The sequence below is a fragment of the Frankia gtarii genome (assembly GCF_025403375.1).
Taxonomy (GTDB): domain Bacteria; phylum Actinomycetota; class Actinomycetes; order Frankiales; family Frankiaceae; genus Frankia; species Frankia gtarii.
Genome location: NZ_JAMPTM010000025.1, coordinates 1 through 42,006 on the forward strand (window position 1 = coordinate 1; position 42,006 = coordinate 42,006).

Below are 42,006 nucleotides of genomic sequence, written 5' to 3' on the forward strand. Positions count from 1 at the left end.
CGCCGGGGCGGTCCGACCACCTGAGCAGGCGCCGACCAGACAGGTCGCGGCCAGGAGCAGGAGACCGGCCGGCCCGGCGACGCGGCGGCGAGGCGGCCGGCGAAGGCCTGGCGCCGGCGGGCGGCTTGTGTCGGTGCTGCGCATCCAGACCCCCTCGGCCATCCGGTGATTACTTTACGTAGCCAGAGGGGTGGGTGCACCTGCACGGGCCGGGATGCCGCGCACCGGCCGCCGACCGTCGTCGGTGAGACCGGGCAGGCCGGCCGATTCCCGGCGGATCGCCGCGTCGCCCTCCGGTGCGCGCACCGCCGGACGCGGCAATGCGCCGCGGGGCCGACCCGTAGAAATCGCTTCCGATCATTCTACGGTTATTCTCCGGTTATCTGTGGAGAGCATGCGAGAACGCGGTATGAAACGTGAATAAAACCCAGGGTGAGCGGCAGGATTTGCGGTCCGCGACAGGCCGGATACGCTTTCCAGCGACCTTGGTTTGTTGCTTTTCCGAGAACCGTAGGGGAGAACTGTGCGGAGATCAATGAGGACCCGGGCGGCAGTGGTCGCGTTGTCGAGCATGGCGACCATTTTCGTCGCGCTGGGGCCAGCGGCTTCGAGCGCCTGGGCGTCCGACGGCGGGGACACGGTCAAGCAGGCCCAGAAATGGGGCGGCGACGACTGGGGCAAGGACGACTGGCGCAAGGACGACTGGCGCAAGGACGACTGGGGCAAGGACGACTGGCGTAAGGACGACTGGCGTAAGGATGACAAGCGCAAGGACGACTGGGGCAAGGACGACTGGCGTAAGGATGACAAGCACAAGGACGACTGGGGCAAGGACGACTGGCGTAAGGATGACAAGCACAAGGACGACTGGCGTAAGGATGACTGGGGCAAGGACGACTGGCGGAAGGACGGCAAGCACAAGGACGACTGGTTCGACGACGACTGGTTCGGTGACAAGCGCAAGGACAGGTGGAAGGACGATGGCTGGAACTGGTGACTGAGCCATTGCACCGGTTGCTCCGGTCGGCGGCTCAGCCCATCGTGCTGACGGTGGGCTGACCGCACCCTGGCGATCTGCCGGCGATGGTGCCGGTCGTCGGTGTTGACGGCCGGCACCATCGCGACGGTGTCCGGGGCACGCCCTCGGCCTGGGCTCGCGGCTGCGGCAAGGTGTCCGTGAATTCGGGCGCAGTGGCGCGGGATTCGGTGCACCTCACCGGCGGCGGCATCCTTCCCATCTCTCTGCGATCAGTCGTGCGCGGAATCGTGCCGAGGCTTGGTTGCGGTTTTCGGCTATGGAACCGTACGTAAGCCTCGGCGCGATCTGATCGCATTCTGGCCGGGAACCGGGCTGGTAGACGGGTGGCCGTGCGGTGCCGGCTGGCCTGGTCAACCCCGGGCTTTCACGCCGATGATCGTCTGTCGGGGTGCCGCCGCGACCGCACCACCCGTCTTGCACCTGGCCGCGCACCATCCCTGGACCGTCTTGGACCCTGCCCGCCGCCCAGGAAGTCACCCGTTGCGCGCTGCCCGTTCCCGGACAGCCTCCGGGACACGGACCTCCACCCCGGCCAACCAGGACAGACGACCACCCGGGACATGGGCCGGGCGCCCATCCCGCGCAACGGCGGGCTCGTCCGCCACGGCCACACCCGGACCGAGCGGCAAAACCCAACATCGACAAGGGCGGTAGGGCAACCCACGATCACAGCCGGCCACGATACGAAAGATCCGGGCCATGCGACCGATCGTGCGGCGGTGGATGCGTGGGAGAACGCCTACATGGTTCTCCCACAGGGCGCAGCGTCCGATTTATCCTGCACCACCGCGATGAGCTCGGCGTCCGTGAAGTCGGTGAGCTCCGGCCACGCGACATGCCGGCGGGCATGCCATCTGGGCATGTCGACGCGCGCGGGCCGACCCGGTCGCGACGCCGGCTCCGGCCGGGGATGCCGGCATGGTCCGGCGTCGGTCTGATGGGGGTGCGGGTGGACCGCCCCGCACGCGGGCGCCCGTGTGCGGGTGATTTGTGCCCGTGTGCGGGTGATTTTTCGAGGCCCGTCGCATCGGCCCCAAGCCAACGAGGGCCACCGGGCCGCGGCGGCGTCGAGGGCTGCCGGGCTGGACGGCATAGAGAGCGGGTGACCGGGATCGAACCGGCATGGCCAGCTTGGAAGGCTGGGGCTCTGCCATTGAGCTACACCCGCGGGTGATCGAGGCGAGCTTACCCCGTAGGATGAGCAGGCAACGCCTCGGGGCGTAGCGTAGTGGCTAGCGCGCCTGCTTTGGGTGCAGGAGATCGGGAGTTCGAGTCTCCCCGCCCCGACCGATAGCCTCGGCGTGTCACCCCGTCCAACGTCGTACCAGGAGACCGCCGCGCCGTGAAGGCCACCAAGGAGACCCTCAGCCCGACCCGGGTCAAGCTCACCGTCGAGGTGCCCTTCGACGAGCTCAAGCCCTCGCTCGATGCCACCTACCGCAAGCTCGCTCGCCAGGTCCGCGTCTCCGGCTTCCGGCCGGGCAAGGTCCCGCCGCGGATCCTCGACCAGCGCCTTGGTCGCGGCGTGATCCTGGACGAGGCGGTCCAGGAGGCGCTGCCGCAGCTCTACTCCGAGGCTGTGCAGGCCGAGGAGGTCGACGTGCTGTCGCGCCCCGAGGTGGACATCACCGAGTTCGCCGACGGCGGCCAGCTCGTGTTCACCGCCGAGGTGGACGTCCGTCCCGAGGTGGTGCTGCCAGAGTTCTCCGATCTGCAGGTCACGGTGGACGCCGTCGAGGTCACCGACGAGCAGGTCGAGGAGCAGCTCGGCGCGCTGCGGGATCGGTTCGCGCAGCTCCAGCCGGTCGAGCGGGCGGTGCAGACGGGCGACTTCGTCTCGCTCGACCTGTCCGCGCAGGCCGACGGCAAGCCGATCGAGGGCGCCGAGGCCACCGGGCTGTCCTATGAGGTCGGCAGCGGCAACCTCATCGAGGGCCTGGACGATGCGATCGTCGGGGCCGCCGACGGCGAGTCCCGCACGTTCACCACGGCGCTGCTGGCCGGCGAGCAGGCCGGTGAGCAGGCCGAGGTGACCGCGACGGTGCGCGGGGTCAAGGAGAAGGAGCTCCCCGCCCTCGACGACGACTTCGCGACCACGTCCAGCGAGTTCGACACGCTGGACGAGCTGCGCGCCGACGTGCGCAGCCGGCTGGAGCAGTCGCGGCGCACCGAGCAGGTCGGGCAGGCCCGGGAGAAGCTGCTGGAGAGCCTGCTGGAGCGGGTCGAGGTGCCCGTCCCGGCCTCCCTGCTCGAGGGCGAGATCGAGGCCCGGGAGCACCGGCTGTCCCACGAGCTGGAGAACATCGGCACCGACCGGGCGACCTACCTGGAGACGCTTGGCCAGTCCGCCGAGGAGTTCGACGCCGAGGTCCGCGAGACGGCGGGCAAGGCGATCCGTTCCCAGTTCATCCTGGACGCGGTCATCGACGCCGAGTCGATCGGCATCGACCAGGGTGAGCTCATGGAGCAGGTGATCATGCGGGCCCAGCGTTCGGGTCTGCAGCCCGACGTCTACGCCCAGCAGCTCGCCCAGGGCGAGGGGCTGCAGGCGCTGATGGCCGACGTTCTGCGGACCAAGGCGCTGTTCCTGCTGCTGGAGAACGCCAAGGTCGTCGACGGGGAGGGCACCCCGGTGGAGCTGGTGCTCCCGGCCCGTCCGGCTCCGGATGACGACGAGGCCGACGACGACCACGCCGGTCACGACCACGCCGGTCACGACCACGGCGACCATGATCACGAGGGTGGCGCCGAGGACGACGACGCCGAGGACGAGGTTGCGGCGGAGCCGGCCCAGGCAGCGACCGCGGCGAGCGAAGGCGTGGACCGCGACATCTGACCTCGCGGCAGGCGGTGGCGCGGCTCGCGCCGTGCGGTCTGTCAGCCCGCCAGACGGCCCCCGGACTCGCTCCGGGGGCCGTCTGGCGTTGTGGCGCGCCGTCGTCGGGGGGCCGGCGCAGCGGCGTCGCGAGGGCGTCCGGACTGGCCGGTCCTCACGCCCAGCGCGAACATCGAGCCTGAAGGGCGAGAACTTGCGCGCGTCACAGATAGTGTCGAGCCGGTCAATCAGCCGCCCCATGTGAGGAAGCCGAGGAGCTGACCGTGAGTAACCTCGCAGTTCCGCGCCTGCCAGTTCCGGGTCCGGAGTTCCGTTCGCCCGGCCAGGGTGGACCCGCCTTCGACGACCAGGTGTTCAACCGCCTGCTGGCCAACCGGATCGTCTTCCTCGGATCGGTGGTCGAGGATTCGATCGCCAACGCGCTGTGCGCGCAGCTGCTGCTGCTCAACGCGGAGGACCCGACCCGGGACATCTTCCTCTACATCAACTCGCCGGGTGGGTCCGTGAGCGCCGGCATGGCGATCTACGACACCATGCAGTTCGTCGAGAACGATGTCGCGACCGTGTCGCTCGGCCTCGCCGCGTCGATGGGTCAGTTCCTGCTCTGCGCCGGTGCGCCGGGTAAGCGCTACTCGTTGCCGCACGCCCGGATCATGATGCACCAGCCGTCGGGCGGGATCGGAGGCACCGCCTCCGACATCGCCATTCAGGCGGAGCAGATGCTTTACACCAAGCGGATGATGCAGGAGCGCATCGCGTTCCACACCGGGCAGCCGATCGAGCAGATCGAGCGTGACTCCGACCGGGACCGGTGGTTCACCGCCGACGAGGCCAAGGACTACGGGTTCGTCGATCACGTGGTCCAGCAGGCCCGCCAGGTTCCCAGCGAGGGGCCGGTGAGCTGAGCGGGCAGCCCGCTCACCGGACCGAACCGTCGTCATCCGTTCCCGGAGGCAGCCATCATGTTCCACGAGACGCTCTACCAGCAGATGAGGTCTGAGCAGGGCGGCCAGGCCGCCGCCCAGCCGCAGGGCCGCTACGTCCTACCGAACATCATCGAGAAGACCTCCCGCGGCGAGTACGGCATGGACCCGTACTCGAAGCTGCTCAAGGAGCGGATCGTCTTCCTCGGCGTTCAGATCGACGATGTGTCGGCGAACGACGTGATGGCGCAGCTGCTGTTCCTGGAGTCGGAGGATCCGGACCGGGACATCTCGATCTACATCAACTCGCCGGGTGGGTCGTTCACGTCGTTGACGGCGATCTACGACACGATGCAGTTCGTGCGGCCGGACATCTCGACGATCTGCATGGGTCAGGCGGCGTCGGCGGCGGCGGTGCTGCTGGCGGCGGGGACCCCGGGCAAGCGCTTCGCGCTGGAGAACAGCCGGATCCTGATCCACCAGCCGTCGGCGTCGGGGGAGGGCCAGTCCAGCGACATCGAGATCCAGGCCCGCGAGATCCTGCGGATGCGGTCGCTGCTGGAGCGGATGCTTGCCACTCACACCGGCAAGAAGGAGGAGGACATCCGCAAGGACATCGAGCGGGACAAGATCTTCAGCGCCGACGAGGCCAAGGAGTACGGCCTGATCGACGAGGTCATCAAGACCCGCAAGTCCTCGCGGCTCGCCACCACACGCTAGCGACGAGTCGCGGGCGCGTGACCGGATCGCGAGCGCTCATCGGATGCCCGGAGCACGGCGGGGCACCGGTCGGGCGGCACGCGCACCCCGCGGCCGACGCCTCGCGTGGCACGACGCCACGCGAGGCCGGCCCGTGGCGCGGGGTGATCGGCGGCCGGTTCGCGCGGCGCGCCGACAGGTCGAATGCGGTCAGCTCCTCGATGTCCGTGACGCGTTGGCCTTATGGGACCGCGCGGACGCGCGAGGACGGCCATGGTGACCGTAGGCTGACTGGTATGAGCCGAGCGATAGGGCACTCACTGGGCCGCTTGGCGGGGTACCGTCCCCACGGGGATGGTTGCAGGCAGACACGCGACGACCGGGCGGTGTCAACCGCCCCTGACACGCAGGCGACACCATCGTCTGGACGAAGGGACTGAGTCCTCGGTGGCACGCATCGGTGATGGCGGTGACCTGCTCAAGTGCTCGTTCTGCGGTAAGTCGCAGAAGCAGGTGAAAAAGCTCATCGCCGGCCCTGGCGTCTACATCTGTGACGAGTGCATCGATCTGTGTAACGAGATCATCGAGGAGGAGCTCTCCGAGTCCTCCGAGCTGAAGTGGGACGAGCTCCCCAAGCCGCGGGAGATCTACGAGTTCCTCGACAGCTACGTGGTGGGGCAGGAGGCGGCGAAGAAGACCCTCTCCGTCGCGGTCTACAACCACTACAAGCGGGTGCAGGCCGGCGGTTCGGGCGGGGGCGGCGGCGCCGAGGCCAACAAGGGCGAGGTGGAGCTCGCGAAGAGCAACATCCTGCTGCTCGGCCCGACCGGGTGTGGCAAGACGCTGCTGGCCCAGACGCTGGCCCGGATGCTCAACGTCCCGTTTGCCATCGCCGACGCGACCGCGCTGACCGAGGCGGGCTACGTCGGCGAGGACGTCGAGAACATTCTGCTCAAGCTGATCCAGGCTGCCGACTATGACGTCAAAAAGGCCGAGACCGGGATTATCTATATCGACGAGGTCGACAAGATCGCCCGTAAGTCGGAGAATCCCAGCATCACTCGAGACGTGTCCGGCGAGGGTGTCCAGCAGGCCCTGCTGAAGATCCTGGAAGGCACTACCGCCAGCGTGCCGCCGCAGGGCGGTCGCAAGCACCCGCACCAGGAGTTCATTCAGATCGACACGACGAACGTCCTGTTCATCGTGGGTGGGGCCTTCGCCGGGCTGGACCGGATCATCGAGTCGCGGATCGGCAAGAAGTCGCTGGGTTTCCGCGCCGTGCTGCACGGCAAGGACGACCCGGACGCCTCCGACGTCTTCGGCGACATCATGCCCGAGGACCTGCTCAAATACGGCATGATTCCGGAGTTCATCGGCCGGCTGCCGGTCATCACCAGCGTGTCCAACCTGGACCGCGAGGCGCTGATCCGGATCCTGACCGAGCCGAAGAACGCCCTGGTCCGGCAGTACAAGCGGCTGTTCGAACTGGACAGCGTCGATCTCGACTTCACCTCCGACGCGCTGGAGGCGATCGCCGACCAGGCGATCCTGCGCGGCACCGGCGCCCGCGGCCTGCGGGCGATCATGGAAGAGGTGCTGCTGTCGGTGATGTACGACATCCCGAGCCGTAAGGACGTCGCCCGGGTCGTCGTCACCCGCGAGGTCGTCCTGGAGCACGTCAACCCCACGCTGGTGCCCCGGGACGTCGCCTCGAAGCGGGCGCCCCGCCAGGAGAAGTCGGCCTGAGGCCGCAGCCGGGCCGGGCCGGGCCGGGGGCGAGAGCTCCCGCCCCGGCCCGCCCCGGCTCCGGATCGGCGGGCGACTACGCGCCCAGCGCCCGCCGCGCCTCGGTGAGGTGGTAGAAGGACCCGGTCACCAGGATCGCGCCGGTCGTCCCCGCCCGCCGCCGGGCGAGTCGCACCGCGGCCGCGACCTCGGGAGCGCTCTCGGCGGGGATCGCCCACCGCCGCGCCGCCTCGGTGACCTGCTCGGCCGGGATCGCCCGCGGGGACGCCGGCTCGCAGCAGATCAGCGAGTCGATCCGCTCGCCGCGCAGCTCTGCCAGAGTGGCGGCGAAGTCATGGCCGCGCAGCGCCCCGTAGACGACCGTCCAGCTCCGGCCGGGGAACTCCTCGGCGAGTGAACGGGTCAGCGCCGCCGCCGCCGCCGGATTGTGGGCACCGTCGAGCACGCGCAGCGGCGCCGTCCCGACGATCTCCAACCGGCCGGGCGCCCGCACCGAACCGAGCCCGGCCCGGACCGCCCCCTCGGGCAGCGGGCGGCCGAGGAACGCCTCCACCGACGCCAGCGCGCAGGCGGCGTTGGCCTCCTGGTAGGCGCCGTGCAGCGACAGCCCGACGTCGTCGTAACGGGCGGCGGGGGTGCGCAGGTCGCCGCGGCGACCGGCCGGGTCGGGGCGGCCGCCGACCATGGCGAAGTCCCGGCCCAGCCGCAGGACCCGGGCCGCCGGCGTCCGGGTGAAGACGTCGTCGAAGCGGGCGTCGACCTCGCCGAGCACGAGGTCGGCGCCGGGCTTGACGATGCCGGCCTTCTCTCGGGCCACCCCGGCCAGGCTCCCCGCGTAGTCCAGATGGTCGGCGCCGATGCCCGTGACGACGGCGACCCGGCCGTCGGCGATGTTCGTGGCGTCCCAGCGGCCGAGCAGCCCGACCTCGATGACCGCGGCGTCGACGGCCCGATCGGCGAACCAGTGGAACGCCGCGGCCGTCAGCAGCTCGAAGAAGGTCGGCCGGTCCGCCATCGGCGCGGCCGCGTCCACCGCCGCGCCGACGCAGCGGGCGAACTCGCCGTCGTCGATCGGCCGGCCGTCGACGACCAGCCGCTCGTTCGTCCGCTCCAGGTGCGGGCTGGTGTACTGGCCGACCCGCAGCCCCGCGGCGCCGAGCAGGGCCGAGGTGATCCGCGCCGTCGACGTCTTCCCGTTCGTGCCGGTCAGATGGATCACCGCGGCGCCGTGTTGCGGGTCGCCGAGCCGGTGGGCCAGCTCCCGCATCCGCTCCAGACTCGGCACCGGCGGGTCGGCCGTGATCGCCTGCTTCTCCAGGTCCACCGAGCTGGCCAGTGCGGCGCATGCCGCCTCGTAGGTCCACGTCACCTGCTGTTGCCGCCTCCTTCACCCGCGCTCGACAGTAGCGACCCATGCAAACCGGACTCCTCGGCCGGGCGGCCGGGCGGCTGGGCGGTGGTCAGGCGGGCAGGTCGGCGGGGCTTGCGCGGGCACCGGCGAACGCCGGTCGTCTGGACTCGTAGGATCGTGCCGTGACAGGCGCCTCGGCGAAGGCCGGCATGACCTCCGCGTCCGGCGATGCTGCCTGGGCGGGCCCTCCGCAGTTCGCGGCCGCGTACGCGCAGCGGGCCGCCGTCGCGGTCCTCCCAGGGCTGGCGCGGCTGCGCCGCCTGTTGGACCTGCTCGGCCAGCCGCAGCGGGCCTTCCCCAGCATCGTGGTGGCGGGTTCTGTCGGGAAGAGCTCCACCGTCGCCGCCATCACCGCGCTGCTTGACGCGTTCGGGATCCGTGCGGGCTCCCTGCGTTCGCCCGGCTGGCTCGGCAGCGCCCAGCGGGTGGGGCTGGCCGGCGCGGAGATCTCGTCCGAGGTGTTCGGCGCCGCCTACGACGACCTCGCGCCGTACCTGCCGCTGATCGAGTCCGACGGCCCGCTGAGCGCCTTCGAGCTGCTCACCGCGGTGGCCTTCGCCGCGTTCGCGGATGCCCCGGTCGATCTGGCGGTCGTCGAGTCGGGCTGGGACGGCTCCCCGGAGCTCGGTGACCTGGCCGACCTGCTCGACGCGCCGGTGGCCGCGATCACCCCGGTGATGGTCACCGGGGCGGACGGCGCCGCAGAGGTGAGCTCGTTCGACCCGGCCGACGCCGCCGTGCTCGCGGGGGACCCCGACGCCGCCGCGGCGGAGCTCGACCGGATCGTCGCGCGGACCGGCTCTGCCATCCGGGCGGACACGCTCGTCGTGCTCGCCCAGCAGGCCCTGCCGGCCGCGCAGGCGCTGCTGCGGCGGGCCGCCGGCACCGGCGCGACGGTGGCCCGCGAGGGCATGGAGTTCGGTGTGGTCGGGCGCCGCGTCGCCGTCGGCGGGCAGATGATCACGCTGAAGGGTCTCGGTGGTACCTACGACGAACTCTTCCTTCCACTGCACGGCGCCCATCAGGCACACGACGCCGCCGTCGCGCTCGCCGCCGTCGAGGCGTTCCTCGGTGGCGGTCGCAGCGCCCTCGACATCGACCTCGTCCGGGTGGGCCTCGCCCAGGTGGATACGCGGGGCCGGCTGGAGGTCGTGCGCCGCTCGCCGACGATCGTGCTCGACGTCGCCCAGGACGCGGTGGCCGCAGCGGCGCTCGTGGCCGCGCTGGAGGAGGCGTTCACCTTCGAGGTGCTCGTCGGCGTGGTCGCCGTCGACGGCGACGAGGCGCTCGCCGCCGGGATTCTGGCCGCGCTCGAACCGGTTCTCGGCACGGTGGTCGTCACGACCGGGGCGACGGCGGCGGCGCTGGGCGTCGACGACCTCGCGGCCGTGGCGGCGGGCGTGTTCGGCGCCGACCGGGTCGAGGTCGCCGTCCGGCTCGACGACGCGGTCGACGACGCGGTCCGGCTCGCCGAGGAGGACGCCGACCTGGGCGGAGCCGGGGTGCTGGTGACTGGTTCGGCCCCCGTTGTGGGTCGGGCGCGGGCGTTGCTGCGGCCCTGAGGTGGCCCGGTTCGGCCATGGTGATGGCACGGGCACCCTGTAAGTTGACGAGGGGCCCGCGGGCCCGTCGGGACGACGATGTCAATGATCGAAAAGGAGTACCGTGTCCGCCGAGCGCACCCTCATCCTGGTCAAGCCCGATGGCGTCAGCCGTGGCCTCGTCGGTGAGGTGGTCGGCCGGCTGGAGCGCAAGGGGCTCACCCTGGTGGCCCTCGAGCTGCGCACGCTGGAGCGCTCCGTCGCCGAGACGCACTACGGCGAGCACGCCAGCAAGCCCTTCTTCGGTGAGCTGGTCGAGTTCATCACCTCCGGCCCGCTCGTCGCTCTGGTCGCCGAGGGGCCGCGGGCCGTCGAGGCCTCGCGTGGGCTGATCGGCGCCACCGACCCGGTGAAGGCCGCCCCCGGCTCGCTGCGCGGCGACTACGCGCTGGAGATCGGCCAGAACCTCGTGCACGGCTCGGACTCGCCGGAGTCCGCCAAGCGCGAAATCGACCTGTTCTTCCCCGGCCTGAGCTGAGCCGCGCGGCTCGTGGCGTCCTCGCTCGAGCTCTCGGGCTCGGGCGTGGACGGTCGGGCACGCGTCCTCGCGGGCACGGATGTGTGGTCGTGGCGTGATCCCGGGTGGATCGGACCACACCGTGCACTCACCGGTTCCGGGTGAGTTCGCGGATGCGCCGGGGCCACCGAAGGCTCTTGTCCGCGGTGCCGCGAACCGGTTTTTGCTGATCACGGCCGGCTATTTCGTGCCCGCGTCGAGCCCCTCGTCGACCGTCGTGGCCTCGCTGAAGCCCGTTGAGTGCCTGGACTGTGACCCGTTGATGCCTGCTGGGTCGATCTGACCCAGGGGTGACACGGGCCGCCCCTCGACCGGCCGGGGCGGCGGGGCACTGCCCGGCGGTCTACCCTTCAAGTACTTGCCTGGAGCGTGTCCGGCGGGTCGCGGTAACCGACTGTGACGGTTGGTTTCCGCGGTCGTTTCCGCGCGGGATGCTCCGGGTCGTCCTGCCCGATCTACGAACCCTGTACGTGTTCCACGCGCTTCTCCGGCTCCCTGGCTGGCCGTGCCGTCGGCCGCGCCGGAGGCGGCCAGGACCGCATCCCCCGGGAAGGTCGGTACCCGACGATGTCCAGTTCGCTGTCGTTCCTCGGTCGTGACATGGCCGTCGATCTCGGTACCGCCAACACCCTGGTGTACGTGCGGGGCCGCGGGATCGTCCTCAACGAGCCGAGCGTGGTCGCCATCAACACCACCACCTCGGGCATCCTCGCCGTCGGCACGGACGCCAAGCGGATGATCGGCCGGACCCCCGGGAACGTGGTGGCCGTGCGCCCGTTGAAGGACGGCGTCATCGCCGACTTCGAGACGACCGAGCGGATGCTGCGGTACTTCATCCAGAAGGTGCACCGGCGCCGCCACTTCGCCAAGCCGCGGCTGGTCGTCTGCGTGCCGTCGGGGATCACCGGGGTGGAGCAGCGGGCCGTCAAGGACGCCGGCTACCAGGCCGGTGCCCGCAAGGTGTACATCATCGAGGAGCCGATGGCCGCCGCGATCGGGGCCGGCCTGCCGGTGCACGAGCCGACCGGCAACATGGTCGTCGACATCGGCGGCGGGACCACCGAGGTCGCCGTGATCTCGCTGGGAGGCATCGTCACCAGCCAGTCGATCCGCACCGCCGGCGACGAGCTGGACGTCGCGATCATCTCCTACGTGAAGAAGGAGTACTCGCTGATGCTCGGCGAGCGCACCGCCGAGGAGATCAAGATGGCGATCGGCTCGGCGCACAAGGTGCCCGACGAGCCCAGCGCCGAGATCCGCGGGCGCGACCTCATCACCGGCCTGCCCAAGACGATCGTCGTGACCGCGGAGGAGATCCGCAAGGCGATCGAGGAGCCGGTCAACGCCGTGATCGACGCGGTGAAGGTGACGCTGGACCGCTGCCCGCCGGAGCTGTCCGGCGACATCATGGACCGCGGCATCGTCCTGACCGGCGGCGGTGCGCTGCTGCGCGGGCTCGACGAGCGGCTGCGGCACGAGACCGGCATGCCAATCCACATCGCCGAGAATCCGCTGCACTCGGTGGCGATGGGGTCGGGCAAGTGCGTCGAGGAGTTCGAGGCGCTTCAGCAGGTACTCATCTCGGAGCCGCGGCGGTAGCGGGCCGCGGTAGCAACCCCGGCGCGCCCGCTCTCGGGCGCCGTCCGGGCCATCCCCGCTGCTGGGGAATTTTGTGTCAGATCCGGGAACGTCGCGGCGATGTGGATCGTCCGACGTCAGCGACGGACCGCGCTCGGCGGCCGGCTGCGGCCGGCGTCATTGGCGTCATCGGAGGCTGCTGTGGGGCGTGACACGAGGCGATCCCGCCTGGTGATCGTAGCCCTGCTCATCGCCGCCTTCACCTTGATCACCCTGGACTACAAGACCGGCCGCTCCGCCAGCGGAGCCCGGGGCGTCGTGCACTCGGCCCTTGGTGGCGTCGAGAACGGCGTGAGCGCGGTGACCCGGCCGATCGGCCGGACCGTCTCGTCGTTGGCCCACCCGAACCGTTACCACGACCGCGCCGACCGGCTGGCCCAGGACAACGCCGGGCTGCGTCGCCAGCTCGCCGACAACGCCGAGATCGGCCGGATGTCCAAGCAGCTCGGCGACCTGAGGCTGCTCGCGGACAAGGGCCAGTACTCCGTCGTCCCGGCCAAGGTGATCGCGGTCGGCGACGTGACCGGCACGGACTGGACCGTCACCATCAATGCCGGCCGGGACGACGGCGTCGACGTCGACAAGACCGTCCTCAATGCCGACGGGCTCGTCGGCACGGTCTCCTCGGCCACGGCGCACACCGCCGTCGTCCGCCTCGCCTGCGATCCGAACAGTCGGGTCGGTGCCCGGCTGGAGCGCACCCAGCTGCTCGGCGCCGTGGCCGGAGGGCAGGGGCCGAGCACGTTGACCTTCACTCTGTACGACGCCTCCTTTCGGGTGCAGAAGGGTGACCGGTTGGTGACCTTCGGCAGCATGGACTACGTCGCCGGCGTGCCGATCGGCGTCATCACCAAGGTCACCGACGTCGGCGGGCTGTCCCGGACGGCGGAGGTCAAGCCGTACGTGTCGGTCGGCACGCTCGACCTCGTCGGCGTGGTCGTCGGCCGGCCGGCGACCGACCCGGGTGACCGTCTGCTGGCCCCGCAGCCGGTGCCGACCCAGCCTGCGCAGACCCAGCCGATCCAGCCGGCGCCGACCTCGCCGGCTACCCAGACGCCCGGCACTGGCACCGGCACGTCCCCCGGCCCGGCCCGCCCCGGCCAGGGTGGGACGGGCTGAGCCGGTATGTGGGACATCGCCGACTCGTCGGACACCGTGCGCGTCCGCACCTTCGTCGCCGCGACCGCGCTGCTGATGGTCGCTTTCATCGGGCAGGTCTCGATCGTCGCCCGGCTGGGCCTTCCCGGCGGCCGGCTGGATCTCGTGCTCGTCCTGCTGGCGACGATCTCCCTGATCGAAGGTCCGCTGGTCGGGGCGGTCAGTGGGTTTGTGGTCGGGGTGTTGGCCGATCTGGCGTCAAGTCATGTTCTCGGGCAGTCTGCTCTCGTTATGTGTCTGATCGGCTACGCTGTTGGTCTGGTGATGGATGCGGCGGATCGGTCGGTGGTGGTGCCCCTCGCGGCGATCGGCGGGGCCAGCGTGGCGGGCACCCTGGGATACGCGGCGACGACCTCGATCTTCGGTGCGGCGGCGCTGACCGGCGGTGAGGCCGTCGTCCGCGCCCTGGTCGCCGGGGTCTACGCGGTGCTGCTCGCCCCGTTCGTGTTCCCGTTGCTGACCGCCGGCTCCCGGCGGTTGTCCGGCCGCCCCCGGCAGTCGTCCGGCCGCCTCCGGCGGGGCGCGAGGTGAACGATCGGATGCGGATCCGCGTCCTGCTGCTGCGTGTGCTGGTGCTGTCGTTGCTCGCGACCCTGGGTGCGCGGCTGTGGGTGTTGCAGGTCCTCGACGGTGACCACTACCGCCGGGTCGCCGAGACGAACCGGGTGCGCGAGGTGGTGACGCCCGCGACCCGCGGGATGATTCTCGACGATCGCGGTCAGCCCCTGGTCCGCAACCGCACCTCGCTGGTCATCTCGGTCAACCGGTCCGCGACGGACCGGCAGGACGACCAGGGCAGGGCGGTGCTCGCCCGGCTCGCCGGTGTGATCGGCACGCCGGCCGACGAGCTGACCCGGCGGATCAGGTTCTGCACCGCCACGGTGAAACCGCCGTGCTGGAACGGCTCGCCCTACCAGCCGGTCCCGGTCGCCAAGGACGTCAGCCCCCAGCAGGCGCTCGCCGTCATCGAGCATCCGGACCGCTTTCCGGGTGTGTCCGCGGACCTGCAGGCCGTACGTGAGTACCCGCACGGCTCCCTGGCCGCTCACGAGTTGGGTTATCTCGCCCCGGTCACCCAGGACCAGCTCGACAAGCAGGGCGACGAGAAGGGCTACCACCTCAACAGCCTGATCGGCGTCGCGGGTCTGGAGAACACCTACGACGACGAGCTGCGCGGCGCGGACGGGGTGGAGCGCCTGGAGGTGGACCGCTTCGGCCGGGTCGCCGGCACCGCGTCGACGACCGCGCCGGTCAGCGGCGATCATCTGGTGCTCAACCTCGATCTCGGCGTCCAGCAGGCCACCGAACAGGCGTTGCAGGACACGATCAACCAGCTCGGCGGCGGCAACCGGACCGCGTCGGCGGTCGTCCTCGACGTGCGCACCGGCGGCGTCGTCGCGATGGCCAGCCTGCCCTCGTACAACCCGTCGGTGTTCGTCGGTGGCGTCTCCGAGCAGGACTACCGGGCCCTGTCCGACCCCGCCAACGGCATCCCCCTGCTCTCGCGCGCCTACCAGGGCTCGGGCGCGGCCGGCTCGACCTTCAAGGTCATCTCCACCGCCGTCGCGATGCAGAACCTGGGCGCCAAGGGCGACCAGCACTTCGACTGCGCCCCGACGCTGCAGATCGGCGACCAGGTCTTCCACAACTTCGACGGCGAGTCGGCCGGGCCGATCACCCTGCACCAGGCGCTCGTCATCTCCTGCGACGTCATCTTCGACCAGTTCGCCTACGACTCGTGGCTCGCCGACGGCGGCCTGCGCAACGGCCGCGGGCCCTACGCGCCGCCGAAGGAGTACTTCGTCCGGATGGCCGAGGCCATGGGCTTCGGCAAGGCCACCGGCCTGGACCTGCCCGGGGAGGTCAAGGGGTCCGTCGTCGACCGCGCCGGCGCCCGGACGATCTGGGAGGAGCTGAAGGACTCCTACTGCCGGCGGGCGAAGAACGGCTACCCGGAGGAGTCCGACCCGGCCAAGGCGGAGCGGTTCCGCAAGTACGCCGCCGAGGCATGCGTGGACGGCTATCTCTACAACGCCGGCGCGGCCACCCAGTTCGCGATCGGCCAGGGCCAGTACCTGTCGCTGAGCCCGCTGCAGCTGGCCACCGCCTACGCCGCGATCGCCAACGGCGGCACGCTGTGGAAGCCCAGCCTGGCCAAGGCCGCGGTCGCCCCGGACGGCAGGGTGGTGCGGACCTTCCAGCCGCGCAAGGCCGGGACGCTGCCGGTCTCCCCGGAGAACCTCGCCTACATCCGCGCCGGCCTGCGCGGCGTCACCAGCGAGGCCGGAGGCACGGCGACCGGCGTCTTCGGGGACTGGCCGAGCAACATCGTCCCGATCGCGGCCAAGACCGGCACCGCCGAGGTTGAGGGCAAGGGCGACACCTCCTGGTTCGCCTCCTTCGCCCCGGCCGATGACCCGCGGTTCGCCGTCGTGGTGACGATCCCGGACTCCGGCACCGGCGCCGAGTACGCCGCCCCAGTCGCCAAGCGGATCTACCAGGCCATCTACGGCGTCGGCCAGCCGGCGGCGATGCCGGGCGGCAAGGCCCCGACCACCCTGCCGAAGATCAACCGGGATGGGACGATCGCGGCGACGTCCGCCTCGGACCCGTTCGCGTCGGTGGGGACCGTCGTGGCGACACCGGCGTCCGCCCCGGGGCCGGGGCCCGTCGCCGGACCGTCGGCCGGCGCTCCGCTCGCAGTGCTGCCCGCGCTGTCGACGACCGCCGACTCCGTCCGCGCCGGCCCCACCGTGACGATCGGTGCGACCCGCCCGGCCGCCCGGCACCCGCCGCCCGGGAGCGCGGGGAAGCCCGCCGCCGTCGGCGTCCTGACGTCGGCGGCGAGCCGAGCGCCGCCCGCGGGCCTCGCGCGTCCGTGACCTGCCCCGCCGGGCCACCCGGCGCGGCGCGGGGTGGGGTGTGGTCCCGGGCGCGCGTGGGCGACCGGGCGATCTTTGGGAGGAGGCGTTGTGACCCAGGATGCGGGACCGACCGCGCTGCGGTCGTCCCCGGTACCCGTGCGGGGGCGGATCGGGCAGCTGCGGGACCGCGCCTCGGGGCGCCATTCGCCGCTGCGACGGCTCGACTGGACGCTGCAGCTGTGCGTCATCGGCCTGTCCGTCGTGGGCGCGTTGCTGGTGTGGTCGGCGACCCGCCAGCGTTTCGGCGAGGCCGGCAGTGATCCGCAGACGTTCCTCAAGCGGCATCTTCTGAACCTCGCCATCGGGCTGGTGCTCGGCGCGATCGCGACCCTCGTCGACTACCGGGTGCTGCGCGCCTACGCGCCGTTCGTCTACCTCGGCTCGCTCGTCGGGCTCGTCGCGGTGCTGCTGTTCGGGTCGACGATCAACGGTGCGCACTCGTGGATCGTGCTGCCGGCCGGCTTCCAGCTCCAGCCGTCGGAATTCGCCAAGGTGGCGCTGGTCGTCGGCGCGGCGATGATCCTCGGGGAGAAGCACGAGGACCGCCACACCGGGATCCGGCGCAGCGCCCCCGGCCACGGCGACGTGCTGCTCGTCCTCGGGCTGACCGTCGTCCCGATCGCACTGATCATGCTCCAGCCGGACTTCGGCACGGTGATGGTGCTGGTCTTCACCACCCTCGGCATGCTGGCGGTCAGCGGGGCGCCGCGGCGCTGGGTGCTGGGGCTGATCCTGTGCGGGGTGCTCTTCGGCGGCGCGATCCTGCAGTTCCACCTGCTCCAGCCGTACCAGGAGGCCCGGCTCACCTCGTTCGTCTCCGAGAACAAGGCCGCCTCCGGCACCGGCTACAACGTCGCCCAGGCCATGATCGCGATTGCCAACGGCGGCGTGACCGGCCGCGGTCTGCTGCACGGCCAGCAGACCCAGGGGCAGTTCGTCCCCGAGCAGCAGACCGACTTCGTGTTCAGCGTGGCCGGCGAGGAGCTGGGGTATCTCGGCGCCGGTGGGATCATCGTGCTGCTCGGCGTGGTGCTGTGGCGGGCGTTGTCGATCGGCTTCGGCTCCCAGGACTCCTTCGGCGCGCTCATCGCCACGGGCGTGGTCTGTTGGTTCACCTTCCAGTCGTTCGTCAACATCGGGATGTGTCTGGGGATCATGCCGGTCACCGGCCTGCCGCTGCCGTTCCTGTCCTACGGCGGCTCGTCGATGTTCGCCAACATGATCGCCGTCGGCCTGCTGCAGAACGTCCGCCTACGCGCGCGCTCCGACCCTTACGCTTCGTAGCCGTCGGGGTAGGAGAGGTCCGGCGATCGCGCGGGCCCGTGATGGGGTTGCCGCCGTGCCGTAGGCTCGCCTGCATGTCCGGACAGTCGCTGTTCGCTCGCCTGGAGCCGCTGCTCCCGCGGGTGCGAAGGCCCGTGCAGTATGTCGGCGGCGAGGGGAACTCCATCGTCAAACCCTGGGACGCCGCCGTAGTGCGCTGGGCTCTGATGTATCCGGACGCCTACGAGGTCGGCCTGCCCAACCAGGGGCTGCAGATCCTCTACGAGATCCTCAACGAGCAGCCGGACGTGCTCGCCGAGCGGACCTACTCGGTGTGGCCCGACCTGGAGGCGCTGCTGCGCGAGCACGGCCTGCCGCAGTTCACGGTGGACGGGCACCGGTCGGTCCGCGACTTCGACGTGCTCGGCGTCAGCTTCTCCACCGAGCTCGGCTACACCAACCTGCTCACCGCGCTCGACCTCGCCGGGATCCCCCTGCAGGCCGAGCGCCGCGGCGAGTCCGACCCGCTGGTGGTCGCGGGTGGGCACGCCGCGTTCAACCCGGAGCCCATCGCCGGGTTCGTCGACGCCGTGGTGCTCGGTGATGGCGAGCAGGCCGTCCTCGGCATCACCGAGGTGATCCGCGGGTGGAAGGCGGCCGGTGCCCCCGGTGGGCGCACCGAGCTGCTGGGCCGGCTTGCCCGCCGCCGGCTGGTCTACGTGCCGGCGTTCTACGACGTCACCTACCGGCCCGACGGCCGCATCCAGGCGGTCACCGCCAACCGCGACGACGTCCCGACCCGGCCGAGTAAGCACACGCTGTCCGACCTTGACGCCTGGCCGTATCCGAAGGCCCCGCTGGTCCCGCTGGCCGAGACGGTGCACGAGCGTCTGAGCGTGGAGATCTTCCGCGGCTGCACCCGGGGCTGCCGGTTCTGCCAGGCCGGGATGATCACCAGGCCGGTGCGGGAGCGGAACATCGAGACTGTCGGCGCGATGGTCGACGCGGGTCTGCGGGCCACCGGTTTCTCCGAGGTCGGCCTGTTGTCGCTGTCCAGCGCCGACCACACCGAGATCGGCGAGATCGCGACCGGTCTCGCCGACAGGTACGAGAACGAGAAGGTCTCGCTGAGCCTGCCCTCGACGCGGGTGGACGCGTTCAACGTCACCCTCGCGAACGAGTTCTCCCGCAACGGGCGGCGCAGCGGGCTGACGTTCGCCCCGGAGGGCGGTTCCGAGCGGCTGCGCAAGGTCATCAACAAGATGGTCGGCGCCGAGGACCTGGTGCGCACCGTCAGCACCGCCTACGCCCACGGCTGGCGCCAGGTGAAGCTCTACTTCATGTGTGGGCTGCCGACCGAGACCGACCAGGACGTGCTGGAGATCGCCGACCTCGCCCGGGAGGTGATCCGGGCCGGCCGTCGCGCCAGTGGCCACCGCGACATCCGCTGCACGGTGTCGATCGGCGGCTTCGTCCCGAAGCCGCACACCCCGTTCCAATGGGTGGGCCAGGCGTCGCACGAGGTGACCGACGCGCGGCTGAAGCTGCTGCGCGACACCGTACGGGCCGACAAGGAGATCGCTCGCGCCGTCGGGTTCCGCTACCACGATGGCCGTCCCGGCATCATCGAGGGCCTGCTGGCCCGCGGTGACCGCCGCGTCGGCGCCGTGATCGAGCGGGTCTGGCGCGAAGGCGGCCGCTTCGACGGCTGGAGCGAGCACTTCTCGTTCGAGCGCTGGGAGTCGGCGTGCGCCGCCGAGCTCGAACCGCTCGGGGTCTCCCTCGACTGGTTCACGACCCGCGAGCGCGACGAGCGCGAGGTGCTGGCCTGGGACCATCTCGACGCGGGCCTCGACCGGGACTGGCTCTGGGCCGACTGGCAGGAGGCGCTGCGCGGCACCGAGCTCGACGACTGCCGCTGGACCCCCTGCTACGACTGCGGTGTCTGCCCGACGATGGGGACCGATACCCAGATCGGCCCGACCGGCCGGTCGTTGCTGCCGGTGGTGAGCGTGTCGGCGGGTTCGCCGGTGGTCACCGCCGCTGCGGTGTCCGTCGATGGCGTTGACGGCGTCGATATCGAGGCCGTACCCGGCGGCGTCGAGGACGGGCCGGCCGCCGGCTCCCGGCTCCGCCCGGCGGCGGTGAGCAGTGGCACGCCGGCCTGAGGGGCCGCCGCCCCCGCCGGTCGTCCAACGGGTCCGGCTGCGCTTCGCGAAGCGGGGGCGGCTGAGATTCCTGTCACATCGGGACGTCGCTCGCACGTTCGAGCGGGGGCTGCGCCGGGCGGCGGTGCCGATGGCGTACTCGGCGGGCTTCAGCCCGCATCCCCGGATCTCCTGGGTGGGCGCCGCGCCCACCGGGGCCGCCAGTGAGGCCGAGTACGTGGAGCTGGCGCTGGCTGTAGAGGTGGAGCCGGCGCGGCTGCAGGCCGACCTGGACGCGGCGTTGCCGCCCGGGCTGGACGTGGTGGGCGTCGTGGTAGCCGAGGGGATCGGGCTCGCGGAGCGGATCGATGCCTCCCGGTGGGTCGTGCGGCTACCGGGGGTCGCGGAACCCGAGTTGCGCGACGCGGTGACCGAGCTGTTGCGGCACGAGGTCGTCCAGGTCGAGCGGGCGACCAAGGACGGTCGGCGCCGGTTCGATGTGCGTGCCGCCATTGTCTTGGCCGTTTGTCGTGCGGGGAACGACACGTGTGCGATACTGGAGTTGGTCGTGCGGCACACGACGCCCGCTGTGCGACCAGACGACGTGCTGACCGCCCTTGGCGTGGTAGCCGGTCTGCGCCCGTCGGTGCCGCCCGAGCCAACCCGGCTGGAGCAGGGCCGACTGCGCGATGATGGGACGCTGGCGGACCCGCTAGCGCCGGACCGCAACGACGCTGGCCGGCTAGCAGGTCGATCATCAGCGTGATGCAGGGCGTCGCAGGCTTTCCCGGCAGCAACCGAGCCGGACCGAGACATTGGCTCTTGCGCGGCCGCGACTGCACCAGGCAGCGCGCCCGGGAGCCCGAGAGGCTTCTTAACCCGTGCCCGACGATGACCTGACCACCCAGACCGAATCCGAAGCCACCCGCCCCGCGCCGCGTCGGCGCAGGGCCGCAGGACGGGCCGCCGGCCCGCCCTCCGAGCACCCGGGCGGGTCCACTCCCGACGGCGCCGCGGCAATCGCCGCCCCGAGCGTGACCAGCGACACCGCCGATTCCCCGGGGTCCGCGCCCGTTGCCGGCGACAGTGTTGCCCCGGCAGGAGAGCCGCTGTCAGCCGAAGCGCCGGCAACCACCCGGCGGCGGACGAGGACCAGCCCCACCACGCGTACCCGTGCGACTAGGGCGAAGGCGGGCGGTGCGGCCACGGCCGAGCCAGCCGCGTCGCAGGTCGCGGAGCCGGCCGGATCGGCCGCTTCCGGAGCCGCCCCGCCCGCTGTCGAGGCCGTCGCGCCATCCGCGGGGGCCGCGCATCCCGCTACGACCACCGATGCCGCTACGACCACCGATGCCGCTACGACCAGCGGCGACGGCGCGGCCGGGGGCGCCGAGTCCCCGGCGCCGGCCCGGCGTACCCGGACGACCCGCAGCCGTCGCGCCGTCCGTGACGTCGCCGCGGCGGAGGTCCCGGCCTCTGCCGAGCCCTTGAGCGGCGCCGACACGGCAGCGGCAGGGTCGACCGCCACCGCCGGCACCCCGCCCGTCGCCGCGGACGCCACCACCGAGTCCCCGTCCCCGTCGTTCCCGCCCGCCGCAACAGCGCCGGCCGGCGAGGCCGCGGCGCCGCCCGTCGAGGACGCGCCGAAGCCCAAGCGGACCCGTTCGCGCCGGGCCACCTCCGGCCCCGTGACGCCACCAGCCGTACCCTCGGCCGGCGAGCTGCCGGCCGGCGAGCCGTCCGTCGTCGAACCGGCGGCGACCTCCGCCGCGCCCGTCGAGGTCGGGGGCGGCGAGGCCACCCCGCCTCGCGCTACCCGTACCCGGACCACGAGGCGTCGCGCGACGGCCGCGTCCGCCGAGCCCGCGTCCGCCGAGCCCGCGCCCGCCAAGGCCGCGTCCGGCTCCGCGCCGGTGGTAGACGCTCCCGCCAGCCCGGCCCGGGGAAGCGAGGGGTCAGCCGGTGAGGCTCCCTCGACCCCCGTCGCCGGGCCGTCCGCGGTCGCTGAGCCGCGGGCCGGTATCGAGTCGCCTGCCGCTGCCGACCCGGCTGTCTTTGGGGACCCGGCCTTCGTCGACAAGCCGGCCGCCGCGAGCGCCCCATTCGGTTCCGTGACCGTCGAAGGTGAGCAAACCCAGGTCGTACCGCCCGCCGCCGAATCGGCGGCGGGCGGCACCCGCTCCCGGACGAGGACCCGGCGGGCCACCGCCCCGACCTGGGCCGGCATCGGCGACGAACCGGCCGCCGAGCCCGTATCCCGCCCAGCGGCCCGCCGCCCGGTGGCGATGGTGACCTTCCAGGCGCCGGAGCCGGCGGCCGCCGAGCCGCGCTGGCGCCGCGCCGGCACCGCGGAGGAGACAGGGTCCACCGCCGTCCCGGCGCCCACCGACGCCGCCGGTCCGCCCGTCGAGCCGGAGGCCGCCGACGAGGTCGTCGACATCGACATCGACATCGACGTCGACGCCGACACCGCAGCCGAGGAACTTGCCGCCGCCGACGAGGACGGGGAGTTCGACGAGGACGACCAGGGTGGCGGGTCGGGTTCCACCCGGCGCCGCCGTCGTGGCCGCCGCGGCCGTGGCCGGGCCCGTGGAGACGAGGACGGCACCGAGACCGACGCCGAGGACGGCGCCGGCGAGACCGACGAAGGCCCGCGCGTGGTCGCGGACGCCACCGATCGTCCCGGGCGCAGCGGTGCGGCGGAGCCGGCCGCGGCGGACGGCGGTGAGGCGGCGGACCGCGCCGATGACGGCGACGGCGACGACGAGGACGAGGACGATCGCGCGGGCGGTTCGCGTCGGCGTCGGCGTCGGCGTCGGCGTACCGGTGGCGACGAGCCGGGGGTGGTCGACGACCCGCCGAACACCGTCGTGCACGTGCGGGAGGTCCGCCGCGACGAGGATCTGGTCCGGGGCCTGAGCGGTTCGACCCGGCTGGAAGCCAAGCGCCAGCGGCGCCGTGAGGGTCGGGACAGCGGCCGGCGCCGCCCGCCGATCGTCACCGAGGCCGAGTTCCTCGCCCGCCGCGAGGCGGTCGAGCGTCGGATGATCGTGCGCCACGCAGGTGACCGCACCCAGATCGCCGTCCTCGAGGACGGTGTGCTCGTCGAGCACTTCGTCACCCGCGCGAGCTCCGCGTCGTACGCGGGCAACGTCTACCTCGGCCGGGTGCAGAACGTGCTGGCCAGCATGGAGGCGGCGTTCGTCGACATCGGCAAGGGACGCAACGCCGTCCTGTACGCCGGCGAGGTCAACTACGACGCCTCCGGGCTCGACGGCCGTCCCCGTAAGATCGAACAGGTACTCAAGTCGGGGCAGTCGGTTCTGGTCCAGGTCTCCAAGGACCCGATCGGGCACAAGGGCGCCCGGCTCACCAGCCAGATCAGCCTGCCGGGTCGCTACCTCGTGTATGTGCCGGACGGTCAGAACGCCGGCATCAGTCGCAAGCTGCCCGACACCGAGCGCGCGCGGCTCAAGAGCATCCTGAAGAAGATCACGCCCGAGGACGGCGGCGTCATCGTGCGCACCGCCGCCGAGGGCGCCAGCGAGGCCGAGCTCGAGCGCGACGTCGAGCGGCTCGCGGCGCAGTGGGAGGACATCCAGCGCCGTGCCAAGAAGGCGTCGGCGCCGTCCCTGCTCTACGGCGAGCCGGACCTCGTCGTGCGGGTGATCCGCGACATCTTCAACGAGGACTTCACCGAGCTGGTCGTCCAGGGCTCCGGCGAGGCCGCGACGATCGAGGAGTACATCGACGCCGTCGCCCCCGACCTGCGCCCGCGTATCCGCCGTTACACGGGAACCGGCGACGTCTTCGTCGACTACCGGGTGGACGAGCAGCTCGCCAAGGCGCTCGACCGCAAGGTCTGGCTGCCGTCGGGCGGATCGCTGGTCATCGACCGCACCGAGGCGATGACGGTCATCGACGTCAACACCGGCAAGTTCACCGGCAAGGGCGGCAACCTCGAGGAGACCGTCACCAAGAACAACCTGGAGGCCGCCGAGGAGATCGTCCGCCAGCTGCGGCTGCGGGACATCGGCGGGATCATCGTCATCGACTTCATCGACATGGTCCTGGAGAGCAACCGGGAGCTGGTCCTGCGCCGGCTCACCGAGTGCCTCGGTCGTGACCGCACGCGGCACCAGGTCGCGGAGGTGACGAGCCTCGGCCTGGTCCAGATGACCCGTAAGCGGGTGGGTCAGGGCCTGCTGGAGGCGTACAGCGAGTCGTGCGTGCACTGCAACGGCCGCGGCGTGCTCATCCACCTCAACGGCAGCGGCGGCCATGCCCACTCGGGGGCCGCCTCGGCCGTCTCGGCCGTCTCCGGTGGGTTCGGCGCCGGCCAGGCCGAACCGGCTGCGATCGGTTCCGGTTCCGGATCGGGATCGGGGTCGGGTCGGCGCTCGCGCGGCGCCGCCACCCGCGCCGCCGGCGGACCCTCACTTGTCGCGTCCGCCTCGGTCGGCGCTCCCGCTGCGGCCATCGAGGCAGCCGGCGGCACCGCGACGGAAGCCGGCATAGCCCCGCCGGCCTCGACGGACAACGACGTCACCGGCCCGACGGCAGGCGATGCCGGCAGCGCGCCGGACTCGCCGTCGGAATCCGCGGTCGCGGTGGTGGACGCCGCTTCCACGTCGATCACGGCAGTGAACGGCAACGGCCGCCACGTCCCCGCGACGGACGCCGGGGGCGACACGACGGTGACCCTCGCGTCGACGACCGGAGGCGGGGCTACGACACCGCCCGTCTACGCGAACTCCGACGATCCGGACAGCCTCGCCACCGTCGACGGCGGCGCGACCGCCGGCAAGCCCGTCCGGAGCCGCCGGCGCCGGGCGTCCCGTCCGGTTTCGAAGCCGGCCGATTCGCTGGAGTCCGTGCCGCCGTCGGCCGAGTCCACCGCCACCTGACGAACGGCTGAACATCTGAGCCCTGTCGGTCGCCCTTCCCCTCGGATCCTCCCGGGCGGGCGGGGCGACCGGCCTGCGCCGGAGGCGTACCAGCCTCAGGCGGCGGTCGGACCTGCCGGGCTCTGGGGCGTTGCCGGCCCGGGGCGGATGAAGCCGCGGCCGGGGTTCTCCCGCATCAGCAGATCCAGGGTGGCCCGCGAGCGGGACAGAGCGACCTCGACCGCCTGGTGGGCGCGCCCCGCGTCGCCCATCTGCAGCGCGTACGAAGCGATCGTCAGCGACTGGACAAGATCATCCTGATCGGCGAGGTCCGGACTCATCCGCTGGCGCGGCGAGCAGTCCGGCCCCGGGTCCTCACCCGCCGGCTGCGCCGGCACTCCCCAGGCCGCCGGATCCCGGCGCCGCAGCGCGATCCATCCCGCCGCCAGGGCGGTTCCCAGCAGCCAGCAGGCACCCGCCCAGGGCGGCACGCCGGCGAACGCCGTGAGGGCGAGACCAACCACCACCAGCGCTGCCAGCGCACCGGCCGCGGCCGGCACCGTGCCAGGAATTGAACCGTGGCGGCGGGCCGCCTCGGCCGCCGGGCGGCAGGCGACGGCGAGAGCCACAGCTGTCCCGGCGCCTGCGGTCCAGACGAGTAGCTGCCAGACCATCCTCATCACCCCCGAATGCGCCTCATCGCCCCCGACGTGACGTGGCCTCCGGCGTCGAAGCCTCACGATCTATCGTGGAACTGCGCCTTGCGGACGTTCCATGCTTCCCCTTCCTCGGCGTGCTTCGCCATGGCCCGTCCGGGTCATCCGGGAATATGGCCCGTGCGCGGGGGACAGGGCGGTGCGGCTCCCGATCGGCACCCCCGCGGCGATGACCTGTAGGGTGGAGTCCGCGCGTTCATCCGGACTGGGCCCGGCCCACCGGAAGAGTCGCCGGACGGCTGCTCTGTGGCCGATGGCGGCGGGGGGCGCATTCAAAGCTCCGCGGGGAACCTGGGTTCCGCGCGGTCACAGCGGTTCAACAACAGCAGGGAGATCTGGTGTACGCGGTCGTTGCCAGCGGCGGCAAGCAGCACAGGGTCGCCGTCGGCGATGTCGTCGACGTCGAACTCCTTCCCGGAGAGCCGGGCGTGGCCGTGAACCTTCCGGCCCTCCTGCTCGTCGACGGCGACTCGGTCACCCACGAAGCCGGCGCGCTCGCGTCCGTCGCGGTGACCGCCGAGGTGGTCGGCGTCGTCAAGGGTCCGAAGATCCGGATTCACAAGTTCAAGAACAAGACCGGCTACCACAAGCGTCAGGGCCACCGCCAGAAGCTGACGCGTCTCAAGGTGACCGGCATCGAGACCGGGAAGGCCTGAGCGAGATGGCGCATAAGAAGGGCGCGAGTTCCTCGCGCAACGGTCGGGACTCCAACGCTCAGCGGTTGGGCGTGAAGCGTTTCGGCGGCCAGTTGGTCAAGGCCGGCGAGATCATCGTTCGCCAGCGCGGCACTCACTTCCACCCGGGTGAGCTGGTCGGGCGTGGCAAGGACGACACGCTGTTCGCGCTGTCGGCCGGTCACGTGCAGTTCGGCCACCGACGTGGTCGCCGCGTCGTGAACGTGGTCGAGCTGGTGGCGGCGCCCGCCGCCTGACTCGACCGGGCGGCGATGCCGAGCGGGTGTGCCAGACCTGGCCCGCCCGACACGGTGTTCGCTGTCCCCGATGCCAAGCACATAGCCGCGTGCATCATCCCGCCTCGGGGTTCGGTGCGCGCGGCTTTGGCATGTGCTGCGGCGTTGCTGTGCAGGAGGCGCCGCGTCGCGGGCCGGGCGCACGATAGGGATAGCGGCTGCCGCCCGACGACGGTCGGCAGACTGTAGGACACGAAGCAGAGTGAGAGGACGCAGCGATGCCGACCTTTGTCGACCGGGTGGTGTTGCACGCGGCGGCTGGGGACGGCGGCCACGGCTGCGCCTCCATCCACCGGGAGAAGTTCAAGCCGCTGGGCGGTCCGGACGGTGGTGACGGCGGCCGCGGCGGCGATATTCGCCTCGTGGTGGAGCCGAGCGTGACCACCCTGCTCGACTTCCACTTCCATCCGCATCAGCGGGCCTCGCGGGGCCGCCCCGGCCAGGGGTCGAACCGGTACGGAGCCGACGGGGAGGACCTCATCCTCCCGGTGCCCGACGGCACGGTCGTCCTCAGCGCCGTCGGCGAGCAGATCATCGACCTGGTCGGAGCGGGCAGCACGTTCGTGCTCGCCCGGGGCGGCCGCGGTGGCCGGGGGAACGCGTCGCTGGCCTCCGCCCGCCGCAAGGCCCCCGGATTCGCCGAGCTCGGTGAGCCCGGCGAGCAGCTCGACGCCGTCCTCGAACTCAAGACGGTGGCCGACGTCGCGCTCGTCGGATTCCCGAGCGCGGGGAAGTCGTCCCTGGTGTCGGTGCTGAGCGCCGCCAAGCCCAAGATCGCCGAGTACCCCTTCACGACCCTCGTGCCCAACCTCGGGGTGGCCCAGGCGGGAGATCACCCGCCGTACACGGTGGCGGACGTCCCCGGCCTCATCCCGGGCGCCAGCGAGGGCCGCGGCCTGGGCCTGGAGTTCCTCCGGCACATCGAGCGCTGCTCGGTGATCGTGCACGTGCTGGACTGCGCCACGCTCGAACCGGGACGCGATCCGCTGACTGATCTCGACGTCATCGAGGCCGAGCTCGCGGCGTACTCCGCCGACCTGTCCGACCGACCCCGGCTCGTCGTCCTCAACAAGATCGACGTGCCTGACGCCGCCGACCTCGCCGACCTGGTCACCGCTGATCTGCGGGCCCGCGGGCTCGACGTGTTCGCGGTCAGCAGCGCCACCCGGCGGGGAGTGCACGCGCTGTCGCTGGCACTGGCGGAACAGGTCGCGGCGCTGCGGGCGGCGGCGCCGAGCCGGTCCGCGACCCGCGTCGTCCTGCGCCCCCGGGCGGTGAACGAACCGGACTTCACCGTGACGACCCTCGACGAGGGTTTCCTCATCTCCGGGGCGAAGCCGCTGCGGTGGGTGCGCCAGACCGACTTCACCAACGACGAGGCCATCGGGTTCCTCGCCGACCGGCTCGCCCGGCTCGGAGTGGAGAAGGAACTCGCCCGGCTCGGCGCGACCGCGGGCGTCGAGGTCACGATCGGTGACGTCACCTTCGACTGGGAGCCGACGCTGAGCGGCGGCGGTCTGGGCGTCGGTGGGCCGGGCGTCGGTGGGCAGGGAATCGGTGGAGTAGCGCTCGTTGGCGGATCGGGCGGCGACGGCGGCGATGGCACCGAGGATCGTCTCGGTGCCGGCGAGCCGGCTGCCAGCAGTCGGGCCGTCGCAGCGGGTCCGGCCCCAGCCTCCCTCGGCCCGCGCGGCAGCGACGACCGACTGAGCGGTTCCGTCCGGCTCACCCGGGCCGAGCGAATGGCCCGGGCGAGGCGGTCCCGCCTGGCGGACTCCGACGCCGCGGGCGTCGACGCCCGCACCGGCGGCGCCGTCGACACGGACGCGTAGGGGCGCCACATGCGGGCGTTCGTCGCCGATGCGCAGCGTGTCGTCGTCAAGGTCGGTTCGTCGTCGCTGACGACGGCCGCGGGCGGTCTCGACGTCGCCCGGCTGGACAGCCTCGTCTCCGCGCTGCTGCCCAGGGCCGGGCAGCTCGTGCTCGTCTCCTCCGGGGCGATCGCCGCCGGTCTCGCCCCACTCGGGCTGGCCCGCCGGCCGCGTGACCTCGCCACCCAGCAGGCCGCGGCCAGCGTCGGGCAGAGTTCGCTGGTGCACAGCTACGCCGCGGCGTTCGGCCGGGCGGGCTTCCGCGTCGGCCAGGTGCTGCTCACCGCCACCGACGTCATCCGCCGCACCCACTACCGCAACGCGCGTACCGCACTCGACCGGCTGCTCGAACTCGGCGTCGTTCCGATCGTCAACGAGAACGACGCGGTGGCGACCCAGGAGATCCGCTTCGGTGACAACGACCGCCTCGCCGCGATCGTCGCCCATCTGGTGTCCGCGGACCTGCTGGTGCTGCTGTCGGACGTGGACGGTCTCTACGACGCCAACCCCCGTCACGGGCCGGCGAACCTGCTGCGGGAGGTCCGCTCGGACGCGGATCTCGCCGGGCTCACCGCCCGTGGGACGGGCACCGCCGGCGTCGGCGTCGGCGGCATGGCGACCAAGATCGAGGCGGCCCGCATGGCCGCGTCGGGTGGGGTCAGCGCGATCATCACCTCGGCGGCGAACGCGGCGCCTGTGCTGCGCGGCGAGGAGGTCGGGACGGTGTTCCATCCCACCGGACCGCGCCGGGCCTCCCGGCTGCTGTGGCTGGCCCACGCCACCGCGCCGGAGGGGCAGCTGCACCTGGACGACGGCGCCGTCGCGGCGGTCGTACGGCGGCGGGCGTCGTTGCTGCCCGCCGGGGTCACCGGCGTCGAGGGTGACTTCGCCGCGGGCGACCCGGTGGATCTCGTCGATCCCGATGGTCGCCCGGTGGCCAGGGGACTGGTGGCGTTCGACGCGGCGGAGCTGCCGGCGATGCTGGGACGGTCCACCGCCGAACTCGCCGCCGAACTCGGCCCCTCCTACGAGCGGGAGATCGTGCACCGGGACGACCTCGTCCTGCTGCTGCCGACCCGCTGATCCCGCGCCGCGCGGCGCCGTCGGTCCCGACGGCCGGCCGGCCGGACGGATGGACGGACGGGTCAGGGCGTCGTCTCGATCCGGCTGCCGTTCGTGCCCTTGCGGACCCGGATCTGGTTCGGGATGCGTTGGCGCAGGTCGGCGACATGGCTGACGACACCGACGAGCCGCCCGCCGGAGCGAAGCTCGTCGAGGACGCCCATCACCTCGTCCAGGCTGTCGGGATCCAGCGTCCCGAAGCCCTCGTCGATGAACAGCGCATCCATCCGCCGCCCGCCGGCCTCGGCGGTCACGACGTCGGCGAGTCCGAGGGCCAGCGCCAGCGCCGCCTGGAAGGTCTCGCCGCCGGACAGCGTCCCGGTGTTGCGTCGGCGGCCCGTCCACGCGTCCTCGACCAGCAGGCCCAGGCCCGCCCGCCGGCGCCGGTCGCGCCGCTCCTCGGTGTCGTGGACGAGAGTGAACCGCCCGGCGCTCATCGCGGCGAACCGACGGCTCGCCGCGATCGCTACCTCCTCCAACCGGGCCGCGAGCACGAAGCTCGACAGCGGCATTCCCTCGGTGTTGCCGCCGCGGCCCGCAGCGAGCTCGGCCAGCTGATGCAGCTCGTCGGCCCCGGCGCGCAGGGGATCCAACGCGGCGAGGTCCGCGGTGAAGGTGGTGTGCAGAGCGGCGAGTTCGGCTGCCCGCCCGCGCGCCCGCGCGAGCGTCGCGACGGCCGTCTCGTGCGCCTGTCGGGCCGCCTCGGCGGCCGCCTCGTGCTCGGCCAGGTGGTCAGCCGGGTTATCGATGAAGTGCTCGGCGAGGGCCGGATCGACGGCGAGATCGTCGCCGGAGAGGGCCGCGGCCACCGCGGCCGTCTCGTCCCGGTGCGCCTGGACCTCGCGCTCGGCGGTCCGTAGCCAGTCCGTGTCGCGGACGGCGGCGGCTGCGTCGTCCAGGTCGAAGAACTCGGCCTGGCGGACGAGATCGAGGGCGGTGAGGCCGGCCTGGACGTGTTCGGCGCGGGCGCGTTCGGCTGCCAGCTCCGCGTCATGGGTGGCCTGCTGGTCGTCGGCGAGTGCCGTCACCGCGTCCAGCCGTGCCGTGAGCGCCTCGGCGTCGCGCAGGTCGGCGGGTACCGCGGCGAGCCGCGTAGCGGCCAGCTGATGCAGCTGCGCCGCCCGCAGCCGCCCCGCCTGCTCGCTGGACCGCGACGCCGCCAGGCGGGCGGCGACGTCCTTGTCCTCCTCGTACACGGCGAGTTGGGCGGCCTCGGCGGGGGCCAGGTCCGCGGCGGCGTCGGCGTAGGCGCTCACCTGGTCGTCCACCTCGGCGGCGAGCTCGGCGAGCCGGCCCGCCGACGCGGGTGCCCGGTCGTCGAGCAGCTCGGCGAGATCGAAGCGCCGCACCTGCGCCAGCGCCTCCTCGGCGGGCGGGTCCACGGGGACGGACGGTTCGCGGGCCAGCTCGGCATGCAGCGTGCGGACCTGCGTCTCCCACCGGTCGGCGGCGCGCAGCGCCACCGCCGCCTCGGCGGCGATTCGATCCGCCTCCTGCTCGGCGGCGGTCTCCTCCTCCTTGCTCACGTGATCGGCGCGGACCTCCGCCGGATCGGGGTGCTCGAACGCGCCGCACACCGGACACGGGGTGTCGTCGGCGAGTGCGGCGGCGAGCTCCGCGGTGATCGCGTCGAAGCGCTGCCGGCGCAGGTCCTTGGCCTGGGACCGGACGACGGCGGCGCGGTCGCGGGCGACGTCGGCGTCCCGGCGGGCGCGATGCTGATCGGCGACCGCGCCGACGAGTTCCCGGGTCCACCGGGCCCGTTCGGCCAGGGCCGGGAGGGTGGCACCGGCCCGGCGCGCGGCGGCCACCCGGGATTCGGCCGCCGCCCGGATCGCCGGCAGCTCGTCGTCGAGCCGGTGGGCGAGCTCCTCGGCGTCGCGCCGATGCTCCTCGGCGTCGCGCTCGGCCTGCCGAGCGGCCCGGCCGTCGTCCTCGGCCTCCGCCCGGGTCCGCGCCAGTCCTTCGAGCCGGCCGACCTCGACGTGGGCAAGCCGGACGAGTCCGAGGAGCTCGTCGACGTCGGGGGGCCCGCTCGGGGGGTCGCCGTGGTGGGCGGTGAGCTGGCCGGGGGAGCGCGGGTCCGTGGGGAGCAGGCCGGCGGGGTGCGCGGCCAGGCGCTGCCGGGCGGCATCCGCCGCTGCGCGGGTCTGCTCGGCGGCCACGGTGCGTCGGCGCAGCTCGGTCAGCGCGGGGGCGACGACGGCGGCCCGCCGGGCCGCGTCGGCGTCCGCGGCGAGCAGGTCGACGGTGGCGCGGCGTTCGGCCAACTCGTCGCGGCGCGCTGTGAGCGTCCGGCGCCGCTCGATGCGGCGAACGAGGTCGCGGGCGTCGGCGAGTGCGGCGTCGGCGGCGGTGCGGGCCTGGTCGGCAGTCCGCTGGACCGTCTCGGTGACCGCCGCCGCCGCCTGCGCCTGACGGGCGAGGTCGGTAGCCCAGGCGGGATCGTCGGTCGGATCAGCGGGCTCAGCCGCCCCGGCGACCTGGGCGATACGTGCGGCCACCCGACCGAGCTCGGCCGTGGCGACCGCCAGCTCATCGCGGCCGCTTTTGGCCCGGTCGCGCAGCCACTGCTCGGTGAACTCGAAGCGGCCGACGCCGAACAGCGTCTTGAGCAGCTTCTCCCGGTCGTCGTGCCCGGCCTGGAGGAAGTCGGCGAACCGGCCCTGCGGCAGCAGGATGACCTGGAAGAACTGGTCGTGCGTCATTCCCAGCATCAGGCCGATCTCATGCCCGACGTCCTGCGGCCGGCTGGCGATGGTGTCCCACCCCTGGGCGGTATGGCGGTCCAGCCGGGCGGTGGGGTGGGCCCGGGTGGTTCCGCCGGCCCGCTTCGATCGGTCCCACGCCGGGCTGCGGGTGATCCGGAAGCGTTCGGCCGAGACCGAGAACTCCAGGCTCACCTCCGGCCGGGCCGACGCGGCGGCATGGTGAGAACGCAGGTCCGGATCGCCGGTGATCTTGCCGCGCATCCCGGGCACCTTGCCGAACAGGGCGAACCCGATCGCGTCGAGCAGCGTCGTCTTGCCGGCGCCGGTCTCGCCGCAGAGCAGGAGCAGACCCCCGCTGCCGACCCGGTCGAAGTCGACGTCAACGCGGCCGGGGAAGGCCCCGAATGCTTCCAGGTGTAGCCGGTGGGGCCGCATCAGGCCGCCTCCTCGGCGATCCGGGCCGCGTCGAGCGCCGCGGTGAGCAGCGTTCGTTCCCGCGGTGTCGGCTCGCCGCGCACGTGGGCCACGAACGCCGTGGCGATCTCCAGGTCGGTCCGGCCGTGGGTCCGTTCGCCGAAGCTGCGGTCGTCGCCCGCGCCGGCGGGTGGTTCGTGGGCGAGACGCAGGGCGTGGGGGAACCGCCGCTGCAGCGTCGCCATCGCGTCGTCCGGCCGGATCGGATCGGTCAGCACCGCCGAGACGAAGTCCCCCTCGTGAGCGGCGAATCTCGCGGCGGTCAGCAGCTCGTTCAGGGTGCCGCGCAGCACCGCCATCCGCCGTTCGGCGGGCACCGCCACGGCGCGGACCGCCCGGATCCCGTCGCGGCCGATGTCCACCAGCAGGGAGGTCTTGCGGTCGGCGGCCTCCGAGAAGGAGAAGGCCATCGGCGAGCCGCTGTAACGCACGGCGGGTGTGATCACCTGCGGGCGGTGCAGATGACCGAGCGCGGTGTACGTGATGCCGTCGAACAGGCTCGACGGCACGTTGCCGACCCCACCGACGGAGATGCCGCGTTCGCTGTCGCTGCCCGCACCGCCGGTGACCCAGGCATGTGCGAGGACGACGCTGCGGGCGCCCGGGTGGCCGTCGAGGTCGACCCGCACGGCGCGCATCGCCCGGCGCATCGTCGCCGCCTGCGAGAACGACGTCGCGCCGGCCGGGTCTCGGCCGCCGGTGGGGTCCGGGTCGGCCGGGTCCGGGTCGGGCAGCAGGGCGTTCGCGGTCGCCGGCTCCAGATAGGGGATCGCGTAGATCCGCACGGGGCCGTCGGCGTCCTCGACGACGACGGGGACGCCCACCGCCGCCGGGTCGGTCCTGATCCGGATCCGCGGGTCGAGCAGGCCGGACTTGTCGCCGAGGCGGCGGGCGGCGTCGTGGTTGCCGCTGATGGCCACGACCCGGGTGCCGGCGTCCCGCAGTCGCGACAGCGCCTCGTCGAACAGTTCCAGCGCGCGCACCGGCGGGATGGCGCGGTCGTGCACGTCGCCGCTGACGAGGACCACGTCGACGGACTCCGCCCGGACGACCTCGACGAGGTGGTCGACGAACGCGGCCTGGGCCGGCAACAGGTCATGGCCGTGCAGGCCACGGCCGAGATGCCAGTCGGAGGTGTGCAGGGCGAGCATGCGAGCACGGTAGGCAGGCGCCCGAGCCCGATCGGCACGGGGGTCCCGCATGGTCGTGAAAGGTGCCGTTGCGCAGCCAGAACGCCTGATTCGTCCCTCGGCCCGCCCCCCACCCGCCCGGACCGGACGCGGGTGCCGCCCGGCGCCGGTAGCCTCAGCAGGGTGGGTTGCGCCGCGGCGCCCACACTTACGGAGGATCCCGAAATGATCACCTCTGCGGAGGCTGTCCGAGACGTAGCAGTGCGCGCGAAGGCGGCGGCAGCCCTGCTGGCCCCGGTCAGCCGCGGCGAGAAGGACCGCGTGCTGCTCGCGATGGCCGAGGCGCTCCTCGCCCGGTCCGCGGAGATCCTCGCGGCCAACGCCGAGGACGTCGCGGCCGCGCAGGCGGCGGGAACTGCCGACGCGATGGTCGACCGGCTCACCCTCACCCCGGCCCGCCTGTCGGGCATGGCCGACGGGCTGCGGCAGGTCGCCGTGCTGGACGACCCGGTCGGCGAGGTCGTGCGCGGGCGGCTGCTGCCCAACGGCATGGAACTGCGTCAGGTCCGCGTCCCGCTCGGCGTCGTGGGGATCATCTACGAGGCGCGGCCGAACGTCACCGTGGACGCCGCGGGGCTGTGCCTCAAAAGCGGCAACGCGGTGCTGCTGCGCGGCAGCGCGTCGGCGATCCGGTCCAACACCGCCCTGGTGGAGGTCCTGCGCGACGTCGCCGCGGCGGGCGGTCTGCCGGCCGACGCGGTCCAGCTCGTCCCCGGTCTTGATCACGACTCCGTGAAGCATCTGATGCGGCTGCGGGGCCTCGTCGACGTGCTCATCCCCCGCGGCGGGGCCGGGCTCATCCGGGCGGTGGTGGAGGAGTCGACCGTGCCGGTCATCGAGACCGGGGTCGGCAACTGCCACGTCTACGTCGACGTCGACGCGGATCTTGAACAGGCGCTCGCGATCACCGTCAACGCCAAGACCCACCGGGTCTCGGTCTGCAACTCGGCGGAGACGCTGCTGGTGCACCGCGCCGTGGCGCAGCGGTTCCTGCCGCGGGTCCTGGCCGCGCTGCACGACGCGGGCGTCGCCGTGCACGGTGACGAGGCCGTGTGCGCGGTGGACCAGCGTGCCGTGCCCGCCACCGACGACGACTGGGCGGCCGAGTACCTGTCGCTGGACATGGCCGTTCGCGTCGTCGACTCGCTCGACGACGCGGTGGCGCACATCCGCCGCTGGGGCAGTGGGCACACCGAGGCGATCGTCACCCGCTCGCTGCGCGCATCCCGACGCTTCATCACGACGTGCGACTCGGCGGCGGTGATGGTGAACGCCTCGACCCGGTTCACCGACGGCGAGCGGTTCGGGATGGGTGCCGAGATCGGCATCTCCACCCAGAAGCTGCACGCCCGGGGGCCGATGGGCCTGCCCGAACTGACCTCGACCACGTGGGTCGGCGTCGGCGACGGCCATCTCGTGAGCTGACCGGCACCGAGCGGTGGCCGGCGTCGCCGGATCCCGGTGCGTACCACGGCCTCGCCCACCCAGGCCCGGACCAGAGCCGCAGACGGGTCGTAACCGCCCGTCTGCGGCTTCATCCTGGCACTATGGACGGTGGCGATGCTTGACACGGGGACGGAAGGTGGCCATGTCGCTTCAGGAACACGCTTTCGCCGACGTCGCGGACGTGCGGGAACGCCTCCGCGGGACCGGGTACCTCGCGGACGAGGCGATCGCCACCACAGTCTTCCTCGCCGACCGGCTGCGTAAGCCGCTGCTCGTGGAGGGCCCGGCCGGCGTCGGGAAGACCGAGCTTGCCAAGGCCCTGGCCACCGCCGTCGGCGCCGAGCTGATCCGCCTGCAGTGCTACGAGGGTCTCGACGAGGCCCGCGCGCTGTACGAATGGAACTACAAGAAGCAGTTGCTGCGCATCCAGGCAGGTTCCGGCGACGCCGGCGAGCAGGGCTGGCAGCAGGCCCACGACGACATCTTCAGCGAAGAGTTCCTGCTGTCCCGGCCGTTGCTGACGGCGATCCGTCGCGAGGAGCCGACGGTCCTGCTCATCGACGAGACCGACAAGACCGACGTCGAGGTGGAGGGCCTTCTGCTGGAGGTGCTGTCGGACTTCCAGGTGACGATTCCCGAGCTCGGGACGATCAGCGCGACCCAGCGGCCGTTCGTCATCCTCACCTCGAACGCGACCCGGGAGCTCTCCGAGGCACTCAAGCGGCGCTGCCTGTACCTCAACCTGGACTATCCCTCGGCGGAGCGGGAGAAGGAGATCGTGCTCTCCCGGGTGCCGGACCTGCCGGAGAGGCACGCCGAGTCACTGGTCCGGATCGTGCGTGCGCTGCGTGCGATGGAGCTGAAGAAGGCGCCGTCCATCGCCGAGACGATCGACTGGGCGCACACGGTGCTCGCCCTCGGGTTCGACACCTTCGACGAGGCGGCCGTCGCCTCCACCCTCGGCGTGGTGCTCAAGCATGCCAGCGACCAGGCCCGCGCCATCAGCCACCTCAAGCTCACCGCGAACTGACCCGACCCGATCACCGCGACCCGATCCACCCGCGACCCGATTACCGCGGCGGCCCACCCGCGGCCGCACATTCACAGGGGGGCGCCGGCATGAACCTGCTGGACCGCACCGTCGAGTTCACCGCCGCCCTGCGCCGGGCCGGCGTCCCGGTCAGCAGCGCCGAGACGGTGGACGCAGCCCGCGCCGTCGGGGCCCTGGGCTGGGCCGACCGCGACGCCGTGCGGGCTTCGTTCGCCGCGACCCTGTGCAAGCGGCCGGTGTACCGGCCCGCCTTCGACACGCTGTTCGATCTGTACTTCCCGCCGCGCATCGGCAACGGCGTCTCGCTGGACGATCTCGTCGGCGACCCGACGGCCACCGGTGACGGCGAGCTGGAACCCGGCGATCTGACGCCGGAGGAGCTGGCGGCGCTGCGGCAGGCGCTGCGCGACGAGCTGCTCGACGCGTTGCGCGACGGCGACGACGAGGCGCTGCGCCAGCTCGCCCGGCAGGCGGTCAACGCGTTCGGCTCGTCGCAGGGCAGCGCCGGCCGCTCCTGGTTCCTGTACCGGGTGCTGCGCGCGATGTCCGCGGAGACGCTCATCGCCGACCTGCTCTCGGCGTTGCTGGGCGACTCCGAGCGCGGCGGCCTCGCCGAGCGGGCCGCCCGGCAGACGATCACTGATCGGATCCGCGATTTCGAGGAGCTGGTCGGCGCGGAGGTGCGGCGCCGGATGGCCGAGGAACGCGGCATCGAGGCGGTCGAGCGCAGCGCGGTCAAGCCGCTCAGCGACCAGGTCGAGTTCCTGCGCGCCTCCCAGCGCGACCTCGTCGAACTGCGCCGCCAGGTCCACCCGCTCGCCCGCCGCCTCGCGACCCGGCTGACCGCCCGTCGCCGCCTCGGCCGCACCGGCCGGCTGGACTTTCGGCGCACGGTTCGCGCGTCCCTGGCCACCGGTGGCGTGCCGGTGGACACCAAGCACCGCCCGCACAAGCCGCACAAACCCGAGCTCGTCGTGCTGTGCGACGTCTCCGGCTCGGTGGCATCGTTCGCGCACTTCACCCTGATGCTGACGCATGCGCTGCGCGAGCAGTTCTCCAAGGTCCGCGCGTTCGCCTTCATCGACACCACCGACGAGGTGACCCGCTATCTGCGCGGCCTCGACCTCGGCGACATGATGGCGCGCATCTCCGCCGAGGCCGACCTGGTCTTCTTCGACGGGCACAGCGACTACGGCCACGCCATCGAGGTCTTCGCCGAAAAGTACCCGGAGGCGGTGGGGCCGAAGACGTCGCTGCTCATCCTCGGCGACGCACGGAACAACTACCGGTCGACATCCGCGACGGTGTTCCGGCGGCTGTGCGCACAAGCCCGGCACTCCTACTGGCTCAACCCGGAGCCGCGCACCTACTGGGGTTCCGGCGACTCGGCGACCGACGTCTACGCCGAGCTGGTCGACGAAATGGTGGAATGCCGCAACATCGACCAGCTCCAGGACTTCATCGAGCGCCTGCTGCCCGCCTGACCCGCTCTCGCACTGGCCCGGGAGCGGTCGGTCAGCCGCGGGCGAGGGCGGCGTCCACGATCGCCTGGGCCTGCGCGATCACCTCGTCGAGGTGCTGCGGGCCGCGGAAGCTCTCCGCGTAGATCTTGTAGACGTCCTCGGTGCCGGACGGGCGGGCCGCGAACCAGGCGTCGTCGGTGACGACCTTCACCCCGCCGATCGCGGCGCCGTTGCCGGGCGCATGCGACAGCGTGGCGGTCACCGGGGCGCCGGCCAGCGTGTCCGCGCTCAGGCTCGCCGGTGTGAGGGCCGCCAGGATCTTCTTCTGCGCCGGCGTGGCGGGGGCGTCGACCCGCCGGTACGCCGGCGCGCCGTGCAGCTCGGTCAGCTCCCCGTACAGAGCCCCGGGATCCCGGCCGGTGACCGCCGTCATCTCCGCGGCGAGCAGGCAGGCGATGAGGCCGTCCTTGTCCGTCGTCCACACCCCGCCGCCGCGGCGCAGGAACGACGCGCCCGCGCTCTCCTCCCCGCCGAAGCCGAGGGTGCCGTCGGTGAGCCCGTCGACGAACCACTTGAAGCCGACCGGCACCTCGACGACGCCGCGGCCGATGCCCGCCCCGACCCGGTCGATCATGCTGGAGCTCACCAGGGTCTTGCCGATCGCCGTGCCCGCGGGCCAGTCGGCACGGTGGCCGAACAGGTAGGCGATCGCCGCGGACAGGTAGTGGTTCGGGTTCAGCAGCCCGGCGCCCGGGGTGACGATGCCATGCCGGTCGGCGTCGGCGTCGTTGGCGAGCGCCACGTCGAAGGAGCCGGCGAGGCGCAGCAGGGAGGCCATCGCGTAGGGCGACGACGGATCCATCCGGATCTTGCCGTCCCAGTCCGTCGTCATGAACGCAAACGTCGGGTCGACGGCGGTGTTGACGACCTCGAGGTCGAGTTTGTATCGCTCCGTGAGCGCCTGCCAGTAGACCAGGCTCGCGCCGCCGAGCGGATCGACGCCGATGCGGACGCCGGCCCCCCGGATCGCGTCGAGGTCGACGACGTCGCCCAGATCGGCGACGTACGCGCCGACGTAGTCGTGCACCAGCGCCGCCGCTCGGGCCCGCGCATACGGCACCCTGGTGACGCCGGCGAGACCGGCCTCGAGCAGGGCGTTCGCCCGATCCTGGATGACCTTGGTGGCGGCGGTGTCAGCCGGTCCGCCGTGGGTCGGGTTGTACTTGAAGCCACCGTCGGCCGGCGGGTTGTGCGATGGCGTCACCACGATCCCGTCGGCGAGCCCACGCCCGGTGGCAGCGGCCACCGCGGTGGTGCCCGTCGCGGTGATGCCGAGGCGGCGGTTGTGCCCCAGGATGGCGTGCGAGATCACCGGGGTCGGCGTTGCCTCGCCGTCCGGGGCGATGCGCACCGGCACGCCGTTCGCGACGAGCACTTCCAGGGCGGTGGCCAGCGCCGGGGCGGACAGGGCATGGGTGTCGATCCCCAGGAACAGCGGCCCGTCGACGCCCGCCGCCGCCCGGTAGTCGCAGATCGCCTGGGTGGTGGCGAGAATGTGGTCGGCGTTGAAAGAGCCGCGCAGCGCCGATCCACGGTGCCCGGACGTCCCGAACGACACCCGCTGGGCGGGGTCCGCGGGATCGGGATGGACGTCGTGGTACGCCGCGAGCAGAGCGTCCACGTCGATGAGATCCTCGGGGGCGGCGGGCTGCCCCGCGCGCGGGCTGGTCGGCATGGGCGGCGCCTCCTCGCGGTGGAACGGGGGTGGCCCGGCGGCCTGCTGTCAGCCTAGTCGGGTCGTCCCCCGCGGAGTTGATTCGTCCTGAGATGGCCGGCTGGTCGCGGGTCGCTGGTGGGCGGGTTTGTGGGACATCTCCCGTCCGGCCTCAGGCTGCGCGCGTGCCGGCCCTGCGGCGTTACTGTCCCGTCGTGCGACTCGGTGTGATGGGTGGGACCTTCGATCCCGTCCATAACGGACACCTCGTGGCGGCCAGCGAGGTGGCCGCCCTGTTCGACCTCGACGAGGTCGTGTTCGTGCCGAGCGGGCAGCCCTGGCAGAAGGTCCACCGCGTGGTCTCGGACCCGGAGGACCGCTACCTGATGACCTTCCTCGCCACCGCGGAGAATCCGCAGTTCACCGTCAGTCGGGTCGAGATCGACCGGGGCGGGGCGACCTACACCATCGACACCCTGCGCGACCTGCGCGGAGCCCGGCCGGACGACGAGCTGTTCTTCATCACCGGTGCCGACGCGCTCGCCCAGATCTTCACCTGGCGTGACCATCGTGAGCTCTTCGGGCTGGCGCACTTCGTCGGGGTCAGCCGCCCCGGCTATCAGCTTGCCCTGGACGCCGCGCTGCCGGCGGACTCGGTGAGCCTGCTGGAGGTGCCGGCGCTGGCGATCTCGTCCTCCGACATCCGGCAGCGGGTCGGGCGCGGCGCCCCGATCTGGTATCTCACGCCGGACGGCGTCGTGCGCTACATCGCCAAGCGGCACCTCTACCAGCCGTCGGCCTGACCCGGTGCCGGCGCGGTGCCGGCGCGGGACCGACCGGCGCCGGATCGCCCGGCCCGCTCGTGCGGCCAGCTCGGCGCATCTCGTTCGGTAGGCTGGTGCCGGACCATCCCGAACCGTGCTCGGTGCGCTGTTATCACGGTTTTCGGGCCGTCGCCGACCTGATGGGTGCACTGCCCGGGCGGGGATGTGTCACGCTGGACGCAGCCGCCCGACCCCGGGCGGTGCGCGGGCCGACCGGTGGCGGCCGTCCCGCGGACATCACCACCCTGGAGACCCTCAGCGTGACCGCTTCCCCGCGAGCCGTCGAACTCGCCCTCGCCGCAGCGCAGGCAGCGGCCGACAAGCTCGGCCACGACCTGCTCATCCTCGACGTGAGCGAGCGGCTGGCCATCACCGACTGTTTCGTGCTCGCCTCCGCGGGCAACGAGCGGCAGGTCAAGGGCATCGTCGACGAGGTCGAGGAGAAGTTGCGCCCACTCGGGGCCAAGCCCGTCCGGCGCGAGGGAGAGCGGGAAGGCCACTGGGTCCTGCTCGACTTCGTCGACATCGTCGTGCACGTCCAGCGGGACGAGGAACGCGTCTTCTACTCCCTGGAACGGCTGTGGAAGGACTGCCCGACGATCCCGTTCACCGACGCGACCGTCGGGGCCGCGGCCGGCGCCGCAACCTCGGCCCCCGGGGCGCCCGCCTCGGCCGGCCCGCTCGGCGGCGGTTCGGCGAACGCCTTGTGAGACTGCTGCTCTGGCGGCACGGCCGGACCACCTGGAACGATGTGGGTCGCTTCCAGGGCCACGCGGACCCGCCCCTCGATGCCACGGGGCGGGCCCAGGTCGCCGCGGTGGCCCCGATCATCCGGGCGATGCGTCCGGAACTGGTCGTCTCGTCCGATCTGCAACGCTGCCGGGACACCGCTGCCGGCCTCGACCTGCCGGTGCGGACCGACGCGCGGCTGCGCGAGATCGATCTCGGGTCGTGGTCCGGGCTGACCGGCGCCGAGGCGGCCGTCCGCTTCCCCGCGGAGGACCGCGCCTGGCGTCGCGGCGAGGACGTGCGCCGCGGCGGCGGGGAGACCTACCTTGAGGTCGCCCGGCGTGCCGGGGCGGTCTTCGACGAGGTTCGCGCCGAAGGGCTGCCGTCCGAGCCGGCCGGGCTCGTCGTGTTCGTGCTGCACGGCGGCACCGCCCGTTCGCTGATCGGCCGCATCCTCGGCCTGCCGCCGGAGCTGTGGTGGCACTTCGGGCCGCTGGCGAACTGCCGGTGGTCGGTCCTGCGCGTCGTCGAGGGCGGATACCGGCTCGCCGAGCACAACGCGGGCCCGCTACTGACTGGTAGGGTCGGCGTCGCCGGATCGGGTCTGTCCGAGTCCCTCCTGCCAAGCCAGGGGGCCCCGACAGAGTCCGACACGGAGCCTGTACACTTGCCGAAGTAGCCCACCAGGCGCGGTGGTAACGGTGCCAGGGGGGCCACACACCGAGGTTCACTCGGTCTGATATAAATGAACAGCAGTTGGGGCTGTGGCGCAGTCTGGTAGCGCATCACACTGGCAGTGTGAGGGTCAGGGGTTCGAATCCCCTCAGCTCCACGAGACTTTGGGCGTCTTGTTTTCTCCCTTGGGGGGAGAAACGAGGCGTCTCTTTTATTTTGCCGGGGGGGCCGAGCCCCCCCGAGACCACCCACGAACTTGCCTGCC

30 protein-coding genes and 3 tRNA genes are annotated in these 42,006 nt (G+C 72.3%); 27 read left to right on the forward strand and 6 right to left on the reverse strand.

The window, feature by feature from the left end; all coding sequences use genetic code 11:
- Positions 1-553 precede the first annotated feature (553 nt).
- A complete protein-coding gene (locus NBZ83_RS06500) occupies positions 554-997 on the forward strand; it encodes a peptidylprolyl isomerase (RefSeq protein WP_261567588.1) in 444 nt (147 codons plus the stop codon).
- A 1,139-nt stretch (positions 998-2,136) separates the two neighbouring features.
- On the opposite strand, the gene NBZ83_RS06505 is transcribed toward NBZ83_RS06500, so the two are convergent.
- Positions 2,137-2,207 (reverse strand) — tRNA-Gly (locus NBZ83_RS06505).
- A 46-nt stretch (positions 2,208-2,253) separates the two neighbouring features.
- On the opposite strand from NBZ83_RS06505, the gene NBZ83_RS06510 reads away from it, so the two are divergent.
- The 5 genes from NBZ83_RS06510 (at position 2,254) to clpX (ending at position 7,243) form a co-directional block, all read left to right on the forward strand.
- Positions 2,254-2,326: transfer RNA gene (locus tag NBZ83_RS06510), tRNA-Pro, on the forward strand.
- Positions 2,327-2,381: 55 nt separating this feature from the next.
- Entirely contained in the window at positions 2,382-3,875 is a 1,494-nt protein-coding gene (gene tig / locus NBZ83_RS06515; RefSeq protein WP_261574535.1) for a trigger factor, read from the forward strand.
- 263 nt (positions 3,876-4,138) lie between these two features.
- The gene (locus NBZ83_RS06520) at positions 4,139-4,780 is read left to right on the forward strand and encodes an ATP-dependent Clp protease proteolytic subunit (protein ID WP_308203329.1); all 642 of its coding nucleotides are present in this window, start codon (positions 4,139-4,141) and stop codon (positions 4,778-4,780) included.
- Positions 4,781-4,864: 84 nt separating this feature from the next.
- On the forward strand, positions 4,865-5,518 hold the full coding sequence (locus NBZ83_RS06525) for an ATP-dependent Clp protease proteolytic subunit (protein ID WP_261567613.1): 654 nt from the start codon (positions 4,865-4,867) through the stop codon (positions 5,516-5,518).
- A gap of 426 nt (positions 5,519-5,944) precedes the next feature.
- The gene (clpX, locus tag NBZ83_RS06530; protein ID WP_261567590.1) at positions 5,945-7,243 is read left to right on the forward strand and encodes an ATP-dependent Clp protease ATP-binding subunit ClpX; all 1,299 of its coding nucleotides are present in this window, start codon (positions 5,945-5,947) and stop codon (positions 7,241-7,243) included.
- Positions 7,244-7,319: 76 nt separating this feature from the next.
- Here clpX and NBZ83_RS06535 read toward each other — a convergent pair whose 3' ends face one another.
- On the reverse strand, positions 7,320-8,612 hold the full coding sequence (locus NBZ83_RS06535) for a bifunctional folylpolyglutamate synthase/dihydrofolate synthase (protein ID WP_261567591.1): 1,293 nt from the start codon (positions 8,610-8,612) through the stop codon (positions 7,320-7,322).
- 164 nt (positions 8,613-8,776) lie between these two features.
- Here NBZ83_RS06535 and NBZ83_RS06540 point away from each other — a divergent pair, with 164 nt between their 5' ends.
- From NBZ83_RS06540 to NBZ83_RS06585, 10 genes are all read left to right on the forward strand, one after another.
- Positions 8,777-10,216 (forward strand): folylpolyglutamate synthase/dihydrofolate synthase family protein, encoded by a 1,440-nt coding sequence (locus NBZ83_RS06540; protein WP_261567592.1) that lies wholly within the window; start codon positions 8,777-8,779, stop codon positions 10,214-10,216.
- Between the two features lie 103 nt (positions 10,217-10,319).
- A complete protein-coding gene (ndk, locus tag NBZ83_RS06545; protein WP_136447282.1) occupies positions 10,320-10,733 on the forward strand; it encodes a nucleoside-diphosphate kinase in 414 nt (137 codons plus the stop codon).
- A 606-nt stretch (positions 10,734-11,339) separates the two neighbouring features.
- Positions 11,340-12,371: a rod shape-determining protein gene (locus NBZ83_RS06550; RefSeq protein ID WP_261567593.1), complete on the forward strand. Its 1,032-nt coding sequence runs from the start codon at positions 11,340-11,342 to the stop codon at positions 12,369-12,371.
- Positions 12,372-12,551: 180 nt separating this feature from the next.
- Positions 12,552-13,529 (forward strand): rod shape-determining protein MreC, encoded by a 978-nt coding sequence (mreC, locus tag NBZ83_RS06555; RefSeq protein ID WP_261574536.1) that lies wholly within the window; start codon positions 12,552-12,554, stop codon positions 13,527-13,529.
- Positions 13,530-13,535: 6 nt separating this feature from the next.
- Positions 13,536-14,099, forward strand: a complete 564-nt coding sequence (gene mreD / locus NBZ83_RS06560) for a rod shape-determining protein MreD (protein WP_261574537.1) — start codon at positions 13,536-13,538, stop codon at positions 14,097-14,099.
- On the forward strand, positions 14,096-16,450 hold the full coding sequence (gene mrdA, locus NBZ83_RS06565) for a penicillin-binding protein 2 (protein ID WP_261574538.1): 2,355 nt from the start codon (positions 14,096-14,098) through the stop codon (positions 16,448-16,450). The genes mreD and mrdA overlap by 4 nt, the downstream gene beginning before the upstream one ends.
- Positions 16,451-16,540: 90 nt before the next feature.
- The gene (gene rodA, locus NBZ83_RS06570; protein WP_261567597.1) at positions 16,541-17,776 is read left to right on the forward strand and encodes a rod shape-determining protein RodA; all 1,236 of its coding nucleotides are present in this window, start codon (positions 16,541-16,543) and stop codon (positions 17,774-17,776) included.
- A gap of 74 nt (positions 17,777-17,850) precedes the next feature.
- The gene (locus NBZ83_RS06575; RefSeq protein ID WP_261567598.1) at positions 17,851-19,923 is read left to right on the forward strand and encodes a TIGR03960 family B12-binding radical SAM protein; all 2,073 of its coding nucleotides are present in this window, start codon (positions 17,851-17,853) and stop codon (positions 19,921-19,923) included.
- Complete coding sequence (locus NBZ83_RS06580) at positions 19,907-20,668, forward strand: TIGR03936 family radical SAM-associated protein (protein ID WP_261567599.1); 762 nt, start codon at positions 19,907-19,909, stop codon at positions 20,666-20,668. Before NBZ83_RS06575 ends, NBZ83_RS06580 begins: the two co-directional genes overlap by 17 nt.
- A gap of 115 nt (positions 20,669-20,783) precedes the next feature.
- Complete coding sequence (locus NBZ83_RS06585) at positions 20,784-24,806, forward strand: Rne/Rng family ribonuclease (RefSeq protein ID WP_261574539.1); 4,023 nt, start codon at positions 20,784-20,786, stop codon at positions 24,804-24,806.
- Positions 24,807-24,901: 95 nt separating this feature from the next.
- Here the strand turns inward: NBZ83_RS06585 and NBZ83_RS06590 are convergent, their stop codons facing one another.
- Positions 24,902-25,459 carry an MFS transporter gene (locus NBZ83_RS06590; protein WP_261567601.1) on the reverse strand — a complete coding sequence of 186 codons (558 nt, stop codon included), beginning with the start codon at positions 25,457-25,459 and terminating at the stop codon, positions 24,902-24,904.
- Positions 25,460-25,839: 380 nt separating this feature from the next.
- Here NBZ83_RS06590 and rplU point away from each other — a divergent pair, with 380 nt between their 5' ends.
- From rplU to proB, 4 genes are all read left to right on the forward strand, one after another.
- On the forward strand, positions 25,840-26,157 hold the full coding sequence (gene rplU / locus NBZ83_RS06595; protein ID WP_261567602.1) for a 50S ribosomal protein L21: 318 nt from the start codon (positions 25,840-25,842) through the stop codon (positions 26,155-26,157).
- A gap of 5 nt (positions 26,158-26,162) precedes the next feature.
- Entirely contained in the window at positions 26,163-26,432 is a 270-nt protein-coding gene (gene rpmA / locus NBZ83_RS06600) for a 50S ribosomal protein L27 (protein ID WP_136446670.1), read from the forward strand.
- Between the two features lie 257 nt (positions 26,433-26,689).
- Positions 26,690-28,303, forward strand: coding sequence for a GTPase ObgE (obgE, locus tag NBZ83_RS06605; RefSeq protein WP_261567603.1), 1,614 nt, complete (start codon positions 26,690-26,692; stop codon positions 28,301-28,303).
- Positions 28,304-28,312: 9 nt separating this feature from the next.
- Complete coding sequence (gene proB, locus NBZ83_RS06610; protein WP_261567604.1) at positions 28,313-29,425, forward strand: glutamate 5-kinase; 1,113 nt, start codon at positions 28,313-28,315, stop codon at positions 29,423-29,425.
- Positions 29,426-29,487: 62 nt separating this feature from the next.
- Here the strand turns inward: proB and NBZ83_RS06615 are convergent, their stop codons facing one another.
- Together NBZ83_RS06615 and NBZ83_RS06620 are read right to left on the reverse strand one after the other, a co-directional pair.
- Positions 29,488-32,610, reverse strand: a complete 3,123-nt coding sequence (locus NBZ83_RS06615) for an AAA family ATPase (protein WP_261574540.1) — start codon at positions 32,608-32,610, stop codon at positions 29,488-29,490.
- Positions 32,610-33,800, reverse strand: a complete 1,191-nt coding sequence (locus NBZ83_RS06620) for an exonuclease SbcCD subunit D (RefSeq protein ID WP_261574541.1) — start codon at positions 33,798-33,800, stop codon at positions 32,610-32,612. Before NBZ83_RS06620 ends, NBZ83_RS06615 begins: the two co-directional genes overlap by 1 nt.
- Positions 33,801-34,004: 204 nt before the next feature.
- Here NBZ83_RS06620 and NBZ83_RS06625 point away from each other — a divergent pair, with 204 nt between their 5' ends.
- The 3 genes from NBZ83_RS06625 to NBZ83_RS06635 all read left to right on the forward strand — a co-directional run bounded on the left by NBZ83_RS06625 (position 34,005) and on the right by NBZ83_RS06635 (position 37,820).
- Complete coding sequence (locus tag NBZ83_RS06625) at positions 34,005-35,264, forward strand: glutamate-5-semialdehyde dehydrogenase (protein WP_261567607.1); 1,260 nt, start codon at positions 34,005-34,007, stop codon at positions 35,262-35,264.
- A gap of 163 nt (positions 35,265-35,427) precedes the next feature.
- A complete protein-coding gene (locus NBZ83_RS06630; protein ID WP_261567608.1) occupies positions 35,428-36,315 on the forward strand; it encodes an AAA family ATPase in 888 nt (295 codons plus the stop codon).
- An 89-nt stretch (positions 36,316-36,404) separates the two neighbouring features.
- A complete protein-coding gene (locus NBZ83_RS06635; RefSeq protein WP_261567609.1) occupies positions 36,405-37,820 on the forward strand; it encodes a vWA domain-containing protein in 1,416 nt (471 codons plus the stop codon).
- A gap of 31 nt (positions 37,821-37,851) precedes the next feature.
- On the opposite strand, the gene pgm is transcribed toward NBZ83_RS06635, so the two are convergent.
- On the reverse strand, positions 37,852-39,534 hold the full coding sequence (pgm, locus tag NBZ83_RS06640; RefSeq protein ID WP_261567610.1) for a phosphoglucomutase (alpha-D-glucose-1,6-bisphosphate-dependent): 1,683 nt from the start codon (positions 39,532-39,534) through the stop codon (positions 37,852-37,854).
- A 209-nt stretch (positions 39,535-39,743) separates the two neighbouring features.
- Here pgm and nadD point away from each other — a divergent pair, with 209 nt between their 5' ends.
- The 4 genes from nadD (at position 39,744) to NBZ83_RS06660 (ending at position 41,898) form a co-directional block, all read left to right on the forward strand.
- Positions 39,744-40,316, forward strand: a complete 573-nt coding sequence (nadD, locus tag NBZ83_RS06645) for a nicotinate-nucleotide adenylyltransferase (RefSeq protein WP_261567614.1) — start codon at positions 39,744-39,746, stop codon at positions 40,314-40,316.
- Positions 40,317-40,597: 281 nt separating this feature from the next.
- Positions 40,598-41,047 (forward strand): ribosome silencing factor, encoded by a 450-nt coding sequence (rsfS, locus tag NBZ83_RS06650; RefSeq protein WP_261567615.1) that lies wholly within the window; start codon positions 40,598-40,600, stop codon positions 41,045-41,047.
- Entirely contained in the window at positions 41,044-41,745 is a 702-nt protein-coding gene (locus NBZ83_RS06655) for a histidine phosphatase family protein (protein ID WP_261567611.1), read from the forward strand. Before rsfS ends, NBZ83_RS06655 begins: the two co-directional genes overlap by 4 nt.
- Before the next feature lie 79 nt (positions 41,746-41,824).
- Positions 41,825-41,898, forward strand: a tRNA-Ala gene (locus NBZ83_RS06660).
- Positions 41,899-42,006: the final 108 nt, after the last annotated feature.

What these genes read in the sequence shown, in the direction of transcription:
- NBZ83_RS06525 (WP_261567613.1), top strand. Translation starts at nt 4,865, where the DNA reads ATGAGGTCTGAGCAGGGCGGCCAGGCCGCCGCCCAGCCGCAGGGCCGC.
- NBZ83_RS06550 (WP_261567593.1), top strand. Translation starts at nt 11,340, where the DNA reads ATGTCCAGTTCGCTGTCGTTCCTCGGTCGTGACATGGCCGTCGATCTC.
- mreD (WP_261574537.1), top strand. Translation starts at nt 13,536, where the DNA reads ATGTGGGACATCGCCGACTCGTCGGACACCGTGCGCGTCCGCACCTTC.
- NBZ83_RS06575 (WP_261567598.1), top strand. Translation starts at nt 17,851, where the DNA reads ATGTCCGGACAGTCGCTGTTCGCTCGCCTGGAGCCGCTGCTCCCGCGG.
- NBZ83_RS06590 (WP_261567601.1), bottom strand. Translation starts at nt 25,459, where the DNA reads ATGGTCTGGCAGCTACTCGTCTGGACCGCAGGCGCCGGGACAGCTGTG.
- rpmA (WP_136446670.1), top strand. Translation starts at nt 26,163, where the DNA reads ATGGCGCATAAGAAGGGCGCGAGTTCCTCGCGCAACGGTCGGGACTCC.
- obgE (WP_261567603.1), top strand. Translation starts at nt 26,690, where the DNA reads ATGCCGACCTTTGTCGACCGGGTGGTGTTGCACGCGGCGGCTGGGGAC.
- proB (WP_261567604.1), top strand. Translation starts at nt 28,313, where the DNA reads ATGCGGGCGTTCGTCGCCGATGCGCAGCGTGTCGTCGTCAAGGTCGGT.
- NBZ83_RS06615 (WP_261574540.1), bottom strand. Translation starts at nt 32,610, where the DNA reads ATGCGGCCCCACCGGCTACACCTGGAAGCATTCGGGGCCTTCCCCGGC.
- NBZ83_RS06620 (WP_261574541.1), bottom strand. Translation starts at nt 33,800, where the DNA reads ATGCTCGCCCTGCACACCTCCGACTGGCATCTCGGCCGTGGCCTGCAC.
- NBZ83_RS06625 (WP_261567607.1), top strand. Translation starts at nt 34,005, where the DNA reads ATGATCACCTCTGCGGAGGCTGTCCGAGACGTAGCAGTGCGCGCGAAG.
- NBZ83_RS06630 (WP_261567608.1), top strand. Translation starts at nt 35,428, where the DNA reads ATGTCGCTTCAGGAACACGCTTTCGCCGACGTCGCGGACGTGCGGGAA.
- NBZ83_RS06635 (WP_261567609.1), top strand. Translation starts at nt 36,405, where the DNA reads ATGAACCTGCTGGACCGCACCGTCGAGTTCACCGCCGCCCTGCGCCGG.
- pgm (WP_261567610.1), bottom strand. Translation starts at nt 39,534, where the DNA reads ATGCCGACCAGCCCGCGCGCGGGGCAGCCCGCCGCCCCCGAGGATCTC.
- nadD (WP_261567614.1), top strand. Translation starts at nt 39,744, where the DNA reads ATGGGTGGGACCTTCGATCCCGTCCATAACGGACACCTCGTGGCGGCC.